General features: G+C 46.6%; 52 protein-coding genes and 1 tRNA gene (2 of these 53 cut by a window edge). 22 read left to right on the top strand and 31 right to left on the bottom strand.

The annotated features are described in order from the left end of the window. From BC792_RS09125 to BC792_RS09110, 4 genes are all read right to left on the bottom strand, one after another. A protein-coding gene (locus tag BC792_RS09125; RefSeq protein ID WP_148908692.1) for an HlyD family secretion protein crosses the window boundary here: on the bottom strand, positions 1–448 show its start. It extends 509 nt beyond the left edge of the window; only the first 448 of its 957 coding nucleotides appear in the window; the start codon lies at positions 446–448; the stop codon falls past the left edge of the window. A 2-nt stretch (positions 449–450) separates the two neighbouring features. Next, complete coding sequence (locus BC792_RS09120) at positions 451–1,839, bottom strand: TolC family protein (RefSeq protein WP_148908691.1); 1,389 nt, start codon at positions 1,837–1,839, stop codon at positions 451–453. An 80-nt stretch (positions 1,840–1,919) separates the two neighbouring features. Next, complete coding sequence (locus BC792_RS09115; RefSeq protein ID WP_148908690.1) at positions 1,920–2,480, bottom strand: Crp/Fnr family transcriptional regulator; 561 nt, start codon at positions 2,478–2,480, stop codon at positions 1,920–1,922. 42 nt (positions 2,481–2,522) lie between these two features. Next, positions 2,523–2,831 (bottom strand): hypothetical protein, encoded by a 309-nt coding sequence (locus BC792_RS09110; protein WP_148908689.1) that lies wholly within the window; start codon positions 2,829–2,831, stop codon positions 2,523–2,525. Between the two features lie 131 nt (positions 2,832–2,962). On the opposite strand from BC792_RS09110, the gene mazG reads away from it, so the two are divergent. Beyond that, on the top strand, positions 2,963–3,766 hold the full coding sequence (gene mazG, locus BC792_RS09105) for a nucleoside triphosphate pyrophosphohydrolase (RefSeq protein WP_148908688.1): 804 nt from the start codon (positions 2,963–2,965) through the stop codon (positions 3,764–3,766). A gap of 107 nt (positions 3,767–3,873) precedes the next feature. Then, complete coding sequence (locus tag BC792_RS09100) at positions 3,874–4,071, top strand: EamA family transporter (protein WP_148908723.1); 198 nt, start codon at positions 3,874–3,876, stop codon at positions 4,069–4,071. 360 nt (positions 4,072–4,431) lie between these two features. Here BC792_RS09100 and bla read toward each other — a convergent pair whose 3' ends face one another. From bla to BC792_RS09060, 8 genes are all read right to left on the bottom strand, one after another. Continuing rightward, entirely contained in the window at positions 4,432–5,337 is a 906-nt protein-coding gene (gene bla, locus BC792_RS09095; RefSeq protein ID WP_148908687.1) for a class A beta-lactamase, subclass A2, read from the bottom strand. A gap of 118 nt (positions 5,338–5,455) precedes the next feature. Continuing rightward, entirely contained in the window at positions 5,456–8,611 is a 3,156-nt protein-coding gene (locus tag BC792_RS09090) for an error-prone DNA polymerase (RefSeq protein WP_317131709.1), read from the bottom strand. Continuing rightward, the gene (locus BC792_RS09085) at positions 8,595–10,097 is read right to left on the bottom strand and encodes a Y-family DNA polymerase (RefSeq protein ID WP_148908686.1); all 1,503 of its coding nucleotides are present in this window, start codon (positions 10,095–10,097) and stop codon (positions 8,595–8,597) included. Before BC792_RS09085 ends, BC792_RS09090 begins: the two co-directional genes overlap by 17 nt. Positions 10,098–10,100: 3 nt before the next feature. Beyond that, positions 10,101–10,847 carry an ImuA family protein gene (locus BC792_RS09080; RefSeq protein WP_211357507.1) on the bottom strand — a complete coding sequence of 249 codons (747 nt, stop codon included), beginning with the start codon at positions 10,845–10,847 and terminating at the stop codon, positions 10,101–10,103. Between the two features lie 124 nt (positions 10,848–10,971). Next, positions 10,972–11,367, bottom strand: coding sequence for an SMU1112c/YaeR family gloxylase I-like metalloprotein (gene gloA2, locus BC792_RS09075; RefSeq protein ID WP_148908685.1), 396 nt, complete (start codon positions 11,365–11,367; stop codon positions 10,972–10,974). Positions 11,368–11,370: 3 nt separating this feature from the next. After that, positions 11,371–12,090 (bottom strand): bacillithiol biosynthesis deacetylase BshB1, encoded by a 720-nt coding sequence (gene bshB1, locus BC792_RS09070; protein ID WP_148908684.1) that lies wholly within the window; start codon positions 12,088–12,090, stop codon positions 11,371–11,373. A 44-nt stretch (positions 12,091–12,134) separates the two neighbouring features. After that, positions 12,135–12,626 (bottom strand): glutathione peroxidase, encoded by a 492-nt coding sequence (locus BC792_RS09065; RefSeq protein ID WP_148908683.1) that lies wholly within the window; start codon positions 12,624–12,626, stop codon positions 12,135–12,137. 27 nt (positions 12,627–12,653) lie between these two features. Further along, on the bottom strand, positions 12,654–13,298 hold the full coding sequence (locus BC792_RS09060) for a DUF4294 domain-containing protein (RefSeq protein WP_148908682.1): 645 nt from the start codon (positions 13,296–13,298) through the stop codon (positions 12,654–12,656). 145 nt (positions 13,299–13,443) lie between these two features. Between BC792_RS09060 and BC792_RS09055 the strand changes: the two genes are divergently transcribed. The 7 genes from BC792_RS09055 to BC792_RS09025 all read left to right on the top strand — a co-directional run bounded on the left by BC792_RS09055 (position 13,444) and on the right by BC792_RS09025 (position 21,985). Beyond that, a complete protein-coding gene (locus tag BC792_RS09055; RefSeq protein WP_148908681.1) occupies positions 13,444–15,651 on the top strand; it encodes a RelA/SpoT family protein in 2,208 nt (735 codons plus the stop codon). Positions 15,652–15,730: 79 nt separating this feature from the next. Further along, entirely contained in the window at positions 15,731–16,234 is a 504-nt protein-coding gene (locus tag BC792_RS09050) for a Fur family transcriptional regulator (RefSeq protein WP_148908680.1), read from the top strand. Between the two features lie 130 nt (positions 16,235–16,364). Continuing rightward, positions 16,365–17,636, top strand: a complete 1,272-nt coding sequence (locus tag BC792_RS09045) for an adenylosuccinate synthase (RefSeq protein WP_148908679.1) — start codon at positions 16,365–16,367, stop codon at positions 17,634–17,636. A 6-nt stretch (positions 17,637–17,642) separates the two neighbouring features. After that, the gene (locus tag BC792_RS09040) at positions 17,643–18,938 is read left to right on the top strand and encodes an anthranilate synthase component I family protein (protein WP_148908678.1); all 1,296 of its coding nucleotides are present in this window, start codon (positions 17,643–17,645) and stop codon (positions 18,936–18,938) included. Positions 18,939–19,097: 159 nt separating this feature from the next. Then, positions 19,098–19,760 (top strand): TatD family hydrolase, encoded by a 663-nt coding sequence (locus tag BC792_RS09035; RefSeq protein WP_148908677.1) that lies wholly within the window; start codon positions 19,098–19,100, stop codon positions 19,758–19,760. Then, on the top strand, positions 19,757–20,491 hold the full coding sequence (locus BC792_RS09030; protein ID WP_148908676.1) for a tRNA threonylcarbamoyladenosine dehydratase: 735 nt from the start codon (positions 19,757–19,759) through the stop codon (positions 20,489–20,491). Before BC792_RS09035 ends, BC792_RS09030 begins: the two co-directional genes overlap by 4 nt. A 105-nt stretch (positions 20,492–20,596) precedes the next feature. Further along, positions 20,597–21,985, top strand: coding sequence for an exonuclease domain-containing protein (locus BC792_RS09025; RefSeq protein ID WP_148908675.1), 1,389 nt, complete (start codon positions 20,597–20,599; stop codon positions 21,983–21,985). Here BC792_RS09025 and fbp read toward each other — a convergent pair. The 7 genes from fbp to BC792_RS08990 all read right to left on the bottom strand — a co-directional run bounded on the left by fbp (position 21,937) and on the right by BC792_RS08990 (position 29,889). Continuing rightward, positions 21,937–22,989: a class 1 fructose-bisphosphatase gene (gene fbp / locus BC792_RS09020; protein ID WP_148908674.1), complete on the bottom strand. Its 1,053-nt coding sequence runs from the start codon at positions 22,987–22,989 to the stop codon at positions 21,937–21,939. The genes BC792_RS09025 and fbp overlap by 49 nt on opposite strands. Positions 22,990–23,268: 279 nt before the next feature. Beyond that, on the bottom strand, positions 23,269–24,045 hold the full coding sequence (locus tag BC792_RS09015; protein WP_148908673.1) for a TIGR03915 family putative DNA repair protein: 777 nt from the start codon (positions 24,043–24,045) through the stop codon (positions 23,269–23,271). Between the two features lies 1 nt (position 24,046). Continuing rightward, entirely contained in the window at positions 24,047–25,300 is a 1,254-nt protein-coding gene (locus BC792_RS09010; RefSeq protein ID WP_148908672.1) for a putative DNA modification/repair radical SAM protein, read from the bottom strand. 126 nt (positions 25,301–25,426) lie between these two features. Continuing rightward, a complete protein-coding gene (locus BC792_RS09005; protein WP_148908671.1) occupies positions 25,427–26,707 on the bottom strand; it encodes a M16 family metallopeptidase in 1,281 nt (426 codons plus the stop codon). Beyond that, the gene (locus BC792_RS09000; RefSeq protein WP_148908670.1) at positions 26,697–27,950 is read right to left on the bottom strand and encodes a M16 family metallopeptidase; all 1,254 of its coding nucleotides are present in this window, start codon (positions 27,948–27,950) and stop codon (positions 26,697–26,699) included. The genes BC792_RS09005 and BC792_RS09000 overlap by 11 nt, the downstream gene beginning before the upstream one ends. Before the next feature lie 25 nt (positions 27,951–27,975). Next, positions 27,976–28,878, bottom strand: a complete 903-nt coding sequence (gene hemF, locus BC792_RS08995; protein WP_148908669.1) for an oxygen-dependent coproporphyrinogen oxidase — start codon at positions 28,876–28,878, stop codon at positions 27,976–27,978. After that, entirely contained in the window at positions 28,879–29,889 is a 1,011-nt protein-coding gene (locus tag BC792_RS08990; protein WP_148908668.1) for an NAD(P)H-dependent glycerol-3-phosphate dehydrogenase, read from the bottom strand. Between the two features lie 256 nt (positions 29,890–30,145). Between BC792_RS08990 and BC792_RS08985 the strand changes: the two genes are divergently transcribed. The 3 genes from BC792_RS08985 (at position 30,146) to BC792_RS08975 (ending at position 34,577) form a co-directional block, all read left to right on the top strand. Beyond that, entirely contained in the window at positions 30,146–31,759 is a 1,614-nt protein-coding gene (locus BC792_RS08985) for an ABC-F family ATP-binding cassette domain-containing protein (protein WP_148908667.1), read from the top strand. A gap of 95 nt (positions 31,760–31,854) precedes the next feature. Further along, a complete protein-coding gene (locus BC792_RS08980) occupies positions 31,855–32,721 on the top strand; it encodes a helix-turn-helix domain-containing protein (protein WP_246154940.1) in 867 nt (288 codons plus the stop codon). Between the two features lie 350 nt (positions 32,722–33,071). Then, complete coding sequence (locus BC792_RS08975; RefSeq protein WP_148908665.1) at positions 33,072–34,577, top strand: acyl-CoA dehydrogenase family protein; 1,506 nt, start codon at positions 33,072–33,074, stop codon at positions 34,575–34,577. A 136-nt stretch (positions 34,578–34,713) separates the two neighbouring features. Here BC792_RS08975 and BC792_RS08970 read toward each other — a convergent pair whose 3' ends face one another. Continuing rightward, positions 34,714–36,054 (bottom strand): GH1 family beta-glucosidase, encoded by a 1,341-nt coding sequence (locus BC792_RS08970; RefSeq protein ID WP_148908664.1) that lies wholly within the window; start codon positions 36,052–36,054, stop codon positions 34,714–34,716. A gap of 534 nt (positions 36,055–36,588) precedes the next feature. Between BC792_RS08970 and BC792_RS08965 the strand changes: the two genes are divergently transcribed. The 4 genes from BC792_RS08965 to BC792_RS08950 all read left to right on the top strand — a co-directional run bounded on the left by BC792_RS08965 (position 36,589) and on the right by BC792_RS08950 (position 43,012). Next, on the top strand, positions 36,589–38,466 hold the full coding sequence (locus tag BC792_RS08965; RefSeq protein ID WP_148908663.1) for a PAS domain-containing sensor histidine kinase: 1,878 nt from the start codon (positions 36,589–36,591) through the stop codon (positions 38,464–38,466). 125 nt (positions 38,467–38,591) lie between these two features. Beyond that, positions 38,592–38,852, top strand: coding sequence for a hypothetical protein (locus BC792_RS08960; RefSeq protein ID WP_148908662.1), 261 nt, complete (start codon positions 38,592–38,594; stop codon positions 38,850–38,852). Positions 38,853–39,011: 159 nt separating this feature from the next. Beyond that, positions 39,012–41,129 carry a sensor histidine kinase gene (locus tag BC792_RS08955; RefSeq protein ID WP_148908661.1) on the top strand — a complete coding sequence of 706 codons (2,118 nt, stop codon included), beginning with the start codon at positions 39,012–39,014 and terminating at the stop codon, positions 41,127–41,129. Positions 41,130–41,287: 158 nt separating this feature from the next. After that, positions 41,288–43,012: an alpha-amylase family glycosyl hydrolase gene (locus tag BC792_RS08950; protein WP_148908660.1), complete on the top strand. Its 1,725-nt coding sequence runs from the start codon at positions 41,288–41,290 to the stop codon at positions 43,010–43,012. A 46-nt stretch (positions 43,013–43,058) separates the two neighbouring features. On the opposite strand, the gene BC792_RS08945 is transcribed toward BC792_RS08950, so the two are convergent. Beyond that, the gene (locus tag BC792_RS08945) at positions 43,059–43,763 is read right to left on the bottom strand and encodes a DUF421 domain-containing protein (protein WP_148908659.1); all 705 of its coding nucleotides are present in this window, start codon (positions 43,761–43,763) and stop codon (positions 43,059–43,061) included. Positions 43,764–43,765: 2 nt separating this feature from the next. Beyond that, positions 43,766–44,449 carry a DUF421 domain-containing protein gene (locus tag BC792_RS08940; protein WP_170249998.1) on the bottom strand — a complete coding sequence of 228 codons (684 nt, stop codon included), beginning with the start codon at positions 44,447–44,449 and terminating at the stop codon, positions 43,766–43,768. A 467-nt stretch (positions 44,450–44,916) separates the two neighbouring features. Here BC792_RS08940 and BC792_RS08935 point away from each other — a divergent pair, with 467 nt between their 5' ends. From BC792_RS08935 to BC792_RS08925, 3 genes are all read left to right on the top strand, one after another. After that, complete coding sequence (locus tag BC792_RS08935; protein WP_148908657.1) at positions 44,917–45,474, top strand: DUF892 family protein; 558 nt, start codon at positions 44,917–44,919, stop codon at positions 45,472–45,474. A gap of 135 nt (positions 45,475–45,609) precedes the next feature. Beyond that, the gene (locus BC792_RS08930) at positions 45,610–47,817 is read left to right on the top strand and encodes a hypothetical protein (protein WP_148908656.1); all 2,208 of its coding nucleotides are present in this window, start codon (positions 45,610–45,612) and stop codon (positions 47,815–47,817) included. Positions 47,818–47,848: 31 nt separating this feature from the next. Then, positions 47,849–48,910 (top strand): zinc-dependent alcohol dehydrogenase, encoded by a 1,062-nt coding sequence (locus BC792_RS08925; RefSeq protein WP_211357506.1) that lies wholly within the window; start codon positions 47,849–47,851, stop codon positions 48,908–48,910. 29 nt (positions 48,911–48,939) lie between these two features. Here the strand turns inward: BC792_RS08925 and BC792_RS08920 are convergent, their stop codons facing one another. Further along, positions 48,940–49,287, bottom strand: coding sequence for a hypothetical protein (locus BC792_RS08920; protein WP_148908655.1), 348 nt, complete (start codon positions 49,285–49,287; stop codon positions 48,940–48,942). A gap of 98 nt (positions 49,288–49,385) precedes the next feature. Further along, the gene (locus tag BC792_RS08915) at positions 49,386–50,390 is read right to left on the bottom strand and encodes an SDR family oxidoreductase (protein WP_148908654.1); all 1,005 of its coding nucleotides are present in this window, start codon (positions 50,388–50,390) and stop codon (positions 49,386–49,388) included. A 496-nt stretch (positions 50,391–50,886) separates the two neighbouring features. Here BC792_RS08915 and BC792_RS08910 point away from each other — a divergent pair, with 496 nt between their 5' ends. Further along, a complete protein-coding gene (locus BC792_RS08910; RefSeq protein WP_148908653.1) occupies positions 50,887–51,786 on the top strand; it encodes an NAD(P)/FAD-dependent oxidoreductase in 900 nt (299 codons plus the stop codon). A 559-nt stretch (positions 51,787–52,345) separates the two neighbouring features. On the opposite strand, the gene BC792_RS08905 is transcribed toward BC792_RS08910, so the two are convergent. Continuing rightward, the gene (locus BC792_RS08905) at positions 52,346–52,876 is read right to left on the bottom strand and encodes an RNA polymerase sigma factor (RefSeq protein WP_148908652.1); all 531 of its coding nucleotides are present in this window, start codon (positions 52,874–52,876) and stop codon (positions 52,346–52,348) included. A 385-nt stretch (positions 52,877–53,261) separates the two neighbouring features. On the opposite strand from BC792_RS08905, the gene BC792_RS08900 reads away from it, so the two are divergent. Beyond that, positions 53,262–53,858: a hypothetical protein gene (locus tag BC792_RS08900; RefSeq protein ID WP_148908651.1), complete on the top strand. Its 597-nt coding sequence runs from the start codon at positions 53,262–53,264 to the stop codon at positions 53,856–53,858. A 73-nt stretch (positions 53,859–53,931) separates the two neighbouring features. Here the strand turns inward: BC792_RS08900 and BC792_RS08895 are convergent, their stop codons facing one another. From BC792_RS08895 to BC792_RS08880, 6 genes are all read right to left on the bottom strand, one after another. After that, positions 53,932–54,495, bottom strand: coding sequence for a hypothetical protein (locus BC792_RS08895; protein WP_148908650.1), 564 nt, complete (start codon positions 54,493–54,495; stop codon positions 53,932–53,934). A 196-nt stretch (positions 54,496–54,691) separates the two neighbouring features. Then, entirely contained in the window at positions 54,692–54,877 is a 186-nt protein-coding gene (locus tag BC792_RS08890; RefSeq protein ID WP_148908649.1) for a hypothetical protein, read from the bottom strand. A 156-nt stretch (positions 54,878–55,033) separates the two neighbouring features. Next, on the bottom strand, positions 55,034–55,315 hold the full coding sequence (locus BC792_RS18790) for a DUF5675 family protein (RefSeq protein ID WP_425262452.1): 282 nt from the start codon (positions 55,313–55,315) through the stop codon (positions 55,034–55,036). Then, positions 55,296–55,451, bottom strand: a complete 156-nt coding sequence (locus BC792_RS18330) for a hypothetical protein (RefSeq protein WP_170249997.1) — start codon at positions 55,449–55,451, stop codon at positions 55,296–55,298. The genes BC792_RS18790 and BC792_RS18330 overlap by 20 nt, the downstream gene beginning before the upstream one ends. Before the next feature lie 58 nt (positions 55,452–55,509). After that, positions 55,510–56,268, bottom strand: a complete 759-nt coding sequence (locus BC792_RS08885) for a hypothetical protein (protein WP_148908648.1) — start codon at positions 56,266–56,268, stop codon at positions 55,510–55,512. An 877-nt stretch (positions 56,269–57,145) separates the two neighbouring features. After that, positions 57,146–57,233 (bottom strand) — tRNA-Ser (locus BC792_RS08880). Positions 57,234–57,394: 161 nt separating this feature from the next. Between BC792_RS08880 and BC792_RS08875 the strand changes: the two genes are divergently transcribed. Further along, positions 57,395–57,671 carry the start of a patatin-like phospholipase family protein gene (locus BC792_RS08875; protein WP_148908647.1) on the top strand. It continues 773 nt past the right edge of the window, so 277 of the gene's 1,050 nt are visible here — the first part of the coding sequence; the start codon lies at positions 57,395–57,397; the stop codon falls past the right edge of the window.

Here is a 57,671-nt window from a genome sequence, read left to right as displayed (position 1 = left end):
GATTTTTCGCGCCTTGATATTTGGCATACGTTTCATCGTATTGTTGCTGCGACACTAAACTGTCACGCAATAGATTTCTCAAACGATTGATGGATTTCTCGGCAAAATCATATTGTTCTTTTAGCCCATCTACTTTAGCCTGCAATTGAACTAATTGTCCACGCGTAGCACCTTTAGTTGCCATGTTATATTGTGCTTCAGCAGATTGTAAAGCACCTTGTGCCTGTTCTGCTTTTGCATCCACTTCGGGAATATCCAATATCATCAACGTATCTCCTGCATGCACAAAATCTCCCTCTTGAACACGTATTTCCGCCACTTTTCCCGGGACTTTTGTTACAACCGTTATTTGTTCACGTTCTACTTTTCCTTCCAAAGGCTTCTCCCGAACTTCATTGTTGCAAGCAAAAAATAAGAGTGTCAAAGGTATAAGGTATAACTGTTTCATTTCTATTCGTATATGGTCTGTAATAGTTTTCCTGATGTATGTAATAATTCCAATGCCACGGCACGCTGCTGCAAGACATGGCTATAAAAATTAAGATTGACTTTATACCATTCATTTTCGGTTGCTAACAGTTCTGTTACGTCAATCAAACCTGCTTCATACTGTTTCGAAGCCATCTGCAGATTATTTTCAGCAACCTTTACCTGTTGGTCGCCTACTTTTAATTTCTGATTTGCGGTGGTATAACTGACTTTGTTTTTATCCAGCAACAGATTTAATTTTTCCGTTACGTCAAGAAGCTTCGTTTCATTGATGGCTTGATCTAATTGTACTTGCTTTACTTTATTTCGGTGTTCCCCACCGTTAAAGATATCCCATCTCACCCCGACGCCAACCATCAAGTTAGGCCTACCTTTTAGATAGTTGGTAGAAAGGTCGATATCACCTACTACGGGTCTGTCTTTAATGGTTAAATTCGTGTTATGAAGATTCAAATAGCTCGCTGAGCCGAAAGCAAAAACCGTCGGCAGTGACGCTCCTTTTTCTTTTTTATACAGATATTCATAAGCTTTAGATGACGCATCCAACGCTTTTAATTCGGAACGATCTTCCACTCCCGTTGGTACATCCGATAGATAGATGGGCGAAAGATTATACAATACCTCTTCTACTGCTGTTGCAGATAAATCTGTGTCCTGTTGTATTTTTTTGACCAGTAACGCACGATTGCCCGCTAACTCGACTTTCTTTTCTTCCAGCTCTAATATGGCGAGCTTTAGTTTATCACGGTCATACGGAATAGCCAGACCATTTTCGATGGCCTTGTTCACTTTCTCCTGCTCTTTTTTCAGTCTCCGCTCGGAATCTACGATCAATTTATCCACCTCGTTCAACAACATCAGCTGATCGAACGTAGCAGCAATCTCCTTCACCATTCCCTCTTTTCCCGCTTCGGCTAAATAGCCCTGTGCTCTTGCCTTCTCCTGAAGTGCCCGTTCGCCGTTGGGAATCTGCAATCCGGAAAAAATAACCTGCCTAACGGACACACCTGCATACGCAGCCTGCAAGCGAAGGTTGAAGTCGGTTGATCCCTCAAATAGTCCCAGATTTAATACCGGCAGATTTAATGTAGGAATGTCCAAGCTTCCATTATTGTACATGAAGCCATACAAACCCGTTGCTGACACATGTGGCAACTTATTAGCTTTCACACCCTCCGCCTCTAGGTTGGCTTTATCTACTTCGTAGTTTTTGAGTCTCAAATCCTTATTGGTCTGAAACGATTGTTGAATAATTTCTTTTACTTTTGGATCTATAATGGATTGTGCCTGCCCCGTTTGTTGAAAAACGATGCCGAACATGACAAAGATCCATCCCCATTTATTTCCCATAACTTATTTTTATTTGTATTGCGAAACAAATATATTGATTTATATGATGAGCTTTTTTTAAGATATCTTAATAAAAGCGGTTAACGTTGCGATCTAATCACACTGAGCGTTTGCTGAGAAATCCCCAAATAAGAAGCTATATCTCCCAACGGTGCCCGCAAAAGTATATCCGGATGCTGCTCCATTAATTTTTGATACCGCTCTTGCGCTGTTTCAAATTGCAGGCTCTGTAATCGTGTAGAAAAACCAATCAATGCTTGTAACAATATGGTTTGTATAAGTCTATTCATGGCTATGGAATGGGATGCAAGTTCCGCTATCGCATCATATGGGATTAGGGTGATGGTCGAAGGTTCCAACGCCTCTATGCCATACATTGATTTTTTGTGATAGAATACGCTTTCTGTACCTGCCGCAAAAGTTTGTTCTGAAAAAAAATAATGAGTAATATCCTTACCCGATTTATAATAAAACATCCGAACAAGCCCATGCTCTATAAAGAACACGTTCCGCGAATAGTGCCCTGCATCTAAAATAGTATCTTTTTTTGCATAGGTCTTCGTTACGGCCACACGTTCAACTTGTTCTAACAGGTCATCTGTCAAACCAAATGTGGTTTTTAAATAGGGAATTAACAGCATTCCCTAAGATAAGATAATTTATGCAAAAACTAATCTGCGAAGTTAATCATGCCCGGTTTTATATTTAATTTCCAATGCCAATATAATATCCCGTTTTTTTCCTTCTATCAAGGACAGATTTCCAGCAACAAATACGCCTTTTTTACCGTTATTGCTATTCGAAATACCATAGACGGTCGATTCATCGTCCGGGTTAGACGCTCCTTCATAACGATAAAGGTGATCAATCTGATAATTGTCTGCATCGGCTAGTATTTCGTCAAATTCCACGTTAAAATCGATGGTATACCCCATTTCTTTTAATTTAGCCAACGCGACATCTGTCGTTTCATAATCGTGTTTCGTTTCCATAATATATCAAGTTTGTCTCTATCTAATAAAACTAATAGTTACATAAGATAACACGACAAAGGGCAGTTCTGTTTTCGCATTTTTTTGGCTAGCTTTGAACATCTTTGTTAAACTAGGTCGCAAAAACAATTATGGCATATCCTATACCCGAAACTCAATACACTCCCGGAAAAGCATTCGAAAGGTTAATCACCATTTTAGACACGCTCCGTATTGCCTGCCCCTGGGATCGGAAACAAACCATGGAATCCTTACGACATCTCACCATGGAAGAACTTTATGAGTTGACCGATGCAATTCTGGAAAAAGACTACAACGAGATAAAAAAAGAGCTTGGTGACGTGATGCTACATCTTCTTTTCTATGCCAAGATTGCCGATGAACAACAGCAGTTCAATATAGTAGAAGTACTGAACGCCATCTGTGACAAGTTAGTTGTCCGGCACCCACACATTTATTCGGATACACAGGTTGATAATGAGCAAGATGTAAAAAACAACTGGGAGGCTATCAAATTAAAAGAGGGAAACAAATCTGTTCTGTCCGGTGTGCCGAAAGGGTTGCCTGCTCTTGTGAAGGCGTACCGTATCCAAGATAAAGTGCGAGGCGTTGGCTTTGATTGGGACGATAAAACGGAAGTTTGGAAAAAAGTGGAGGAAGAATTAGCGGAATTTAAGAACGAGTTTAACCTCACCGATAAGGCATCCGTTGACCAAGAGAAAGCCGAAGCAGAATTTGGTGACCTGCTATTTTCTTTAATCAATTACGCCCGGCATCTGGGCATCAACCCTGAAAACGCGTTAGAACGTACCAATAAAAAGTTTATACAGCGATTCAGCCATCTGGAAAAAAGAGCTTCCGAAAATGGGCAGAACCTCAAAGAAATGACGTTGGAGGAAATGGATGTGTACTGGAATGAAGCGAAAAAATTATAGATTAAAAAAACAACCATCACGGCTCATCGCAATGGTATTATTAGGCAATTTTTTCCTGCTTATAATGGTGGCTTGTGATCCATTGATAGAAAGTTTCTGTTACCGAAATTTTAAAAAAGATACCGGCATTTACTGTTAATCTAAGTTTTAACCTTGAACCTGTTTACGCTATCATTTTAGCTTTTTTATTTTTTGAAGAGGGTGAGGAAGTAAATACCTCCTTTTACGTTGGGTTGTTTTTTGTAATGGCATCTGTAATTTTACAAACGCTTATCTCTGTGAGAAGAAGCAAATATTCCTACTAACAAAATTTTAAAGGGGCTGTCTAAAAGCCTTTTTTTAGACAACCTCTTTCAGGTAAAAGACATCGTGCTTTTCGCCGGTTTGACTATCGTTGGGATAATAAAATGTTAAAAATTGTTAAGACGCCGCCGGTGGGATACTACTCCTATCGGGACGACGTTATTTAGATATAATTTCATAATTTAGGTTAATAATTGGTTTGGTAAAAATCCTGGAGCTCCCCGCTTCAGGATTTTTTGTTGAACGTATTTCGGTTTTTATTTTAAGTTGTCCTTCAGTGGCCTCCGGTGGGGCTCGTTCTTATCCGCGATGGCAGTTCTTAAAGCGGTACTTTTTGTGTCCTATCACAGAGAGCGGAGGACTTATAATTCACGGGTGGCATAATAGTCATACACCAGTTTTGCGATATCTGCAATAATTGCTTCGTTATTTGCAGTATCCTCCTGCGAATGTGATACAAAAACCGTGATAAATATCGGTTGCCCGCTGGGTAAAAATATGATACCGGCATCGTGTACCGCTTCGGTGATGCCATTTCTTGTTCCGGAGAAGCCTGTTTTATGTGCGACTACCGTGCCTGCAGGGAGCCCTCCTTTCAACCGTTTGGCTCCTGTCTCCGTACCTTTCATCACGTCCCACAAAAATTTGTGGCAGGAAGCTGAAAGCTCTTGGTTGCGGTTGTAATAAAATAACTGCAGTGTCTGCGTGCAGGCTTTTGGTGTGGTCCAATTCTGAAATTGAAGGTCCCAGTTATTCTGCATCGTCTCTTCATTGATCCGGATGGCAATGTCCTGAATACCTTTGCTTTTTATATACGTCTCTACCGCGAGGGGGCCGCCCAGTAACTTCAGCAGCACATCACAGGCTACGTTGTCGCTCTGCGACAGCATATAGGTGATTATTTTCGATAAGGGCAAGTTAACCCCATCGGGGTATTGATCCCGTAGCGGGCTCCAGATTTCAGGAGTAAGGTCTTCTTTTTTGATCGGGATTACCTGATGGAGCGAGAAGCGCCCCTCATCGACCTTAGCGAGCATGGCAGTAGCGATGTGAAATTTAAAGACGCTCTGCATAGGGAACTGCTCATCCCCGCGGATATTAAGTGTGTCGCGGTGCTCAGGATGTATAATGGATACACCGACTAGGGCTTTCTTCTTGGATAACAGTTTTTGTATTGTGGGTTGAAGAGGATGTTCTTGTGCGTGTACATAAAATATGGATAGGGAAGCAAAGGCGAGTGTACGGACAGCGGTTGTTAAGATATTCATAGATAAATAGCTAAGTATGCCATAAAGATAGTTATTTGTCGCTGGTGCTGCAATTGTCCTGTTCTGATTCATTTAATTTAGAAGGGCGATGAGACGTTCAGGTGTATGAAATAGTTGCTTATTTAAAATTACGGCCTTTATGAAATGCATTACCCGTGTGTTCTGTATGGTTATCTTCAAGTTCCGAAAGCCAGCTATTTAAATTATGGCAGCGTTTTGCTACCACATGGATAACGTTTTTTTCGACCTGAATCTGGCCTTCTACCAATAACAGTCTGGATTGTAGAATCTCTCTTCGATATCTGGAGAATATTTTGCTCCAGACGACTAAGTTCGTGAAACCTGTTTCGTCTTCAATGGTTACAAAAAGGACGCCTTTTGCTGTTCCTGGCCGCTGACGGACGGTAATGAGTCCGCACACCTTCACGGGCATACCATTTTTAACACGGTTGAGTTTATTTGCTGGTACCACATGTAGGGTGTCCAGTTTAGCACGCAGAAAGCTTACCGGATGAGCTTTCACCGACAAGCCTGTACTGACATAATCGCGTACAACATGTTCGCTCTGCGTCATGAAAGGCAGGCTGATCTGCCCTTCGGAAGCGCTGGCCGGGGTTTGATGCCGAAAAAGAGCGATTGGCCTGTCCTGAACAGCGGCGATCTCCCAAAGAGCCTGACGTCTATCCAGTCCCATCGAACGAAACGCGTCCGCATCCGCCAGACGTTCCAATACCGGAATGGAGACAACGTGAGCCAACTCTTCTATCCGTTGATACCCTGCCCCACGATGCGCAACCAGTTTGTTTATTTCCTCTTCCGGAAGACCTTTCACCTGTCTAAATCCCAGCCGCAACTGATGAAGCTCCTGAAATTTCCCCTCGAGTGTATTATCCCAGAAAGAGTGGTTTACATCAACAGCTAACACGGTCACTCCGTGTTTCTGCGCGTCAATAACAATCTGTGCCGGCTGATAGAATCCCATGGGCTGACTGTTTAGTAAAGCGGCAGCAAACACGTCTGGATAATAACATTTAATATAACTGGATACATAAACCAACAAGGCGAAAGAAGCTGCATGGCTTTCGGGGAAACCGTAACTTCCGAATCCTTCTAATTGCTTAAATATCCGGAGGGCAAATTCTTCCTTATACCCTTTTTTTACCATACCTTCGACCATTTTCTGCCGAAAGGCACTTACCTCTCCTTTCGATTTAAAAGTAGCCATACTACGGCGTAGGGCATCTGCCTCTGCTGGGGTAAAATCTGCTGCCACTATAGCGATCTCCATAGCCTGCTCCTGAAACAGGGGTACCCCTTTTGTCCGTTCAAGTATTGGCCGAATTTCTTTCATCGGATAGTCTTCATCTTCTTCTTTATGGCGCCTCCGCAAATAGGGATGCACCATATCTCCTTGTATAGGCCCAGGACGTACAATAGCCACTTCAATAACAAGATCATAGAAACACTTCGGCCGTAATCGGGGGAGCATAGACATCTGGGCCCTGCTTTCTATCTGAAATACGCCCAATGTATCCGCTTCGCTAATCATTCCATATACCTTGGGATCTGTGGGGGGCATCGCCAGGGTCAGTTCTCTACCGTAGTGTATTTTTACAATATCAAAAGCTTTTCGTATACATGTAAGCATACCCAGCCCGAGAACATCGACTTTTAGGAACCCCAGTGCTTCTAAATCATCTTTGTTCCATTCCAGTGTCGTGCGGCCTTCCATGCGTGCATGGATAACAGGGCATAGTTCGTGAATTTTTCCCTGTGTAATGACGAAGCCTCCCGTATGCTGTCCCAGTTGCCGGGGAAAACCTATGAGCTGTTCACTTAGTTCCAGTATTTTACGAAAGTGGGAGTTCTCGAGGCTGAAGCCATGCTCTACAAATCTCTCCGGTTCAATTTCGCTATCCCAATGAGAGCCAATGGCCTGAGAGAGCCTATCCAGCGCATCCATCGACAGTCCCATTGCTTTTCCTACGTCCCGTAAAGCGCCTTTCGCCCGCTCCTGTGTTACTGTAGCCACGATTGCCGCCCGGTCACGCCCATATTTCTCATATATATATTGAATCACCTCCTCCCGTCGTTCATGCTCAAAATCAACATCAATGTCGGGCGGTTCATCCCTGGCGTCCGACATAAATCGGGCAAAAAGCAACCTGACCTGTCTGGGGTGGACAGAGGTGATGCCTAAACAAAAACATACAATAGAATTGGCTGCCGATCCTCTTCCTTGACACAGGATGTTGCGCGATCGGGCAAAACGGACATAATCGTATACCGTCAAAAAGTAAGAAGCATAGCTTTTTCTTTCTATGAAGTTAAGCTCCATTTCAATGGTGGTGCTATACTTTTCCAGGTCTTCTTTATTGAAGCGCTCTTTCGCCCCCTGCCACACCAATAACGCCAATTCTTCCTGTGGAGTGCGCCCTTCGGTCGTTAATTCTTCCGGATATACATATTGTAGTTGATCTAAGGAAAAACGGCAGACGTCACCAATCTGAAGCGTGTTTGTCAGTGCCTCCGGATAGGCGCGGAAGAGTCGATGCATTTCTTCCATGGGCTTTATGTACCGTTCGGCATTCGCGTGCAATAAGAAGCCAGCCTGCTGTATCGTCCGTTTTTCCCGCACGCAGGTTAACACATCCTGCAGCTCGCGGCGTGCAGGTTCGTGGTAATATACATCCCCCAAGGCCACGAGGGGAATATTTAAATGCTGACTCAACGTATGCAGGCGATGTAAATGCTTTAAGTCGTCGCCCTGATATAATCTGGATATACCCAGATAAAGCTTTCCTTTTAATTGGGTAGCATACTCAGATATATGATGTATAAACGCTGTCGGCAGTTCGAAATCCGGTGTCAGATGATCGGGAGGAACAGCTACATAGGTGATATCCTGCTGATAAGCATAGACATCTGCTTTGTATAAGTGACAATGTCCTTTTGTTGCACGTAAATTACCTGTAGTCAATAAGGTGCATAGCTGAGCGTATCCGTGTCTATTTATTGGATAAGCCAATAGGCTTGGTCCATCCAACAGATCCAGCCGGCATCCCGGTATAAGTCTTATGCCCTGCTTCTGTGCCTCCGTATGGGCACGTACAATTCCGGCAAAACTATTTCTGTCGGTAATGGCTATTGCGCGATAGCCTAAGGTTGCAGCCTGACGGATCAATTCTTCAGGATGCGACGCGCCCCGAAGGAAACTAAAATTGCTTGTTACCTGTAATTCAATATATTCCATTGTCTCAAGCGAAGTATCCATGTAAATACCAGTTCGGAGAACGATCTCCTACATAATGCCCTAAACGGAAAAGCCAATATCTCCTTCCTCTGGTATCTTCAACAACATAATAATCCCGATGTTCTCCCTGCTCCAGCCACCATTCCCGTTCAATCCGCTCAGGACCGTCAGCCCGTTTAATGACATAGACTTCTCCATGAAAACGGAATATCAAAGGAGGATAATCAGGAATGGGAGCGGTTACTTCGATGGGCTGTGGAGGATGAAGCAGACGTATGGGACGGGGCCGATGTTGAGGCCAGGTATCGGTTGCTTTTTCTGTTAACGATTCTGCAGCCCGTATAGCCCGTTCTGGCCAATGGTGTTCCTGTGGGACGTATCGATTGATATGGCAATAGGGATCACGTCCTTTAAAACGGTCCAGCAACTCGACCAATGCCTTATTTTCGAATGAACCATTTGTGCTCCATAGCAGTTCCTGATGAGGGGTGTGATCGTCTACTTTTACAGCTTCTAATAAAAACAACTCAATACCTAAAGCAGGCTCTATGGTGCTGATTTTAAGCTCGAAAAGCTCTAAGAGATGCTTTTTGCTTACAGAAGGTTTGTTGGTACCGATTTCTATACGAAGCACTTTTCCATCAACCCGATAGCATGACAATTGTGCGTGGCGTACCCCCTTTCCTTCTTTAGTCAACCGTGCACACAATCCGTCTAATAGCTTCCCGATAGCAAGTTCTATGCCTTGTGCTGTCCGTATGGGATCCAAACAAGGTAATCTTTCTACGTAGGGCGCGACAGGCTTAATAGGCAAAATATGTTCTTCTTGTCTTCCCAGCAACTGATTTATCCGGTGCACAAGCGTTGGTCCGAAGCGCCTCCGTAATGTAGCGGGGGGCATGCCTATAAAGCGGCCTATTGTTTTAAACCCCAGCTTATATAGACGTTGTACAATCCATTCGTCCAAGCGTAATGCTTCCGGCGGAAGTGTGTGGAGTATATCATATTCATCGTTTGTGGTCAAAATTATTTCCTGCTTTGCATACCGGGACATGGCCCAGGCGGCAGCGATGGTGTCTGCAACAGCTATTTTTGCAGTATACCCTTTTTTTTCAAGCTGTTGCTTTATCTCCGTTACATACTCCATTTCTCCTCCCCAGAGGTGTGCACAACCGGTGATATCGAGTATGATGCCTCCGGGCTCATCCATACCTGCCAGCGGTGTAAATTTAATACACCATAAGCCAATGTGTTTCAATATGGTAGCGGCACGATCAGGTGTGTCGGGGAACATGATCAGCTGAGGTACAGCTGCCTTAGCATCGGCTAGAACCATACCTGCATATACCCCCTCCTGCTGCGCTATTGCATTGGCTGCTGTAATGCACATCCGTCCATTCTTCGGCAAAGCTGAAACCAGCGGGATATCCCGGTCCGCAGGGCGGCGCCGCGTGTACCAATCGGTCAGGAGAAAAGGAAACCAAAGTGCTGCAAACCGTCTTTTCATTGCTTATCCTGCCTCTTGTGTGATCAGTTGGTTTGTTCTACCGGCAGGCCGCTCTGCCTGCTGTAAAGAGAATTGGCCTTTTTTCCATCCCATAACCCATTGGCTCGGGCTCCCATTTTTGACCTTCAACAGGTTAACTTCCCATTGGGGAAAGCCGACCCCCGGCAGATCGTCGGGAATTATACTGGCTATAGGAATAATTTTCCAGCGCGCTGCGCAGGTTGTGGCGCCCAATGTCTTTATGCCTGAACGGATCACAAAGCCCGTTACACCACTTTTTTCAACAGCCAATTGCAGTCTGCGGGACTGTACAAAGTCTAAATGTTCTATTTCAGCTATTACAACACAAAGCCCCGTACATTTCAATCCTTCTTCCAGCGCCCATAGTATATCTTGTTGTTTTCGCATGCTGACAAAAATAATGCGGTCCGGCTCGAGACCGAACATCTTCGCTGCCGGCGGAAATACCCCTTTCGAGCTGTTGATCCACAGGCACATCCCACCTTTTTTCATAATGTAGGAAAGCAGCCCACCTATAAATCCGCAGGAAGCAGCCAGCTCTTCTGGCTGGTCATAAACAAATTCATGCACTGTGTTTAATGGAAAAACACCTCCCGGAAAAACAGTCTCTATCTTTCCAAGTCCCAACCCGGCTGATACGGATGCACCTGCCTGCTTGAACCCCTCCAGTTCCAGCATCTGCCGCCGTAAAGCTGATACAACGGCTTGTTTTTTCGATGTCAATACCATAATCTTTCCCTGTTTATCTTTACAAAGATAATACTAATATTTTTAGTAAAAGAAAGAAAATGAGCGGGAGGTTTGAAATGTGAAGATTCGCTAATGGATAGGAGAAATGGTCTACGCCTGTTAGTTAATAGCCTTCATAAAATTCTATCGGCAGTCCATCAGGATCGGCTATAAAAACAAATTTCTTGCCTGTCATTGCGTCTATGCGCACTGTTTCGCAGGCGATTCCTTTTTGTTGTAAAAAATGAACTGTTTCCTCTATATCTATCACTTCGAAAGCGAGGTGTCTCAGTCCTGCAGCTTCAGGGTAGGAAGGTCTGGGCGGAGGATCAGGGAAAGAAAAAAGCTCGATCACATATTGACCGTGCAGCGCTAAATCTGCTTTGTATGAATCCCTTTCTGCTCTATAGGTTTCCGACAATAGCTTCAGGCCCAATGCTTCTGTATAGAAATGAAGTGAGCGTTGGTAGTCGCTGCAGATAATCGCGATATGGTGGATCTTACGGATGGATAAGGACATACATTATATTAACTGAAACAGATCTTGTACACCCAATAATTTTCTCGCCGTAAATCCTTCTGCATACTTGACCTGGATGTTACGTCCTAATTCAGCAGCCCGTCCGCGCGTCGACTCCATGAAATCCGGATTGGATATATAGGTCTGTGGTTCGGCATCGTCCGCTTTGGCATTAAATTGGGTGGTATATGCTAATATGGAACGTTCTTTTATCTCCCAGAAGTCGGTAATGTCAAGGATGATGTCGGGCTTAATATATTTATCCTGGATTAATTGCAGCTGCAGTCTTGGACGAAAAGCTTCCTGTCCTACGCCTTCTTCCCATGTCTCTATCTTCCGCAGTCCGCTAAGAAAAAGTGCATCATTCACCAGCTTACTTGCTCTACCATGATCGGGGTGACGGTCGTCTAAAGCGTTCGTTATTACGATTTCCGGTTTATATTTCCGTATACACTGAATGATGGCGCGCTGGTTTGCTTCATCGTTGGCAAAGAAGCCATCGCGTAAACCCAGGTTTTCCCGCATAGCAACACCTAATATTTTTGCGGCCTGTGCTGCTTCTGCTTGGCGTGTCTCGGCCGTACCACGGGTTCCGAGTTCCCCGCGTGTTAAGTCAACAATACCGACTTGCTTTCCTTCCGCCACATATTTGGCAATCGTTCCACCTGCTCCTAGTTCCGCATCGTCCGGATGCACAGTCATAACCATTAAGTCTAACTTCATAAGTCCTTCTTGTTTGCTGGCAAAGATAAACACTTACCCTTTCTTTACTCCGCAATCAATTGTTCGATTTTTGTCATAACTCGGCTCGCCTGTGGGCTCGTCGGACTATAGAAGAAATCAACAACCTGGCCTTGTCTGTTAATTAGATATTTATGAAAGTTCCAGAGCGGCTTGACTCCCACCTGTCCATTTTTTGATTTGTCAGATAAAAACTGATACAGCGGGTCGCAATATTCTCCTACCACATGGATTCTTTTAAACACCGGAAAGGTGACCTGCTGGCGGATGCGGCAGAAGGTTTCGAGTTGGAGTCCCGTCATCGGTTCCTGCCCTCTAAAATCGTTTGACGGAAATGCCAGTATTTCAAAGCCTTTATCTTTGTATTTTTGGTAAAGCTTTTCCAACGATTTGAACTGCCTCGTGAAGAAGCATTGGCTCGCTGTATTGACAATCAGCAACACCTTGCCCGAATAGTCCTGCAACGATTTTTTTTCGCCGTTAAATTGTAAGCCGTGAAAATCATAAACCGTTTGCATATCCTGTCCGTCCTTTCGTATAATTAGTTAATAGCTGTTGTATAAATTTTTTATTGGCCGTATCCGTTCATAGCTACGTATGATATTTTCTATTTCATAATCTTCTTCCGGATCATAGACCGATTTTAGATTATGTCCAAAAACTTTAGCGACCGACTGATAGAAAAAGGCAGATAATCCTCCCTTCATTTCTTTTACGAGTTCGTAACTTGTATTTCCTGTTTGCCGTTGCACCAGTTTAATTAAAATCTTGCCCTGAGATACGCTTAAGTTTTTAATTTCAGCGTTGAATTTATTTTTTATCTCTTGCTCACAGGCTTTAATCAGACGCTGTTCTTCCCGTTTGGAGGAAACTAATGCCAACTCTCTGTCAAGTTGTTCATAACGTTTTTGCGCATAAATAGCATAGGGCAGCACACGAAGTACATTTCTCTCTAAACGCAGGTAACGTAAACGGTCTTCTTCGGTTTTAAAAGTCCGCCTTGCTGTTACCACAACATCGTCTATGGGAAACCACGGTACAATTTCACCATCGTCTAAACGGGTCGTCGGGTAATGCTGAATAACTTTCCCCTCCCCTTCACCATAATGTGGGACCTGCAACGCCTGTCCCTGTCCGGCAAACGGAATAAGAAGGCAGCCCAATACACCCAACACAATTAATCGCATCATCACTCTGGAAAAGTATTACGTATTTTTAAGTCTCTAAAATTTTTGCTATATTTATATGTTGTTTACCCGCAAAACAATTACCCCAGGGAAACATGAATAAAAATAAGAACAAAATAATAAAAAAGCAACTTTTTTCAGCGTGTATATGGAAGATTATGTGATTGATATTGAAGCAGAAAATAAGGAAATCAGGAAAAGATACCGTGCGTTACTAAGAGCTTGCAAACCCACTTTACAACGAGGCGATAAACAGGAGATCCGTAAAGCGTTTGACCTTGCCCTGGAAAGCCACAAAGATATGCGCCGGAAGTCCGGCGAACCTTATATATATCATCCTATCGCTGTAGCGCAGATTGCAGCGGAGGAGATTGGTCTGGGAACGACTTCTATCGTATGTGCCCTTCTGCACGATGTTGTGGAGGACACTTCTATTACTTTACAGGATATTGAAGCTCAGTTCGGAAAGAAAGTTGCCCGCATTATAGATGGACTTACCAAAATTTCGGGCATTTTTGATCCGAACAGCTCTATGCAGGCCGAGAATTTCCGGAAGATGCTTCTCACTTTGGCTGACGATGTCCGTGTTATCTTGATAAAGCTCGCGGATAGGCTTCACAATATGCGTACGATGGAATTTATGGCCCGGCATAAACAACTGAAGATAGCCTCTGAAACAAGCTATCTATATGCACCGCTGGCGCACCGGTTGGGATTATATGCCATAAAATCAGAGCTGGAAGATCTGTCAATGAAATATACCGATCCGGACACCTACAAGTTTATTGCACGTAAATTAAACGAAAAGAAGGCTGAGCGGGAAAAATTTGTCGCCGACTTCATCGAGCCGGTTAAGGAGATATTAGTGGAGCAAGGCATCAAAGCAGAGGTTTTCGGCCGTCCAAAATCTATTTATTCCATCTGGAATAAGATGCGCAAAAAGTCGATCCCGTTTGAAGAAGTGTACGATCTATTTGCCATCCGCGTCATTATAGACACGCCGACAGAACGCGAAAAAACTGAATGCTGGAAGGTCTATTCGATCATCACAGACTTGTACCGTCCAAATCCGGATCGCCTCCGGGATTGGGTTTCTTCTCCCAAAGGTAACGGATATGAGTCGTTACATACCACGGTTATGGGCCCGCGGGGACAGTGGGTAGAAGTGCAGATCCGTACAAAACGTATGAATGAGATTGCTGAAAAAGGATTTGCGGCACACTGGAAGTATAAAGAGTCGAACTCGGACAGCGGGTTGGATCAGTGGATCCAGAAGGTTAGAAATATGCTAAGTAACCCCGAACAAAACGCGCTGGATTTTGTGGACGATTTTAAAATGAATCTTTTTTCGGACGAGATTTTCATTTTTACGCCAAAAGGTACGCTTGTGCAACTGCCAAACGGTGCGACTGCACTGGATTTCGCGTTTGAAATTCACTCCGATATCGGCGCCACCTGTATCGGCGCTAAAGTTAACCACAAACTGGTGCCACTAAGCCATCCGCTTCAGAACGGCGATCAGGTGGAGATCATTACCTCCAGTAAACAGACGCCCAAGGAAGATTGGTTGAATTTTGTGGTTACAGCCAAAGCGAAATCCAAGATCCGGTCATCCCTAAAGGAGGAAAAAAGGCGGATCGCGGAGGACGGCAAAGAAATCCTGGAGCGGAAACTAAAGTCGCTCAAGATTACGTATAATACCGACAACATCAATAAGATTGCCAACTTCTTCAAATATCCGAGTTCTCAGGACCTGTTCTATAATGTTGCCAAGGGTATTGTAGACGTGAAAAACCTACGGGAATATGCGGCCCATGAGAAAGCTCCTGAACAGAACCACAACCAGTTCAACTCCCATATCTCCGGACTGGTCGAAAAGATAAATAAGAAAGAAGTTGATACGATCCTCATAGGCGACGACTATCAGCAGATTGATTATACACTGGCGCCTTGTTGCAATCCGATTCCAGGGGACGATATCTTCGGTTTTCTGACCGTCAATGATGGAATCAAGATCCACCGGACAAGCTGTCCTAACGCTTCCAAGCTGATGGCCAACTACGGCTACCGTATTCTGAAGGCCAAATGGGCTTCTTCACAGGCTAACGTTGCCTTTTTGACCGGACTACGTATTGTGGGTATCGACGACGTGGGGCTGGTTAATAAGATCACCAACGTCATCTCACAGGAATTTCATGTCAACATACGTTCGCTGGCCATAACAAGTAATGAGGGGATCTTCGAAGGAAACATTATGGTTTTCGTCAATAATACGGAGCAGCTGGAAAACCTCATGAAAAACTTAAAAGAAATCAGCGGGATTACGGGTGTAACGCGCTATGAAGCAGATAATTGATCTGCGTAATATCATCCTTTGTGGAAAACGTCGTTTTTTACAGGGAAATTGGTAAATTTGTAGGAGATTAAATAATACTATGAATCAAGCTGAAAACTACCAAACGGTAAAAAAGATATTTGAAGCTTACTTAGAAAACAAAAGTCTAAGAAAAACTCCGGAGCGCTATGCTATTTTGGAAGAGATTTATTCGCGCTCTGACCATTTCGACGTGGAATCGTTATACATCCACATGAAAAACAAAAAGTATCGTGTCAGCCGTGCCACGGTTTACAATACGTTAGAGTTGCTGGTATCGTGTGATTTAGTAACCAAACATCAGTTTGGCCGCAATATGGCGCAGTTTGAAAAGTCGTACGGCTTCAAACAGCACGACCATGTGATCTGTATAGAATGTAACAAAGTGGTCGAGTTTTGTGATCCACGCATCAACCAGATACAAAGTCTTATGGGCGACCTGCTGAAGTTCGACATTAAGCACCACTCGCTCAATCTATATGGTGTATGTGAAGACTGCCAGAAAAAAGACGGGGGCACCAAGCAAAAAGAAGTCAGAGGCAAAGCGCCTGTAAATTCAAATTGATGCAGTAATAGACAATTATTGTATTACCTTTGTTCAGAAAAGACCGGACCTCTCCGTTTTTTTCTGAACTTTATATTTTAGAGACGATTGAAAGAATCATTTAATTTTAAATCTCAATATTTCAAATATTATGCAAGTTGATGTGCTTCTGGGCCTGCAATGGGGCGACGAAGGAAAAGGTAAGATCGTTGACGTGTTCTGTCCCAAGTATGACTTAATTGCGCGCTTTCAGGGCGGCCCTAATGCTGGACACACATTAGAATTTGACAACAAGAAATTTGTTCTCAACACCATCCCATCGGGAATCTTCAATGAAGGTACGCTTAATCTAATAGGTAGCGGCGTCGTGATCGATCCAATTATCCTAAAACGCGAATTAGACAACCTACGTACTGCGGGATTTGATCCTGTCGGCAAAGGCACATTGGTTCTTGCCCGCAAAGCGCATCTCATTCTACCCACCCATCAATTGCTAGATGCGGCGTCCGAATCGAAAATGGGCGCGGGAAAAATCGGATCTACGCTAAAAGGCATCGGTCCGACGTATATGGACAAAACGGGCAGAAACGGATTGCGTGTGGGCGATACGACACTGCCGGACTTCAAGGAACGTTACGAAAAGCTGAAGGCTAAACATTTAGAAATCCTTTCGCATTACGGAGAGATCCCCGACTTCACCGAGAAGGAGGAGGCGTTCCTGCAAGCTATCGAATTTATCAAGTCTATCCCTCATGTAGACGCGGAACACCTGGTGAACAACTACCTGAAAGAAGGAAAACGCGTATTGGCAGAAGGGGCTCAAGGAACGTTGTTGGACGTGGATTTTGGTTCTTACCCTTTCGTTACGTCATCGAACACAACAACTGCGGGAGCATGCACAGGACTGGGAATAGCACCTAATAAGATCGGATCCGTATATGGTATTTTCAAGGCATATGCGACGCGCGTCGGCGGCGGTCCTTTTCCTACGGAGTTACATGATGAAACCGGCGAAAAACTTCGTCAGCTCGGACACGAGTTTGGAGCTACGACCGGCCGTGCCCGTCGTACGGGGTGGATCGACATTCCGGCCTTAAAGTATGCTATTATGCTAAATGGCGTCACGGAGCTAATTATGATGAAGGCTGACGTCCTGGACACGTTCGAGAAGATCTATGTGTGTACCCACTATAAGTATAACGGGGAAGTCATCGACTACATGCCGTACGAAATTATTACCAATACAGCCGAGCCTGTCCTGGAAGAAGTGCAGGGCTGGAATCAGGATATTACCGGAATCCGTTCGAAAGATGAAATTCCTGCGGCGTTAGCAAGCTACATTGCCTATTTAGAGAAGGCGTTGGAAGTGCCTATTAAGTATTTGTCTGTCGGTCCGGATCGCGTTCAAACGATTGAGTTGTAAACAAGCATGGCAACAGCCATATTTGAAGTCGATACAAAAGAATTTGAAAGCCGCGCCTTAAATTGGGCGCAGGAGTTTGACGAGGTATGCTTTTTACAGTCTAACGGCTACGCCGACGATTACACCAAGGTTGACCGATTGTTAGCTGTCAAAGCAGTAGAGGTCTTTGCTTCTACGACCGGCAAAAGCGCGTTCGATGGACTCGAGACTTTTAGAGCCAAGCATCCACATCGGTGGATGCCTGGTTTTCTTAGTTATGACTTGAAGGACGAGATTGAAGGTCTTGGAAACGATCTCCCGGAGGGTATCGCTTTTCCTAAAGCATATTTCTTCATCCCCGAGACTGTTATACGGTTCTACCAAAATCACGTAGAAATTGAAGCTGACGACCCTCATGCGATTTTTCGGGCCATAGAGCGACATGACGGACCTGCCACAAATACCGCCAATCAGAATATTCCTATTTCTATTAGCAAGCGTTTTTCCAAGACGGAGTACCTGCAGGCATTTGACCGATTACAATGGCATATCCAGCGGGGCGATGTTTATGAAGTAAACCTATGTCAGGAGTTCTATGCCGAGGGTATATCATTGAACCCTCTAGAGCTCTATAAACGGCTCAATGCACTATCCCCCACCCCTTTTGCATGTTTTTTCAAGCTAGGCCGGCAATATATTCTATGCGCGTCTCCGGAGCGGTTTCTCGCCAAACGTGGAGATACGCTGATCTCGCAGCCGATCAAAGGTACTGCACGACGTGGGCGGGATTCAGCAGAAGATGCGGAAATTATTGCCCGACTGCGGGGGAACCCGAAAGAGATAGCGGAAAACGTTATGATCGTTGATTTAGTTCGGAACGATCTGACCCGAAGTGCCCAGCCGGGAAGCGTAAAGGTATCCAGACACCTGGAGGTACATACTTTCAGGCAGGTACATCAATTGATATCTACCATCACTTGCTTAAAAAGACCCGACATCTCCGATATAGAGGTCATAAGAAACACATTTCCGGCCGGATCGATGACGGGCGCGCCAAAAATCAGCGCCATGTCGCTCTGCGACCGTTACGAGGGTAGTAAACGGGGTATCTACTCGGGAGCTGTGGGCTACTTCGCTCCGGACGGCGATTTCGATCTTAACGTTGTCATCCGCTCCGTACTGTACGATTCGTCGGCATCTTTTCTGTCTTTTCATACCGGAGGCGCGATCACTTTGGAAGCGCGTGGAGAAACGGAGTACGAAGAGTGTTTGTTGAAAGCGTCGGCGATTGTTGCAGCGTTGAATACTTCCATTGCGCACTGATGCAACCTCTGTGAAAAATTCATTTTTCCCAACCCTTAACACCCTCAAATCAAACGTATTTCGTATATTTCCACTATAAAACATATGACCGGTTGAGTGGCGTTTATTTTCTAAGCACACGGATTATTGCTTATAAAACAAAATTATTTAGGTTTGATCATGCATGTTCCTTATATCAATATACACACGCACAATACCTCTAAAAGTACGGAGCATGAATTTTCTCTTCCTAATGTCATCATTTCTAAAAATTACCTTTTCTCCCAGCCCTGTTCGCTCGGTATACACCCTTGGTATATCGACAGCTCTCCTACTGCGCAATTGGATGCCTTAAACGATTACGGCAAGAAAAACCAGGTGTTGGCCATTGGGGAGTGCGGCCTTGATAAGCTTTGCGATACGCTATGGTCGCTGCAGGAGGAGATGTTCCGGCGACAGATCGTTTTTGCAAACAGTATCCAAAAGCCGTTGATCGTACACTGTGTCCGGGCGCATCAAGAATGCCTGCGTATTCTGTGGGAAGAACGCGTTTCAGTACCGGTCATCTTTCACGGATTCGAAAAAAACAGACAGCTGGCGCGGCAGATTTATGATGCCGGTTATTATATCAGTTTGGGGGCGTCACTCCTCTCCGGAAAGAAAGACGAGCTGATTATCGATGCCCCGTTAAATAAAATTTTCCTCGAAACGGATGATAAATCTACCAAGATAGTAGATATTTATACTTATTTTTGCGCCGTTCGAAAAGTGAAGGTTACTTTGCTTAAAGAGCAGCTTTATCAAAATTTCAGAAGTATATTTAATTATCAGCTATTAGAATGAAAGATTTGTCTTGGCTATCTAGAACAGAGGCCTTAACGGGAAGGGAAGCTTTGGAAAAATTGGCTGGATCGCATGTCATGATCCTGGGTCTCGGCGGTGTGGGCTCGTTTGCGGCAGAATTTATTTGCCGTGCAGGGGTTGGTAAGATGACCATTATCGACGGGGATACCGTCGACCCATCCAACAGAAACCGGCAATTGCCGGCCTTGGCAACAAACCATGGCCAGCCTAAAGCAGAGATTATGAAGGAGCGCCTGTTGGCTATCAACCCCGAGCTGGATCTACATGTAGTTCAGGACTTTATTGTGCCTGAGAAGATACCTGCGCTGCTTGAGTTGTCGCCCGACTATTGCGTAGAAGCTATAGATAGCATTACACCGAAACTATTCTTCATCCGTCGGGCGTTGGAGGCCAAAATTCCCTTTGTGAGTTCCATGGGTGCGGGGGGAAAGGTTGATCCGACTAAGATACGTATTGCCGACATCAGCAAATCTTACAACTGCAAGCTTGCGCAGCATATCCGCAAAAAGCTACGGAAGCACGGTATTAAAGAAGGGGTTAAAGTGGCTTTTTCAACCGAATTGCCCGATAAGAATTCGCTTCTTTACACCGATGGAAGCAACTTCAAAAAGTCTGCCTACGGGACGATGTCATATTTACCGGCAGCTTTCGGAGGTGCAATTGCGTCGGTGGCTATACGGGACCTCATGGGGATGCGTGTTTCGAAGTAATCTGTACTTCCAGGCAAGCATTCATTAAAGGATGCCATTTTGCAAACTGCGCTTTAATTTCTCTATGGATTGCAATATTACTAATTAAATTAGTAATATTGCAATGTGAACAAACCGAGGCTATTTGCTATCGTCGACATCGAAACAACCGGAAATTATGCCGGAGGAAACCGTATTACGGAGATCGCTATCTTAATACATAATGGAAAGAAGGTTATTGAGGAATACCACAGTTTGGTTAATCCCCAGTGTCCGATTCCGTTGGCTATTCAGAGCCTAACGGGTATTACGGATGAGATGGTAGCGGACGCGCCGCTGTTTGAAGAAATAGCAGAAGATATTTATCATTTGCTGCAGGGCAAAATTTTCGTAGCCCATAATGTGGGTTTTGATTATACCTTTTTGGTCCGCGAATTAAAACAGTCGGGGTATGAGTGGCAATCTCAAAAGCTATGCACTGTCCGTTTGTCTCGAAAGATTTTTCCCGGCCACAGATCCTATAGCTTGGGAGAGCTCTGCCGGTCGTTGCGTATTATGATTTCAGAAAGGCACCGGGCAATGGGCGATGCAAAAGCTACGGCCGAGCTTTTCGACTTGCTAATACAGCGCGACGATACCAATTGTATAGAAGAGAGCATCCGAAAAAACACCGAACACCGCCTGCCCGTCCACTTGTCATGGGAACAGTTTAACCGGTTACCGGAGACGGCCGGGATCTATATGTTCAGAAATAATAAAGGAAAGATCATATATGTTGGAAAGGCGATCAACATAAAAAAACGGGTTCTGGGCCATTTTAGCGGCACGAATACAGGGCTGAGGCGGCAGCAGTTCATTAATGAGATCTGCAGTGTGGATTTTGAGGAGTCGGGTACGGAGTTGATGGCACTTTTGATGGAATGCCAAATGATAAAGAAACACTGGCCGGAGCACAACCGTGCCTTAAAGCGTTATGAACCAAAATATGCGCTTATTCATTACCAGGATATACGCGGCTACGATCGGCTCGCTGTCAGCCGGGCCAGATCCGGCGACTCCAGTCTGCGGTTCTTTGAGACAGCGCAGGAAGCCAACCTGTTTTTAGGGGACCTTTTGGAGCGTTTTGGCCTGTCTCCGGCGCTGTGTACATTCTATTCTCCCGCCACGGAGAGCCGGGAGGACAGGCGCACGTCTTCTATAACTCTTCCCGACCTCGACGCACACGCAGCAAAAATACAGGAACTTCTTCATCACTTAGACGTGCACAAACAATCCTTTCTTCTGATCGATAAAGGGAGGAACGAAGAGGAAAACAGTTATATCTATTACAAAGAAGACAAGCTTTATGCTTTTGGCTTCGTTGACTTTGTTCAACAGTGGGATAACGTGGAGGACATTGTATCCTATCGGGACAAATGCACCAGTAACTTTTACATGCAACAGATTGTGCTACGTTATGCTGCGCTTCATCCCGAAAAGGTGAACTTGCTGCCGGCCGCGTTGACGTCTTCATAAGGCCGGTTCATAAATTCGCAGACTTTTTTGACCATATTCATGCTTCCGATAACGATTGGTGTCCGTTGATGTAGGTGTACCGGTTTTATATCCAGAACCCTGTCGCGAGCTGATATGGCCATGCCGCCCGCTTGTTCAATGATAAAGGCCATCGGGTTACATTCATACAACAGCCTCAATTTTCCGTCTGGATAACTTGACGTCTCGGGGTATAAGAAGATGCCGCCCGTTATCAGTGTGCGGTGCAGGTCGGCAACCATCGATCCGATATAACGCGACGTATAGGGCCTATTGGTTTCTACGTCTTCCATCTGACAATATTTAATATAATCTTTAATGTATTGCGGAAACTTCAGATAATTGCCTTCATTAATAGAATACGTCCGGCCCTCCGCGGGGATGCGCATATCGGGATGAGAGAGGCAGAACTCACCGATGGAAGGGTCTAGCGTGAATCCATTGACGCCTTTCCCGGTTGTATATACCAACATGGTCGACGAACCATAAATGACATAGCCGGCTGCGACCTGGTCGTGGCCTACCTGGAGGACGTCGGCTTCTGTGAGCGGGCGATTTAAGTCTTTTCGTCTATAGATGGAGAAAATAGACCCCACAGAAACGTTGAGATCGATATTGGATGACCCGTCCAAGGGGTCCATGCACACGATATACTTTCCGGAATGGGAAGTAGCGGTAGTACGGACGGTGAGGTCGATGCCTCCTTCGTGTTCCTCTGATGCAATATAACAGCATTCTCCTCCTCTACTAAGTGCTTCAATAAATTGCTCATCAGCATATACATCGAGTTTCTTCTGCATTTCTCCCTGTACATTTTGGTCGCCGCTTTCGCCCAGAATATCGGCTAATCCGGCTTTGTTTACCTCGCGATTGATTACTTTTGCCGCGATTCCTATGTCGCGCAGCAAGCGTGAGAGCTCGCCTTTCGCGTACGGAAAGTCAGCCTGCTTTTCAATTATGAACTGCCCTAATGTTTTTAAAGCCATGAAACGTTTGTTAAGTGTAATAGTGAAGGATTGTATGTCTTTGGCCATCCTGCGACGGATTCGCAGGATGTGCTAAAATGGAGATAATTTCTGCTTATCGCTATTGGATTCACGTGACAAAGCTACATAAGAAATGCAAATTTAAAAAACTGATTTTCAGCTTATTGTATAATATACACATGTTTACATAGCTGATAAACAACGTGTTAAATGTATAAAAAAAATTTAGCATTTTTATGCTAAAACGATTCGTGCAAACAGTCTAATAAGGGCATATGGCTACGTTCGGGGCGTCTTTTCGTTGAGAAATCGCCAATATCGTCTCGGTACATGGCGGATATGAAGCTTCATATTCTTTCGCTCTTCGATATTAACCGCTGAAAAATACACTTTCCATAAGGAGTCGTACGTCTGTTCCTCTGTTGCATCATGCTGTTCTACCGCGTGTGGCTTAAAAGGCTCGGCTGCGGAGAAATAGACCTCCGAGACGTCCTTCAGATCGTAATAGATGCCGTAATTTCTCTTCTGATCGTATATTAACCACTGTTGGTCTGCGTAACGATCAGCGAAATGTCGGTATATTAAGGGCAGCACATTGAAATCTGGTGCGATCAGTGCAAAGTAAACCCCATCTTCCAGACGGCGGAAGCGGACAAATGCTTTCATGCGATGTTTTTCTCTGGAGACAGATCTTACAATATTGCTGATCTGAAGAATCCGCGGGTCTTGATAGTTTGTGTTAACGGGCTGCACGCTATCGAAATAGTACATGATGGCGCGGAGAATTAGTAGCAATGAACCCGGAAGTTCGGATAGATAGACCCACCAGAGGTCGTTGTATACATTTCTGTCCCGCACCGTTAGCCCTTTCCGCACTCTGTCTGCTTTCTTCGCATCTGAAACAACGTGGTGTGTAGCCGCAAAGAGGTCGGACTGACCGTTGGATAACAGGCGTAAGTCCAGTGGGAAAAATTTATGGGCAAATACGTCAAAAGCTGCAGTTAGGACGCTTTCCCAGGTTCCGTCGACATATAGCACCACCTGGCTCCTGTTCATACTAAAAAAGCGTTGGCTGATAAGTTAAATCTTTCCTAAACTTTGATTGGCTCTTCCCTAAAAGGATATGCTTAAGCCGCTCCGGCTGTTTTTCGCAGAACGAATGTCTGTATCCTCTGCATATTATAAAATACTTTGCCCGGTTTATAGCCACGCCAATCTTTTTCAAAGCGTGTAAATCTAGCGAGCCAAACGTACGGGCCGCCACAATTTTTTTTGCAGACGCTACCCCCACGCCAGGAACGCGCAAAATAAGACTGTAATCGGCGCTGTTGATATCGACCGGAAAGACATGCATATTACGTAATGCCCATCCTAATTTTGGATCGATGTCCAAATCGAGGAACGGATACTGATCGTTTACGATCTCTTCCGCTTGAAACCCGTAAAAACGCATGAGCCAGTCGGTTTGATAAAGACGGTTTTCCCGTACTACCGGCACTGTTGTTTCCATTCCGGGCAGTCTTCGGTCGTTGGAGATCGGCACATAGCCGGAATAGTATACACGTTTCATCTTAAAGCGTGTATAAAAGTGGTCGGCAACCGAAATAATCTGCTTGTCCGACTCACCCGTAGCGCCGATGATCATCTGTGTGCTCTGTCCGGCAGGCGCAAAATGTGGTGCATATTTAAATCGGCGTTTTTCGTCCTCCGTTTTTTCCAGCTGCTCTTTAAGGTAAGCTATCGGCGTAATCATATCCTTCCTATTCTTCTCCGGAGCAAGCAGCTTCAGGCCGCTCTCTGTTGGGATCTCCAAGTTTACACTTAAACGGTCGGCATAGAGGCCTGCGGCGTGAATCAGTTCAGGCGACGCTCCCGGAATGGTCTTCAGATGAATATACCCGTTGAAAGCATGTTGCTGCCTTAGCGTTTTGGCGACTAATATAAGGCGTTCCATCGTATAGTCTGCATCTTTAAAGATTCCAGAACTTAAGAACAGTCCTTCTATATAGTTTCTTCGATAGAAGGCAACCGTAAGGTCTACCACTTCCCGTACCGTAAACGCCGCCCGTTTGATGTCATTGCTCTTCCGGGAAACACAATAGGCGCAGTCGAATATGCAATGGTTTGTCAACAGGATCTTCAGCAGGGACACACAACGTCCGTCCTCCGTATACGTATGGCAGATACCGGCGCCGGTATTTCCCAGTCCTTTTCCTTTGTTGACGCGATTGCTTCCGCTTGAACTGCAACTAACATCGTATTTGGCCGCGTCAGCCAATATCTCGAGCTTCTCCTTTAACCGGTCTTCCATGACGCTAAAATACTAAATTTATTAGCAATCCAAGGATGCATAAATACCTGTTTTACGCATGATGCGGGCAATATTCGGTCCTGTCGGCCCAGACTACCGGACGTTACGCTGACGCTATCCGGCAAGCTATTGGATACTGCCGACAATAACCTTAAGAAGACGTCCGTAATCGAAATATTCGCGGGCTATTTCCTGCGCCTTTTCAGGAGTCATCGTTCGAATGATCTCACTGTACTGTCGATAGTAGTCTAATGACATACCGTAAAAATATACCGCCTTGAATTTATCGGCGTGAGAAAAAATAGATTCCAAACTGCCGAGCGTCGAACCGAGCATATAGTTGGCTACCAGTTTTACCTCTTCTGCTGAAGGTGTGGATGCGCTAAGCTGGGCGAATTCTTTTTCAATTTCCTGCAGTGTAGCCTGCGTTACATCTACGCCAACCTCGGATGCAATAGTGAAGAAGCCTGTATATTTTAAGCTAGCTAACGCCGAACCGATACTATAGGTGAAGCCTTTATCTTCACGGACATTCCGCATTAGACGCGATCCGAAATACCCCCCGAACAACGTGTTCACAAACTGTAATGCCGGGAAGTCGGGGTGGGTGCGGTTAACGGAAGGCATCCCCAAGCGGACAGCAGACTGTAAAGATCCGGGACGCTCTTCGACAATAGTCGAAGGAACAAACGCGGGAAAAGTGGGGGCCGTCGGTGCCACTGTGTCTACAGATTCTTTCCAAGGCGACCCAAAATGTGCCTGCATGGCCCCTAACACGTCGGGGGTGACGTTCCCCGACAATATCAATGTACAGTTGCCAGGATGAATCTGTTTGCCGTACAGCGCGATAAGGTCTGTGCGGTTTATACTCTCGTAGGCTTCTTCTGTCGGCGTCACGCCATAGCGTGTTGCGCCAAATAAGTAATTATAAAAAAGACGGCGCGCTACGTAGTCGTTCTTTTGCAGTGAAATCTGCAGTGTTTGCTTATTATTACGGATATAGGTGGCAAGTTCTGCTTCCGGAAAAGTGGCATTACAAAATATATCCTGAACAATTGGCAGGACGGCATAGACGTGCTTGTTAAGTGTGTATAAGGTAAGAGACGTCTGATCAAAGCTGTACTCGGGCATCAGATAAGCACCATAGAAATCTATTTCGTCGGCAATCTGTGCGCTCGTCCGGTTCGACGTTCCTTCTTTTATCATATGGCTTAAGCAGGTATGTAAAAGCGGATTTTCCGGCTCGGAAAACAGATTTTGAAAGATAAACTCTGCTTTGAGCAGCTCCTGCCCTTCTGCCCTAAAAACAAATACCCGCAGGCCGTTTTCAAAAACGATTTCTTCAGGCTCGACCAGCGATATGTCCTGTATGGGATGTTGTGCCGGCGCTATTTTTCTATTCAACATGTTTGTTTTCTTTAGCGTAGTAGACTAAGGTAGAAGAGTTCCCGGATACGAAGATATCATTTGCAAGCCGCTGAATATCTTCGCCGGTGACAGCTAGATATTTGTTCACTTCGTCGTTATAAAGCCGAGCGTCGCCCAACACCTCGTAGAAAGCAAGGTTCATTGCCTTGTCCAGTATTGATAATTCGGCAAACACCATGGTAGACTCAATTTTGTTTTTTACCTTTTCGAGTTCGAATGATTTCACAGGTTGCTGTTTCAGCAAATTCAGCTGGTTCCATAGCAGTTCTTCTGCCTGTTGCATGGGAACATGCGAAAGCGGCTTCCCTTCTACAACAAAAAGGTTGCTGTCGATCGATCCTGTCACATAGGCATTCACTTCGCTGAAGAGGGGCTGATCCTTCACTAATGCCCGGTATAAGCGGGAGGAGTTTCCACGGGATAGGATGTCCGACATGAGGTCCATAGCCGCGTAATCCGGACTCAGACGGTCCGGCCCGTGGAAGGCGATGTAGATGCTATCCACAGGAACGTCGGCATGGACTTCTTCGCGACGGGCCTCCGTTTGTTTAGGCTCTTGGGGGATATCCCTGACCGTTTTGTTCCGGGCGGGAATGTCGCCAAACCATTTGTTGGCGAGGCGTTTCACCTCCTCGCTTTGTACATCTCCGGCAACAACCAATATGGCGTTGTTCGGAATATAATATTTATCAAAGAATGCCCTGACATCGGTCATGGTTGCCTCTTCGATATGTTTTAGTTCTTTTCCTATTGTCGCCCAGCGGTAAGGGTGCACCTTATAGGCCAACGGGCGGAGCCGCAACCATACATCGCCGTAAGGCTGGTTGAGATAACGCTGTTTGAACTCCTCCGACACGACGCTGCGCTGTACATCCAAGCTTTGCTCGCTAAAAGCCAGCCCTAGCATCCTGTCGCTTTCCAGCCAGAAAGCCGTTTCGAGGTTGGCGGAAGGAAGTGTGATGTAATAGTTGGTGATATCGTTGCTCGTGAAGGCGTTATTCTCGCCTCCCACCTCCTGGAGCGGTGCATCGTAGTTGGGGACATTTACTGATCCACCAAACATCAAATGCTCAAACAGGTGTGCAAATCCCGTCTTGTCGGGAGACTCGTCTCTTGCACCCACATCGTAGAGGATGTTGACACAGGCCATTGCTGTGTTGTGATCTTCGTGAACCAACACACGCAGCCCATTGTCCAGTGTGAAACGCTGAAATTCTATCATGAATTAAAATTGATTAATGAAATACCTACAGTGCCCAGCTTACATCTTTTTTTAGCAGCAGGAGTGTCTTCTCCTCCAGCGATCCGGGCTCGGCCTTGAAGTCGTACGCCCAATTAGCCTGCGCAGGCAAGCTCATTAAAATGGACTCAATCCGTCCATTGGTCTCGAGTCCGAATCTCGTTCCTGAGTCGTAGACCAGATTAAATTCGACGTACCGCCCTCTACGGAGCAACTGCCATTCCTTCTGTTGCTGTGTAAATTTCTTGTGTCGGCTACGGTTGACAAGTTCGGTATACGTCGGAAGGAACGAACGGCCTAAATCGCAGGAAAACGAAAAGAGCTGTTCCTCTGTAAGTCCGGTTTTCTCCGGAGTAAGCTTGTCGTAAAAGACGCCACCGATGCCGCGAGTTTCCTGCCGGTGTTTTATATAGAAATAATTGTCTGCCCACGTCTTAAAATCGTTATAAAAAGATGGATGGTGCTTATCGCATACATTTTTCATCATCTGGTGGAAAAACTTAGCATCTTCTTCCACCACATAATGTGGGGTCAAATCGATACCTCCACCGAACCAGCGGAGCTGTTCGTTCAGCTCGAAATAGCGGATATTCATGTGGATAATGGGCACCCAGGGGTTATTGGGGTGAATGACGATGGACACTCCCGTAGCGAAAAAGTCATCTTCGTCCACAGCGAACGCTTTTTTAATCGCTTCTGGCAATTTGCCGTGGACAGCCGAGAAATTTACGCCGCCCTTCTCTAAAATATCGCCATTTTGTATAATGCGGGTACGCCCTCCACCGCCTCCGTCCCTTTCCCATAGCTCCTCTTGGAAGGTTGCTTTTCCGTCGAGATCTTCCAGGCCTCCTGTGATCTCGTCCTGAATAGACTGGTATGTTTCTGCAATAAATTCCTTTGTTAAACTCATTTACGTCAGTTTTGTAGCTAGTTTTCTTACTTCTGCAGCCGCCGGCTGTCTGTTGTACAAAATTTGGTATACCATGTTGCATATGGGCATTTCCAGTGCATAGCGCTGGATAATATTCTGGATACATGCGGAGGCATAGTATCCTTCTGCGACCATATTCATCTCCAATTGAGCCGACTGTACGGTATACCCTTTGCCTATCATATGGCCGAATGTTCGATTTCTGCTAAACTGGGAATAGGCCGTCACCAGCAGATCTCCGAGATACGCGGAAGCATTAATATCGCGGTCAACACCGGGATCGATGGCGTTTACGCAGGTGTGCATCTCGCGGATGGCATTAGAAACCAATACAGCGAGAAAGTTGTCCCCATAGCCCAACCCATGGCAGATTCCTCCGGCCAACGCATATATGTTCTTCAGCACCGCTCCATATTCAACGCCAAATACGTCTGCAGAAATAATGGTGTTGATGTACCGATTACGGAGGAGGCCCGCTACGAGCTCGGCGTTCGTACTATCTTTTGCTGCAATGGTCAGATAAGATAGCTTTTCAGAAGAAACCTCTTCGGCATGGCACGGCCCGCCGACCACCACAACCTGGCTAAGCGGAATGTGATAATACTTTGATAAATACTCCCCGACGATAAGGTTGTCATCCGGTATAATCCCTTTAATGGCGGAAACCACGACCTTCCCTTCAAAATCTGCTGCAGTCACATCCTTCAATGCATCTTTCAGATAAGCTGAAGGCGTATTCAGCACTACAATATCTGCCCCTTGAATAACCGACCGCGCCGCAGAGAACAAATTTTTGTCTTTTACCTGCAACTGTACCGCACTGAGATAATTGGGATTATGACCATAGGCTCTCACATATTCAAGATCTTCCTCTTTCCTAATCCACCACAATACTTCTTTCTTCGCTTCGTTGTCGCCCAGCATCTTGATCATTGCCGTCGCCCAGCTTCCACTCCCTACAATGCCTATCTTTTGTACGGAATCATCCATAAATATTTTCATTCTTGTCAAGACGGCAAATATACGGATTATATATTGCCCGCCGCGTAAAATGATTGTCTAAAAGTGCCTGTTCCATGATTGCTTTTTTTTCAGTTTGCTTTCTCTATACGAGAGAGCTGCTTTTTTTATATATTTGTCTCCATCTAAAGCATCGTTATATGTAAGATTTGGTTTCTTTTTTTTGAATAATTCATGGGAGGTTGCAGATTGCACGCCTGTAGTATCATCTTTAATAAAGGAAATCATGCTTACTGTAGAAAATCTTACATACATCCATCCGGATAAAACCGATCTATTCGTCGATTTGTCGTTTTCAGCTCAACCGCAACAAAAAATTGCACTTATTGGTCATAACGGCGTGGGCAAATCAACGCTTTTACGTCTGATAGCCGGTGCGCTCAAGCCCCATGCCGGGCAGGTTAACGCTGCGGCTACGCTGTACTACATACCACAGGTCTTCGGGCAGTTCAACGAAATAACGGTTGCAGCAGCACTGCAGATCGAGTCCAAGCTGCGGGCGTACTACGCCATTTTGGACGGCGACGCAAGCAATGAGAACTTGGCATTACTCGATGACGACTGGTCATTGGAAGAACGTTGTATGCAGGCGTTACAGTATTGGGACATCAGCGAAATCGACCTTTTTACGAACATGTCTACCCTGAGCGGCGGGCAAAAAACGAAGGTATTTCTGGCTGGTATACAAATCCATCAGCCGGGACTTGTGCTCCTGGACGAGCCCAGTAATCATCTTGATTCGCAGGCAAGAGAACAACTTTACGATTTTATTAAAACATGTACACAGACGCTACTTGTTGTCAGCCATGATCGTACACTGCTTCGCTTATTAGACCTTGTTTATGAGCTGGCGCAGGACGTTATTACTGCGTACGGTGGGAACTATGATTTTTATATAGAGCAAAAGACCTCGGCCTCGCAAGCGCTCGACACCGCGATCCGTCACCGCGAAAAAGAGCTTCGAAAAGCAAAAGAAAAGGAACGGATGGCCTCGGAACGGCAACAGCGTATGGATGCCAGAGGCAAAAAGAAGCAGGAAAAGGCGGGCGTGGCCAGGATTATGATGAACACCCTGCGTAACAATGCCGAGCAAAGCACATCCAAACTGAAAGATGTGCACGCAGAAAAGATCAGCGGCATCCAGCAAGAGCTGATTACACTTCGTAATAACAGATCGGACTCCGACAAAATGAGGTTCTACTTTCAGCGAGCACCTCTGCACGCAGGAAAAACACTGTATGAATTGGACGGCGTACAATACCGGTATGGCGACCGTGACCTGTGGCCTACGGCTCTCACCTTCGCGGTGAAAAGTGGAGAACGTCTCGCCATTAACGGCGCCAACGGATCGGGAAAAACGACACTCATCCGCCTCCTTCTTGGCGAGATCCAGCCCACTTCAGGAACGCTTTGGAGCGCGGGACATCGTGCCGTCTATATCGATCAGGACTATGCGCTGATCGACAATGGTATGCGTGTGTATGAGCAGGCGCAACATGCCAATGGTGCAGGATTACAAGAGCACGAAATTAAGACGAGGTTAGCCCAGTTCTTATTTAATAACGAGTCATGGAACAAACCTTGTGCTGTACTCAGCGGCGGTGAACGCATGCGTTTAAGCTTATGTTGCCTCACGCTTAGCAATGAGGCACCCGATCTAATCGTACTGGACGAACCTACCAACAACCTGGATATCCAAAACATCGATATATTAACAAAGGCCGTCAGTGGTTACCAAGGTACGTTACTTGTGGTGTCGCACGACTTCCGTTTCCTGGAGGAACTCGGGGTGACGCGGGTTATTGATCTAAAGCCCTACTGCAAGATAGACGGGGCATAATCGAGGAAATAACGGATTGCATTGGTTCGCCGCTGCCATTACTGAATGTCCGCAGAAAGTCCTATCTTAGCATCGACACGCAGATGTATCCGGTTATGGAAAAACAGGTAAACGCAGAAGAATTTGTCGAACGGTTCATGTCGGGAAGCCTTGAGCACCTCGTTCCTACCCGCTCTCCGGTAAAGATCTTCCGTTTGAGTGATATTGCCCCTTATCTCAAAATTCCAATACCTCCGATTTTTCTCGGTTATAATCTTGTTGTACACATCACTGAAGGATATTTTAAGCACCAGATCGGCCCACAGACCTATCTGGTACAGGCACCGGCCATTCTAATCAGCAACTACGGAAACATATCAGCAATCAAGTCGGTAGATAAATCCGCTCAAGGGTACTGTATCCTGATCAAGGACAACGCTATGACATCCCTGTTCCGAGAACAGGAGATTCTGCATATTTTCACCATTTCTCCTTTACTGAACCTATCTTCAGAAGATAGTCAGGACCTGTATCAGCTGTTACGTCTGCTGTACGGCGAACTGCATGCTGTGACACCGTATTGGGAGCTGTCGGAGAGCCTGCTGAAGTCGGCTCTGCTCAAAGTGATTAAGTTGTCTGCTTCGACTAAGATCGTCAACAGGAAGCAAGAGATCGCCATGCTGTTTAAGCAGTTGGTACACAAAAATTTTCTGAAGGAAAAACGGCTCGACTTCTACGCGGACAAACTTGCTGTCTCCGTCAACTACTTAAACAGGTGTGTCTCGGCGGTCTTTAAAAGATCGTCGAAGGAGCTGATTTTGGAAGTACTGATCATGCACAGCCAGCTTCTACTGTCTGAATCGACGAAGAGCGTGGCAGATATCGCTTTTGAACTGGAGTTTGCAGATCCATCCTATTTTTCCCGCATCTTCAAGAAGAACGTCGGCATGTCGCCCTCCGCCTATCGGAACCAATTTAAATAATTGTTGTTTTTTGCGCCCGACGTGCGCGTTCCATTGAATGCCATAGTGCATCACTGTTCTGCATGGAGCCCTGTGATCCTTCGTATGGAAATGCCCATTCCCGTAGTCAGCCGCATCTAATTTAAACATGCACGATTTGTCCTAGCTATTGTACGAATTCAAATACCAGCTTGACCGTTTCGAGCCTATTTTTGTATATAACGATCGCTGAAAGACTTATCCGTTGATAGTAAATTTAAACCTTTGGGGATTACGATGGCACGGTTTAAACAAAATTGCTGTGCACAACGTTCACTGTACACACGATAGGTTTACAGTCGATCTATTTTACAATTTAATGCTGATTTATTATGCTGGACGTTTTAGCACATACGGATTTTGAGAGTTACATCTCCTCATTCAAAAAAAGATTATCGAGTTTGTTTCACTCGGATTACGACTACAATACACTGAGTTTGGAAAGAGGACTTCCTCCTTCATTCTGGAACGAAATTATGGAAATGAAGCCACTGTCGGTGGCTATTCCGACGCTCTACGGTGGACGTGGCGTGTCGGTTAAAGAGTGTTTGGGCGTTCTCTCGGCAGCATCTTATGAATCGCTGTCTCTGTCGCTAATTTTCGGCATCAATATCGCTTTGTTTCTCGAGCCTTTTGCTAAGTATGGCGATGTGGGTATACAGGATCGGATTTTTAAACGTTTTTTGGAAGAAAAAGCTATGGGCGGCCTAATGATCACCGAACCTGCTTATGGCAGCGACGCGTTGAACATGCAGACCTTCTATGAGCCGGTTGGTCAGGAGTATCACCTGAAAGGCCAGAAACATTGGCAAGGATTGACGGGAGCCGCTGATTTTTGGCTTGTTACTGCCCGTAGAAAGAATGAACAGGGCGATCTGACGCGGGACATCGACTTCTTCGTGACTGACAGCGCTAAACCTGAGCAACAGATTAATGTGTCCCGTCGTTATAATAGCTTGGGATTGTATGCTATTCCTTACGGAATAAACGATATAGATATCCGCGTGCCTCAGAATCAAAAACTGGTAGCGGAAAGTACAGGGATAAAGCTGATGCTCGATACACTGCACCGGAGCCGGCTTCAGTTTCCGGGCATGGGCATGGGATTTATCAAACGCATGCTTGATGAGGCGATGACGCATTGTTATAATAGGCGCGTGGCTGGACTACGCCTCAATGAAATGGATGCTATAAAATTCCAGCTTTCGCGTCTCCAGGCGGCCTTTACATTGTGTTCCGGCATGTGTGCCTACAGCACAAAGGTAAGCTCTATAGCGAATGACCTCTCCGGGCACGGTTTAGATGCCAACAGCGTAAAAGCTCTAGTGACCGATCTCATGCATGAAGCTGCACAGACATGTTTGCAGTTGTCGGGAGCAAATGGATACAGGATCGACCACGTTGCCGGCCGCGGCGTAATTGATAGCCGTCCGTTTCAAATATTCGAAGGCTCCAATGAAATGCTGTATACCCAGATCGCCGAATTCGTGACGAAAGGTATGCGCCGCAAGAAAGAAACCAACTTGTTAGTCTATCTACAGTCGGATAATTTAACGCAAGAGGCTGCTCCCTTCTTTGCTTCTCTGTTAAGCAATGTCGTCCTTCACGATGCCATCAAGCAACGCGAGATGGTTACGTTGGGAAGGATTATTGCCCGGATTATATGTTTTCAGTTCGTTGTTTCTCTGGGTAACGCAGGGTTCAATGATAAACTCGTCGACATCACCCGCCAACATATGTTTATGGACATATCCATGCTCGTAGGACAGTTTGGCAACAACGACGCGGATCCGCTGATGGAATACGAAGAGAATGCGGATTGGACGCACGCCGTATAATTCTTCACGGATTTCACTATGATAATAGATTGTACAAAATAGGTCGATCTAGAATAAAGAGAGCACTGGGTACGCTCTCTTTATTTATTAGGACGGTTTTTGTGGACAGATAGATCGCTTTTGCTGCGGCAGCAGGCTATCGCTGTTTTAGGAAGTCGGCATACCAGCGACCCGAAGATTTGACTATGCGCTGCTGCGTGTTAAAATCGACGTACACGAGACCAAACCTTGGGTAATATCCTTCTGCCCATTCGAAGTTATCGAGAAAAGTCCATACGAAATATCCTTTCACGGGAACTCCCTCCTGTTGGGCACGTAGCACCTGCCCAAGTGCCTGCTGTATGAAATGTAGCCGCTGCGGATCATCAACCTCTCCATCTACAACCTGATCGGGAAACGCGGCTCCGTTTTCGGTGACGATTAGCGGAGGCATATTGGGATAGGCTCCGAACTTTTTCAGCATGTGATAAATCGATTCGGGGTACACTTCCCAGTTCATGGCCGTCATCGGTACTTTACGTTCCTTGGCGCTTACGATCTTGGCGCCGAAAAACGGGACGAATGTAGCGTGTCGGATCACTTCACGGGTGTAGTTTTGTATGCCTATGAAATCCATGTCAAAGGCCATCGCATCTTCGTCTCCCGGCTTCATGTATTTCTCTATCCGTCGGAGTATTTTTATGTCCTGCGTAGGATACCCCATGCCGAGCAGCGGCTCTATAAAAAGGCGGTTGAGCAATGCGTCAGCTTTTCTGGTTGCTATTAGATCTTTTGCCAAAGCCCGAAAGGGCTCTACGTGAGAACACGAAAAAGTTGTTCCAACAATGGCGTCGGGGCGCAGGGATTTAACCGCCTTTGCCCCGAGGGCCTGTGCGAGGGTAGCGTGGTGGGCCGCCGCCAGAAAGTTGTCGAGGCCCTTCCTTCCGGGAGCGTGTATACCAAAAAAATAGCCGGCAGCCGTGAATACGGCAGGCTCATTTAAAACCATCCAATGTTTCACCCTGTCACCGAAATGCGAGACGCAGACGGAGACATAATGGCCGAACCACTCCTTGATTTCGCGGTTAGTCCACCCTCCTTTTCGTTCAAGCACTTCCGGTAGGTCCCAATGGTATAACGTGATCCAAGGCGTAATCTTGAGCTCGAGGCAAAGGTCTATCAGCCGGTTGTAAAAGTCGATCCCATCCTGGTTGACCTCACCGGTTCCCTGAGGGAATATACGGCTCCAGGATATAGAGAAACGGTAATTCGGAATATGCAGGCGGTGCATCAGATATAAATCATCTATATAGCGGTTGTAAAAGTCGCACGCGGTATCACCATGGTGATTTTGGAATATCCGGTTTTTCTTTTGAACAAATACATCCCATATGGAAGGCCCCTTCCCGTGTTGGTTGTGGGCTCCTTCTATCTGATAAGCTGCGGTGGATACACCCCAAATGAAATCTTCGCCAAACGACGCTTTATCTAAGATCATTAACAGAAAAGATTATTAAAAGGGCAAGGCAGAAAACAATAATGTTTTATACATTTATAGATCGTTAGGTGTTCTTAGATTTTATGGAATCTAAACGGCGAATAAAATGAAGAGAACTGGTTCAGAAACACACGTAAGATCATCCGTTGAAAGAAATATGCAATTGTTTTCATAGCTTAAATATAGCATATATACTACACCTATAAAGTAACGAAGTATTCATAAACAAATCATGAATAGTTTGTTAATTTTTTATGAATAGTGCCATTTGAAGCGCTAATCACCTATGAAGTAAACCCGGTTAAGCATCGAGCCGGACGCTGGATAACGATGCGGAAACTACCTGATTTTAGAAGACAGGTAAAAAGGACAGCAAATGCACCGTAATATTTATATATTCATAGTTATTCTATGAGAATAGCCCTTGATGACGGAGGAGAGCAATAGAACTATTTTACAGGAGACGTAATTATAGTCTGGATAAAATAAACTTATTTAGGGTCGATTAATACGTGCATAATTTTAATCAGTAACATGGACGCTTTAAAAAATTTGTTGGAAAGAATAGAATTGCTGGAAGCGGAGAAAGATAGGCTCAGCCGCCGCGTCGCCGACCTCGACGACTTTGTTGAGAATGCGCCTCTTCCGCTACGTTGGGTGAGCGCCTCGGGTACAATCATCTGGGCAAACCAGGCAGAACTGGATATGCTCGGATACACAAAAGAAGAATATATTGGGTCTTCGATGAACAACCATCACGCGGATCCCAAGGCCTATGAGAAAATACTTGCGTTATTAAAAAGCGATGGATCCGTTCAAAACTTTGCCGCGAGCTTACGACGTAAAGACGGTTCTGTGAAGCACGTGCTGATCACTTCGAACGTCGTTATCGAAAACGGCGAGTTTGTCCGGACACGCTGCTTCACAAAAGACATATCCGATATTTATGAAAAAGACGAGCGACGGAAGCGTTTATTGCAGCAGCTCGAAGAAAGTGAAGAAAGATTGAGACTCGCCGTAGACTCCACCAAGATGGGTACGTGCGACTGGGATATGCAGACCGGTGCTATTCATATTTCGCAAGAAGGTAGAAAGGTGCTAGGTCTCACTGCGCATGAAAAGATAGAAGTGGACAGTCTGCTAGCGCGGCTGGACGAAGCGGACCGGCGGACGCTCGAACAGAAAATGCAAACGTTTATCAATAATCCGAGTGGGAGACATCTTGATATAAATCTGCGTTTTTATAGGGTAAATGACAACAGCCTACGGTGGATCAGGTTCCGGGGTACACTATACTTCAGCTTTCAGAATAACCCGTCCCGTTTTGTGGCGAGTATCTTAGATATTACGGATGCGAAGCTGGCAAAAGAAAACGATGCGCGATTGGCAGCCATTATTCAATCGTCTAACGATGCGATCGTCGGGAAAACGCTGGAGGGATATGTAACCAGCTGGAACACGGCGGCAGAAAGGATGTTCGGTTACAAGGAGGAAGAAATGGTGGGGCAATCTATACTTACAATCATACCGGAGGACCGGAAGGATGAGGAAGATTTCATTTTGTCGCGCCTGCGGACGGGAGAAAGTGTTGAACATTTCGAAACCAAGCGGGTCACTAAGAGTGGTCAATTAATCGATGTCTCGCTACGGATATCGCCTATCAAAGATTCGGAGGGAAACATCATTGGTATTTCTAAAATAGCACGCGACATAACGGAAAAAAAACAGGAAGAGCAGCGCAAAAATGACTTCGTGACGATGGTCAGTCACGAAATTAAGACGCCAATGACTTCCATTCTGGCTTACGCGCAGCTGTTATCGAAGCATCTGAAAACAAACAATGACGGCAAGGGACTGTTAATGTCGTCAAAGGTTGAAGCGCAGTCGAAGAAAGTCATCAATATGGTGCAAGATTACCTAAGCATCAGCCGCCTTGAGGAAGGTAAGCTCGAACTTCAGAAAGAGGCCTTCGAACTTCATCCGCTGATTGCGGAAGTCATAGAAGATGCGATACTTCTCGGATCCAAACACAGGATCACTTATACCGGATGCGACAACGTCATAGTACAGGCCGATCGTAACAAAATAGGGCAAGTTTTAACGAACCTAATTGGCAACGCTGTGAAGTATTCCCCGCTGGGCGGCGACATAACGGTACAGTGTCAAAAGGTTGGTAGCCGTGCGAAGATTTCCATCCGTGATATGGGAATTGGCATAAGCGAAAGAGATCAGGAAAAGCTGTTCAACCGCTTCTATCGGGTCAACAACGAAAAGGCACGGAATATCTCAGGATTTGGAATCGGACTTTACCTGATAGCGGAGATTTTACGGCACCATAACAGTTCGATTCAGGTTGACAGCAAAGAGGGCGAAGGCTCTGTGTTTTCGTTTGAATTGGATTTGATCGAATAAATCTAAACGGAATGGCGTACGGCCGTCCGTTTACTACGGTAACTACGGGAGTGCTGCACAATCATGCAAATGTTACAAAGGAGCGTGCATGGTTAGCGGTAAAAATTATAGCTTCGTGGAAACTTATGAAAAACAAATCTCTACTTAACCATAACCCTTCCTTGAAGGGACAGAAATTTACTGTGATTTTTAAAAAGCAAGAATATGTCGTTCGCGTGCTCAGCGGAGTTGCGCAGGAAGATTCCCGGAAAATAAAGGTTTTAATAGATGGCGTGCAAAAAGAGCTGTTGCAGACCAACGACGGATGGCGTTTTTCAGAAGAAAACGCGAATCCTGCGTTTGCTGCCGCTCTCAAAGACGCGATTTTATCGAGATCATCTGCCTAGGTTCGTTGGGCGTGTGCCTTACAAGCGAGAGCGAGATTAATCTGTCGGTTTACCTTGACTTTTAGTAAAACTGTTTGCTAACAATATTGTTACAAAAAATGCGTTATATTTGGAGTTACAGGCTTAGATTCGCATTATTATTTTGATCAACCTCTAAACATGTCCCTGGTCTTAAAGCATAGCGAAATATCAACTCAGGTTGTCCAATCGTTTGGGCAGATTATTCTTTCAACACTCGACGGGACAATTGTCGCAGTGAGCGAACGCGTGGCTGCGAACAAGTTATCAGACGTGATCGGCACTTCCCTGCCCGATTTTTTAACGTCGCAGTTTATACACCCCACCGAACTTCTGGAAACTATTGCAGCTCCGGATCTTATCCCGGCATCGGGAAAAACCTTGTTGGTCAGGGATCAATCAGCACCCTATTATGTGCATGTGCATATCTGGGACGATATTTTACATGTAAAATGGGAGAGACAAACGAGCAACATCATCTTCACCACGGAGGTCAGCAAGTTCCATTCTACGCTCAACGGGCGATCTAGGTCGTTGTGGCCTTTGGTTACGGAAGCTCTTGAGCAGATTATCGGCTATGAACAGATCGTTATCCTTCAGATCCTTGACGACAAGAGCAGTAAAATCGTCAGTGGTCCCCCTCCGCTGTTGGGAAAGGTATTTTCCAAAAATTTTATAACCGAGGATACATACGCGTATATGCGGGAGCGGGAACACATATATCTTCCCGACACGGCGCGACCCACACAGGTATTATACAGCGCGGAGGCCGGTATTGTCCCGCACGCAGATGTCATGGCGCCACCGAGGCCGCCCCGCTTTTCAAAATATGTCGGGGCAAAATCTATCATCGCCATTCCGATTATTTTGAACAGTGAGCTGTGGGGACTTGTGGTGGCATGGCATTCCACCATGCGGGAGATAGACTTTCAACGGAGGGTGGTATGTCAGTTACTGGTTCAAAGTGCCGCCCGCAGCCAGGAAAATCTTATTAAAGAAAAGCAGTTAGAGTTTTACGAACTCATCAAGCGGTCTGAACGGCAGCTAAGGGCGAAGTTATCGGACGGCTATTCACTGAATTTCTGTTTACGGCAGCATATGGAACCGATCCGGCAGCTGGCCAAAGCCGACGGCATCGCGATATACTACCGCGGGTTGATAAACGGCGCCGGACTTCATGCCTCGGAGGCCGATACCGAACGCATCGTCCGGTTCCTGCAAAGCCGCGAAAAGCCGCTGCTTAAAGACAACAATTTCCGGCTGCGTCATGGGCATCGGTTTGATACACAGCTAACCTTTGCCGGAATTGCGGCCTTGCAGGTCGCCAAAGAGGAAGACCATTATATTATATGGTTCCGGAAAGAGACCGTTTCCTCCGTCATCGATGTTGAGGAAACGGCGCGCAAAACACAGGACGGCTCTGATGACGACGGTTATAGGTTTATCGAGCGGGAAATAAAGGATACAGCGCTGTTCTGGGACGACGATGACCTTTCTTTTATACATAGCTTGGATAAGATGATTAGGGAGGCTACCATCATTCGTGCGAAGGAACATGAGCACTCGAAGGAAAACCTCATCTCCGCAAACAACGAGCTGGAGATGCTCACGTTTACGCTATCCCACGATCTTAAAAATCCCCTATCAGCTATCAAACTCGGTATACAGGTACTGCAACGGAAGGATAGCATGCCGAAGGAGCAGCAGAAGCAGTGGTTTTCCGCAATTGAAGACGGCGTGCACAGTATGGAGCAGCTTATCAACAGTACAGTTGAGCTCACCCGGACTCACGATTACAAATACGTTAAAGAGCCGGTAGCCACCGACGACCTTATCCAGAAAATATTTGATAAGGCGCGGAGCCAATTCCAGAATCCGCGTTGTACGTTGCGCGTAGGTAAGCTGTACCCGGTTTGTGGCGAGAAAGGAGCTGTCCGCCAGATCTTTTCCAATTTGGTGGAAAATGCCGTTAAATTTAGTCTGCGGGAGGCGGACCCCTGTGTCGAAATTTATAGTGAACGGAAAGAGGGCCGCATAAAGTATGTTATTGCTGATAATGGCATCGGCATTCCAAAGGAAGAAATCATGACAATACAGAATGCCTTTCAAAGAGCATCCAATGCGAAAGGCTTCCCCGGCTCGGGTATAGGTCTCGCCCTGGTAACAAGAATAACGAAAAGGCTTGGTGCCACCATGACCCTTGAGAGCAGCGGTAACGGGACAACGGTGACACTTACGTTTTCGGACGACTGTCTTTAATGAACCAGTAGCGATCCTGGAGCCCATACGGCCCGCGGAGATTCCAACCGCTTCTTCAAAACCTTATTCGCGATTTCAACATCTTGTAGCGAACAAAACGTTCTAAAAATTGTGCAGTGTAAAAAGAAAGTTTTTACACCCTGTTAAAAGAAGATGTCATGAATCATACGGTACTCGCGATCTGCTTACAAATTCTTTATCTGTCAGCGCTCTTTTCCTCCTGCTCGACAGAAACGAAAGAGGAAAAGTTTATTCCTTCTGAACTGTCGGACGAGTGGTATCGAAACAGCGTCGTTTATAACATAGAGGTGGCCACGTTCAAGGATAGCGACGGAGACGGCATTGGCGATTTTCGGGGCCTGACGAGCAAACTCGGATATCTGGACACGCTTGGGATCGACGTCATATGGCTAGCGCCTTTTCAGCCTAGCCCGCGCAGAGATGACGGTTATGACGTGACGGATCACTTTAGCATTGACGAGCGACTCGGTACATTTGGCGACTTCGATCTTTTTATCAAGGAGGCTAAACGTAGAGGGCTTCGCGTGCTTATGGACGCTGTATTAAATCATACGTCCATCGACCACCCCTGGTATCGCCAGGCCCGCGCAGATAGCACCTCCCCGTACCATTCTTGGTATGTCTGGTCGGCTACTAAGCCTAAGGACTGGGACAAGGGCATGGTGTTCCCCGGCGTCCAAAACCAGACGTGGACGTTTGATGAAATTGCATCAAAGTACTATTTCCACCGATTTTACGACTTTCAGCCGGATTTGAATTATGAAAACCCTGAAGTAGAGCGTATGGCAGCAAAGGTCCTGACGTATTGGTTGGAGAAAGGGATAGATGGTTTCCGGCTCGACGCCGTGCCATTCATCATCGATATTCCGAGAACGGGGAGCGAGAATCCGGAACACATGTTTCCGATTCTTACACGTCTACGGAAGGCTGTCGAAAAGGTGAACCCGGAAGCTGTCCTGCTTGGAGAGGCAAATGTTACCGCAGAAGAGAATGTGCACTATTTTGGGGGGGAGGGTGAACGGTTGCATATGATGTTCAACTTCTTCGCGAACCAATATCTTTTTTATGCGCTGGCGACCCATGACGCTTCCTCTTTTGCGAAGGCGCTTAAAGAATTCGAGAAAAAGCCGCTCCCCTCGCAATGGGCTTTCTTCCTCAGAAATCATGATGAAATCGATCTCGCCAGGTTAAGGAAAGCACAACGGCAGACGGTATACGACAAGTTTGGTCCCGAAACGAATATGCAGCTATATGACCGGGGAATCCGCCGGCGCCTTGCGCCTATGCTCCAAGATCCCCGATTAATCCGAATGGCGTACAGCCTGCTTTTTTCTCTTCCGGGCGCCCCTGTCATCCGGTATGGTGAGGAGATCGGGATGGGCGACGACCTCACATTACCTGAACGCGTCGCTGTCCGGACACCTATGCAATGGGACCAAACCAGTAACGGCGGTTTTACGCACTCAGCAGAGCCCTTCCGCAATATGGTGAGCCTAGGCCCCTTCTCCTACCAAAACGTGAATGTAGCCTCTCAATGGAGGGATTCGACGTCTCTCCTCCGTTTCATAAAAGGCCTGATAGAAGTGCGGCGCACGCATCCAGAAGTAGGTAGAGGCCGCTGGGAACTTATACCGATGAATGCTGACGCAATCTTTGCTATCCACTATCAGCTGCAAGGCAGACGATTGTTAGTCGTCCACAACTTTAGCGATAAGCCGCAGAAACTGTCGCTCGGCATGGAAGCCACGGATCAATACAACGTAACGCCCGTCTTTGGGCACGAGATATCTGCCATGCGCGGTGCGGCAGACACATTGCCTGGCTATGGTTTTCAATGGTTGTACCTGACGCCGAAAAAATAGCTAACCGAGGGGCATCTCTTCATGTCGGGAACATCATTGGTTGCGGCTATCGACCCCCGGGCGCCTCTACGGCTTTTTCCCAGGAACGCCCGCCACAGCCCACGCACGCAGCTTCCTTAGAGGTGAGCGTATCTTCTACCTTCCCACAGCCAGAACAGGCCCATTTATCTTGGCATTGTACCATTTCCCGGCGGAAATCGTCATCCCACGAGGGGATAAGGCATAAGCCCGGTTTATTCTCCTTGTTTCTTACCCAGCTAAAGGAGCCATTGGCTTCGAAATAAAGTCTTGCCACGTGTCCGAGGTTCAAAAGGCCGTACGAACGTAGCTGGGCAAAAAGCCTGTCTTTGCTGATGCGGGCAGATTCCATATTTTTAAGGTTTAGTATGCCGTCCTGTACCAGGATACTTAATCTCCCTTGGGTTTTACTTTCAAACGTCTGATTAGTGGCGGCTTTATAAGCAAACCATCGCTGGAAGGAAACGATGATAATGGCGATGACGACGGCTGGTAGAATCCCGCGTTCGGGATCTTGAATCGGTATTCCTATGGCAGCGGCTAAAGAGACCATGGCCGCCAGTTCATTCCTACTCAACTGGGAAGACATCCGCTTTCCCATGGTGCGCATGCTGGCCATCAAAATAATATAAACGACAGCCGTTCTGACAATTACCTCCAGCAAAAAGGTGGGAGGCGTAGCTCCAAATAAGATACGGCCAATGTCGGCCAAGTGTATTTCGTATGCTTTCATGTCTATCTCTCTGCTTTTATCCAATGATTATGCTCACAATTGTTGCATCTCACCTCACGGGTGTCTCCTTCCACAGTGCTTCCGCAGTTTGTACAGGCAAAGACGTTATCTTTCTGTTCAGGTCCGGGTAACGCAAATTCCGCATCCGACGGAGGTACCAGTGGTAGGCCGTAAGCCGGCGGCTCCTGTTTATATATACTCATCAGACCGCATGCCTCCAGATATAGCCGCTTGACGGCACCTAAGTTATATATGCCTTGATTTCGCAGTGCCGCAAACACTTGCTGATGGGACACTCTCGTGTTCTTCAGCTGATCGATCTGCAGCACTCCGTCTTTAACCAATAGACTTTCTTTTCCTTGAAGTACGTGTTCCATGACCTGGCTTTTCACACCGAGGTAATTTACTCCCCGCTGAAAAGCCCATGCGCAGCCCAGTATCACTATTCCGGTAATTATTCCTCTGTCCGGCAACTGAATAGGCGCCGCTATAATGGCTCCCAGCGTGATCATGACAGCCATCTCCGATATCGTCAGCTGCCCTGCCATACGCTTACCCAGTCCACGGACAACGACCTGCAGAATGAGAAAGATGATAATCGTCCTGACAAAAACTTCTATCAGGAAGTCGGCCGGAGCCTCTCCGAACAGTATTCTATGCCAATTCGATAAATGCGTAGTTTCCATGATATACAATTTTAACATTCGATCCCTAACATATATCAAGCCACTGGCACCGGAATTACTACGAAAAAAGCAAATGAAAACACGTTTATTCTAGGCGTTAAATTGCGCGGCGCCGCAGTTTTTTACGTATATCTGGGAGACAGTACCACGGTGCTGGCAAAATATTTTACGGCGGATCTCCTGCCTTGAGCAGTCTTTATGTCTTCGGAAGTGCCATCATCGCATTCTTGTTCGCCTGTATTTTTTATGAGGCCGGTCCATAGCCGCTAGTACCTCTCCCCCCTCGCGTTGCATTCATCGGGGCCGGTAATCCTCAACGCCCCGAAGATGAGGTCGTACAAACGCCTGCCGTAGTCGTATAAAATCGAAAACACGTATGGTATTCTACTTGATGTGTCGTTCGGAAGGTGTTTATAAAAACGATCGTGCGCCTATTTCGTTCTACAGGCAGGACACGACAAGCAGCTATGAACAACACGCATAAGGATAAAAAGACTTCCGTCAAGGATCGATCACAGGAGAACGTTAGCGGATTAAGTGAAATGGATGACTCGGTAGAGGTCTACATGCAGCTATTGCAGGAAACTAGCAGTACCGAGCGCAGCTTGATGTCCGTTTTGCCCGGATTGACCGAGGGATGTACAAGCGTCGATTTTAGGGAGCTCCTTTACCGCTTCAAGGATCAAATAGCGGGACAAGCAGATCGGCTCGAGGAAATGCTGGACGATCTTGGCGATCACGACTCCGGCATAGCGTGCTTGTCTTTTGAGCTCCTCACGGCACAAATCATCGACATCCTGGATGACCACCGCGGGGGGCGTGTAGAAGACGCGCAGCTCCTCACCTGGTTACGACGGGCCATACACTTTCAAATAGCGAGCTACCGCAGCCTTCTGCTGAATGCGGAGAAGCTGACCAGCGAAAAGTATAGACGCTTTTTGCAACTTACGCTTTCCGAGAAGCAGGAATTTGATACGGAACTTGAGCTTATAGAAACGCAGAATGCAGACAGCAAAATAAGCTGATCAATAGCGCCTCTCGCGGTGATGCCAGCCATCCCCTTCTACGCGCTGACGCGAGACGGCTTAAAAACGTGTCCCCAATAGGATCGACGTGCGCATATACGCTAATAAACCAACTATATAAACGATTATATACTTATGAAAAAACAAAGGACACTACAAACAAGAAGCTTATATACCATCCACCGACTAAAAAACGACACATCTGCTCCATTACATGAACAGGCCGTAGGACCGTGCAAGCTACGTTTGAGGCAGATTGATGAGCAGATATATTTTGATATTGCGCTGCCGAACTCGTATATGATCATCAGTTGTGTCCAACATCTATTCATAAACAAGGGCGAACAGATAACTTTGCAGAAGGAGGATGATGGTATACGATTCGGGGTGTCGACGGTCATCGGCCGCTTCGATATACAGTTGGGCGGTGTTTTCGAAGATTCGGCGTTCTTTCACTACCGCGTCAGCTTTGAGCCAACAAGGACCCTTTCGCTTTCGGAAGAGATCTTCGATCTTCTTCTCCTGAAAACAGATTACAGTATCCCTGAGGCCGGCAATGTCTATCTGGAGCAGGTTCAGGCCCGTTCGGGGGCGTGCTTTTTGGATTTCGGAAAAGCCGTGAACGGAAGCGTGTACTACTTTCAAAACCTGAGCGAGCTGCATGGTTACGCTGAAGACAGTCAAGTCCCGTTGACTGACAGCGTGAAGGTTGTATGGCCGGAGATGGGATTCAAGTGTCCGATCTCACCAACGTCGCCATTAACCAAAGGAAAACGATATATACTTCGGGACACGTTTATTGTGTACCATCCAACTAAGCCTAAAACGGCATATGAGAGGGCGGTGTTCATGCTTAAAATGCAACACGAAATTTATCGGCGCATCGAAAAACCGAAAGTTGCGCTGTACGATCTGAGCAGCATCGTGGAAAAAGGCCTGAAAGATCTATGCAACCATAAAGGGTGTTGGCAGCAGGTCAAGTCGGACGCCTTCTTAAACGCTTATTTAAACGATTACAAGAATCCTGCCGAGAGCATGGTTCAACTGTCCGTACTATGGCCATTGCTCGACTACCACGGCCGATATCCATCTTCAGAAGCCGCTGACATTATACACGCGCTGACCCGCGGCATTCCGCGTTTTTATGACGAAAAGCTACGCTCCCTTGTTCGGTGGATCCCGGAGAAGTCGCATCACCTCGATAATAGCGAAGAGCAGAAGAAGCCACGCCTTATGGACTCATGGTACCTTCACCATCCCTTGCTCAACATGGCATTTCTTTTGCGCACGGGACAAGGTAACGACGAACTCCGGGATATCTTTTTTGATTCTGTGCGCTTCTGTATGAAGGTCGCTAAGCATTTCGATTATAAGTGGCCAATCTTCTATGACGTGGATACGCTGGATGTCGTAAAGGCAGAAGCGGCACCGGGGGAAGGGGGCGAACGCGATGTAGCTGGTTTATATGCTTATCTCCTGCTGCGGGCGTACGAACTTTCGGGACAAAAGAGTTACCTTGAAGAAGCGAAGCGGGCAGCGCGCACCCTAGCGCAGTACGGTGAGAACGTTCTCTACCAAGCGAATAATACGGCCTATGCTGCGGAAGCATTACTAGAACTCTGGTCAACGACAAAGAATGATGTATTTCTCCGCCAGGCGGAGATATGCGTTGCTCACTTACTTCGTAACACGTCGATCTGGGACATGCAATATGGGCACGCAAAGGAGTATCCAACGTTCTTCATGTTGTTTCCACTAAAAGATGCACCTTACGCGGCCATCTATGAGGAACACGAGTGTATAGGTTCCTTCAGCCGCTTTCTAACGATGGCCTACAAAGAGAAAGCTCCGTTGGCTCCGGAGATTTTCGCATTAATCCCGGAATATATAAAATATGCGTTGGCCCGATTGCCGTTCTACTACCCCCCTATGCTGCCTGACGACATTCTGGCACAGGAAGTTAAAACAGGATTTCTCAATAAAGATCTTTGGATTCCGGTCGAGGACCTTGGCGATGGGTGGGACGAGGTAGGGACCGTCGGCCAGGAGGTATACGGCGCCGGAGCCATTTTTCAAGCCTTCACGAATCATATGCTTCCTTTAGATGAGGACGATAGTTTCTGTTTTGTGGGATGTCCAATTCTCGATATCAAGCGTGTTAAAGGGGGTGTCCGGTTCCGTATACCGGGCTCATCTGAATTCGCTTATCCAATAAGACTCCTGTCCCGCAGTAAACAAAAATACGTATTGTCAGCAGACGGCGAGGACAACCGCATGCTGGATCAGGACTCCACAGAGATAGAGGTTGCCGGGGGCAAAACGGTAACGATAAAATGGAAATAAGCAGGATCGCAAACTTAAGTCGAGAAAAGTTATGAACAGAATGAAAGCAGCCTTAAAAACGGAAGAAGGTACATTCGAAATTAAAGAGGTGGACAGGGTGAAAATTCCATCAGATGATTGGGTGCTGGCCCGGGTGTGGGTGTCGGGTATATGTGGGACAGATCTACGTCACTGGAAAAAGCACGAGCCACACCTGACCTGTAAGATTATGGGACACGAGCTCGGGGGAGAAGTTGTCGAGGTGGGCGCTGCCGTCTCCTCGGTAAAGCCCGGCGACCGCGTCGTTATAGAGACGCTATTGGGGGAAGGGACATGCGACTGGTGCCGTGTGCAGCAGTATAACTTGTGTCCCGATCTCTATAAGGTCCGGATGGAAACAGTGTCGCGGGCTTTCGCCGAATACATTACCGGGCCGGCGACGAAGTTTCATCTGTTGCCTGAAAATGTCTCCTATGAAGAGGCTACTTTGTTGGATACGTTTGCTGTTTGCCTACATGCCCAACATCGAAGCGGTCTTCAAATCAACGATACGGTGGTTGTAATTGGTGCGGGCCCGATAGGCATAGGACAGTTACAGCTTGCAAAGTGCTCCGGAGCCAACGTCATCGTGGTGGATGTCGTGGATTCGTCTCTCCAGATTGCTAACGAACTTGGAGCCGATGCTGTCATCAACAGCGAGAAAGAGGATAGTCTCGCGCGGATCATGGAGCTGACACAACACAAAGGCGCAGATATCACTTTTGAGTGTGTGGGTGGCGAACATATGCAGCAGACATTGGATCTGGCGACAAAGACCACGCGAATCGGAGGCAAAGTGGTAATCGTGGGGGGATTCGAGAACGGTAATGTCGCACTACAACTGGATTGGCAACGGCTGCAAATGGGAGAAATCCAACTGGTATTTAGTGCCAGCTATGCTTTTCACGGCATTTATCCGGAGATGAAAACATGTCTTGACCTGTTATCCAAAGGCAAAATCAACGCACGAAAAATGATCACACATCGCTTTCCGTTAGCGAAAATCAACGAAGCTTTTGAGACGGCCCAAGCCAAGGCAGAAACCGGGGCCCTCTTTGTCGCTTTAGAACATTAGCCGGACGCTGGGGAAAAAGCTTCCGCGCATCACCGGTTTTGCTTTGATGCCAGCGCGAATAAGGTGATCGCGGCACCGGCAATAACATGGAAGACAAATGGCCTGGACGCAAAAAACAGATATATGGAGAGCAGGATGAGCGCAAGACCAAAAACGATGTCCGCCTGTCTGTGAACAGTGAAAGGAATAACGCGGATAACGCCTCCCTCATACCGTGTCAGGATCGAGAGGGCCGCGACGAGGCCGCCGCTGGCAACACTACTTATGGCGGGCAGCGAATACGCGTCGAGTTTAAGTATAGACGGGCCCCAAAATAGGGCAAAAACAAGAAAGTAGTCGAGAACAGCGTGGATATAGGTTGGGATTTTTCTTTTCATATGTCAGTATTCTTGGTAAATATCGGTTAAGCAACAGAGCTAAGATCCGACGACAACCATCTTGGACGTTAGCTCTAGCCAGACTGGCTAAGATAAGACTATGGATGTCCGCCGCCGCCTGCTGCACCGTATATCTGACCTGTAGAAAAGCTCGCTTGGCTGTCTGCGAGCTGCACGTAGATCGATGCGAGTTCGACCGGCTGTCCAGCACGGGCCATGGGCGTATCTCCACCAAAATTAACTAGCTTGTCGGGCTCCTGACCGCCACAGACCTGCAATGGTGTCCAAACCGGTCCTGGCGATACGCCATTGACACGTATTCCCTTAGGGCCGAGCTGTTTGGCAAGTGACTTTACGTATGCTACGTTTGCGGCCTTTGTCTGCGCATAATCAAACAGATTTTCCGACGGATCGTACGCCTGCACGGACGAGGTGGCGATAATCACCGACCCCGGCGGCAGATGTGGCAACGCCGCCTTCGTGATCCAAAACGGAGCATACACATTTGTTTTCATAGTGGCGTCAAAGCTTTCGTCGCTTATATCTAAAATTGAAAGGTTGCTTTTCTGATACCCGGCATTGTTTACCAGGATATCCAAACCGCCCAACTGCGAGACTGTATCCTTCACGAGCTGGTTACAGAAATTGCTGTCGGTAATATCACCAGGTATCGCTACAATTTTTCGTCCCTCACCTCTCAGCAATTCAACGACCTGTCTCGCATCTTCTTCCTCAGCCGGAAGATAGTTTATGGCAACGTCTGCTCCTTCCCTTGCGAAGGCTATGGCAGCAGCCCGTCCAATGCCGGAATCTCCTCCGGTAACCAGTGCCTTTCTGCCCGTCAACCTACCACTTCCCTTATAACTCTGCTCTCCATGATCGGGTACTGGATCCATTTTTGAAGCGAGCCCCGGGTGGGGTTGTGTCTGCTTTGGATAAGGAGGTTTCGGGTACTTGTCTAACGGGTTTTCCAACGGTGCCGCGAAGTTGGCCTGCTTCCCTTCCTTCCATCCCGCAAACGATGGGCTGACCACCAAGGTAGCCACGCTGGCTCCGAGCCCTTTCAGGGCGCTACGGCGCGATATGTTGTTTTCTTTCTTCATGGTTCTTCAATTTTATTTCGCAGTATTTTCTATCTTCTATCTTTTTCTGAACCTCATAATCGCCATATCGTTTTCGGGATTTTCGTAATATGCTCGTTGACCCGTACAAAAGAAATGGGTGTTCCGCCGGCACCCGACAATCCAACAGGAAAAGACAAAAAGGAAAAACTATTTAGACAGACGGCAGTTCTTAGTTAACATATATCCCGCCTTTTTATCAGATACGGTTTAGGTAAAATCCCTTGGCTCTCCGCCCGGGGATTTTTAATGCAACCGTGTCAGCTGCCGAAGAATAACTGCACTTAAATATCCTGTTAATAGAATCAGTCTGTTGTTCATTTGAACCTTTCCCGTGTTCGAAGGTTATTACCATGGTCAGCCGCCGCTGTAGCAGTCCGTGCCGGAACGTAAAGCACATAGGTCAGGCTGACACAACCGGCGTTAATCCGCCGGTTGCGGCCTTATACAGCAAACGTGTTATCAAGTCTTCGTTGATATGGAAAAATATGATGTTATTATTGCCGGCGGCAGCTATGCTGGTCTATCCGCCGCTATGGCTCTAGGGCGTCTCTCGCAGAAAACGCTGATTATCGATGGCGGTGATCCATGTAATGTTCAAGCACCTGAGGCCCACAACTTTCTTGCACATGATGGTGATTCGCCGAGGGCAATTGCCGAATCGGCCCGACACCAGCTAAGACGGTACGAAAGTGTCGACTGGTTGGACGATCACGCCATAGAGATACGTAAGACAGACGGGGGCTTTATTACGGGAACAAAAAATGGGCTGTCGGCCTACGCAAAGAAAATACTGCTCGCGACCGGCATTGAAGATATCCTGCCGGACATACCGGGATTTTCTGCGTGTTGGGGCAGGTCGATCATAGATTGTCCTTATTGCCATGGATTCGAGTATCGTAACCGCACAACGGCGATCCTCGCCAGCGGAAAGGAAGCGTTCAGGTTGTTTTCCCTCGTTAAGAATCTAACGTCGGATATCATCATTATATCAACCGGAGAAGATCACCTTTCCAATGCACAGCTGAAGAAGATCAACAAAGCCGGCGGGCGGATCATGAACAACGAGATCGATAATATCCAACATGAACATGGACAGATACAGGCTATTAACTTTAGAGATGGCAGCCGTTGCTCTGTTGACGCGCTTTACGCCATGCTTCCCTTCCGACAGAAGTCTGATTTGTATCAGCAATTGGGTTGTTCCTTAACCGAACATGGATACATCAAGGTAAATAAGCTGCAGAAAACAAGTGTGCGGAATGTCTTTGCCTGCGGCGACAACTCCAACTACTTACGATCGATCTCCAGTGCAGTTTACGCGGGTACCAAAGCCGGGATGACGATCAACAAGGAACTGTGCCTGCAGAACTTTTAAAACCGGCTGAGCGTAAAGGCTTCTCCCCTGTTCGTCCCGAACGGGTGTCGGAAATATTGTGTTTAATACATTTGTTATGGTAGTGAAACGAGGAGCGTCATAGAGCGCCTTAGACTGGTGTTGTTGCTGGTTTGAGAAAAGACCTTCTTGTTTTACTGTGATATGATCCCTAACAATATCACGCTCAGCCTGGCCAACCTGGAACAAACAGCGCTTCGGCAATAACTTTGTATTTATTCAATTGTGTTTACCCATTGCGTATGATTAACCAATCTGACACTGCGCACGTCGGGGACAGTACGGATTCTGTGGAAGTGCAGTGTGTCTATCCGTACAATGGCAGGCTCAGCCTGTCAAAACACATATCAGGCTGAGCCTGTCGAAGCACATGTCAGGCTGAGCCTGTCGAAGCCTCGGATTTCGGGCGATAAATCGTGGAATGGGTCTATGTTCATATTTCAAAGGCATACGCGAGACTGTTCGACTTCGTTCAGTAGGCTCCCTATGACCATTATTGCCGCGGAACATCCAAGAAATTTATCAGATGAATCGATCTCCTTCACGCCGCCCACCGCTTTTTATCTTTACCGTAGGCGGAAAGCTGTTTCTGAAGAAATTTCCTGGTATAATGGATACGCGTTTTGATGGTGCCCTCGGGCATATTGAATTCCTCTGATAGCTCCCGGTATTTATAGCCGTCCATGAACTTAATAAACAGGTCGTAATAGTCCTTCGGCAATTTTTTCAATGCACATTGTATATCGTTCATAACAAACTTCCCTTCGGCGTGATTATCTACAGAGGGTTCGGTACATCCCTCGATTCTGTAGCTCGCCTTCTGATGGTCTTCAAACTGATAGTGTTTTTGGTTTCTGCGATAATTGTTGATGTACACATTTTTCATGATCACATACAACCACGCGACCAGTTTAGGATTGTTAAAAAACTTGTCTACATATTTTACGGATCGCACCAACGCTTCCTGTACAAGTTCTTCGATTTCTTCCGGATCCTTTGTGAATTTATAGGCGATGTTCTTTAAAATTTTTTGGTTTTTAAGTAGTTCGAAATTAAGTTCTCTGCTTTCCATAGTTTTACTGTTTTAGTTGTCGATGTACAAGCGTAACATCAAAAACAATGCTGCTATTCGCCAATTTTTGTCTGGAAAATGGCGTTAGAAATCGTGTGCGATAAGTACCATGCCGAGGAGGTATTTTTTTCTTCTATGAAATATAGCGGAACGCATGGGTTTTCTGGAAAAAGATATGGTTCCTCAGGGACTGAAGGAAGATTTATTTTTTCATTTCAGGTACTTTCCGAAGTGTCGCAGGAAATATCCGGTGTCAATAAAACTAGGCACTGCCGACAAGGATCGTGGACCGGCTATTAAGGGATGTGTGCCGATAGGTACTGGGAAAAACAAATTTATGGAAACTGCAAGGCGTTTTGGGTGTTCATAGGATAAAACGAAAAATATGAAAGTAAACATACTACTAACAGCCTCATGTGTAGCAGTCTTGACTTCCTGTAGTCCGAAACAGACAAGGATCAACCAACTAAATCTTACAAACGAGTCGTCGGTCGATCAAGACGGATATAATTTTTTTCAGATAGTTGGAGGCAAGGCTTTTTACGAACGGGACTACGCGGCGTATGCAGAATCGCGGGCGTACTCACCGCAGGTTAAGAAAGTAGCCGCACAGGTTAAAGAGCTTTACAGCGATATGATTCCGGCGTTAGACACCCTGTCGTCGAAATATTATGTCGTGTTTCCTGTATTGCGTGCTGAACGTTTCCATTCTCCGGAAAACCAGACAGCGTTGCGGGATACGAGCGAAACCGATATGGATCGGACAGTGGAGGAATCGACACAAGACCAAGCGACGGCGTACACAGACGATAGCTACCTTCAACATGTGCAACATGAATCGGCCATTGTGAAAGACCAGCTGTATAGGTTGAGTAGGAATACAGAGCCGGGGTTACGCAACTTCGCCGCTGCGTATTTGCCAAAAGTGAACGAACTATTTAAGTTGGCCGGAGGTAAGGAAGATGAGACATCACATCATTGACGGCTCTGAAGAGCAAATCCCCACTGAAACGGCGCGTACGCATCTGTCAAGCCGAAAACGGCCGCATCATTCCTCAGGATGCGGCTAATCTATTGGAAATTTGTTGTGAAAGCCGCTTTTCCAGTCCTATTTTGGCCATTTCTACCAAATGCGAAAGCTCTTCTTTGACTGCGGCTATATTACGTAAAAATGTTTCTCGTGTTGAAGAAAGATGAGCGATATCCTGGGGCGTCAGCCTACTGGTCCCAACAGGGATGACGACGGAGAAGTGATCCCGCTGCAAGTGTATCCCCTCGCCAAGCACGGTTTGTAAAACTTCAAAAACTCTAGGAGATTTACATTTCAGCGATATCGGATAGGATACGCGGAGGAAGTCGCCACTGGGAACTGCGGAGCGTTGCCCTGACGCTATATCGGTGGTCTTTTCGAGGTCGGCCGCTCTCACCATACCATGCGTTTGATACTCACCAAGCTGTTCCAGATCTAAATGATAGAAGTCCTCAAAGAACGCGATAATCCGGCTCTTGTATGATTCATATCCCTCTTTGTTTATACTGTCGAGACCGGATCCAAGATTTTCGATCTCTTGGGCGACCCATTGGTTTATCTCTTCGCTTAGTTTATCCCTAATCTCCATAATACATTGAAGTTGGTGAGCACTATATGTTAGAACAGGTTTTTCCGCTATGGTTTAACCAGATGACGCCAGAACGGCTCGATTAGGTGAAAATACGTCGAGCGGCCTACTTCGGGTTGGGCAAATGAATGTATTGACGGAACGTAGGCCGCCCGCCGTTGATCGAATCGTATCTAGTTATGTCCGCATTTCCTGCCTATGCCGCGTCTTTCGTGTTTTTGACCAGACCGATACCTGAGAAAAAGAAGATTAAAGAGATAACACCAATGACTATAAGCGGTGTGTAGGCGGTACTGTTGTTAATCAGTTCATATCCGGTGTAAATCAAGCCGATAATACCCAGGATGGTGAGAATAGTTCCAAAAGTACGTTTTACATTCATGACCTTAATTTTTATAATGTTGATAAACCTTATTTTATGCCTTCTCGCGGCACTCATACTAGAGGACAAAGATGCGGGCAATAGGTTCACGGGATATTTACGATGTGGGCGTTTAATCGCTCCAACCAAAGACAGCATGCAGCCGTCAACCATTTTTCAATAAACGAATGAGACTGTAAATACGAACTGCCTAGGCCTAGTCGTATAATGTGTATAAAAAAAGGATTGAGCCGAAAGCGTTAGGGCCGCCCTGCTGCCGGTTCCTTGCCCTTCGCCCGTCAGCGCCGTTACGGGAGCGATGCACCCGAGCAGCTCCTTCAGGGCATTGTTTGCGGGGTGTATCAGGATGGCCTCGCGGTTCAGCACATTCGGAAGGCCGATCTGTTCGCCATGCCGCGGGTATTGCCGCCTCTGCGGCTTATAGCGCCCCTCGGGTATGCAGCTGATGCGGGGATATTGTTGCGGTCGGGCAGCTCGATCGTATGGCAGATGTGCGTTCCTGATAGGTGACGGTTCCGTTTGTTCCCTGTTCTCCGTACTTCCGGCGGAGCACCAGGGTATGTGTATTCTTCATTTACGTATAAATAGTAAGCAATAAGGCGGGGACGGAGTGTCCCGCCAAGGATCATGGATTATGGCAGATCCACGTCAACGATGGTCAATGTATTGTACGGATTGTTTTTCAGCGGATAGAATGCACCATTCGCCTCCTGGTAGGTAGATATCCCGACCAGGATATAAACCACCTTGTCGCTGGCAGCCGGAAGCACCAACTGAATCGCTTCCGGCGGACGCACGCCGATGAGCGGAATAAACGCCGAGTGCTGCACCTCGGGCCGCGGAAGCTCCTCCATGTCTAACGCCTGCTCTACCGCCGCCAGCGTAAACTGTACGTGTGTCGCTCCTTCCAGAAGGGTAACTTTATCCCGAGGGCTGAACTCCGGGATGTTCAATGTCACCTCGCCCGACGCCCGGTCGTACGCTGTGGGCAGATCGCCGCCGAACATGATCCGGAGGCTACTCGCGCTGTTGATCTCCAGCCCCCTGAGCAGTCCGGAGTTTTCCGGCCGGAAGGTCCGCTGCCCGCGGGGGCTCTCTGTATCGGCCTTCTGGATGCGATATACCGTAGACACAAGCCGGTTGCGGAAGGATTTGTCTGCCACGCTCCTGCTCAGGTTATTCAGCTGCATGCGGATCACTTTAGCCATCTGTGCGGCGGAGGCAAACTCGCTCATGTTTTCGCGCGTACGCTCAAAATTGGGATCGCTCATGATACGGGCCTTGTCGACCCCGCCCTTCGCGCGTACCTCGTACCCTCTTTCGCGGTGTTTGCTAAAGGAAAGATCCCCGATCGTTCCTCTAATCTTTACTAAACTCTCTTGTTTTGCCATGATATTGTTTGTTATGACAATCCAAAGGTGCGACAGCAAAAAATAACTCCTGTCCAAAATGTCCGGATATGGCGAAATTGGCATGAATTGTCGTGATATGTCCGAAAATGACCAAAATGTCTGAAAACGACCAAAATGTCCAAAAAAGGTATTTTACTTCAGGACAAAAAGGTACGCAGAGTGTACGGGGAGTGTACTGGGAGTGTACTGGGAGTGTACTGAAAAGGTACTAAAAAGGTACTGGAAAGGTACTAGAGAGGTACTAAGAAGGTACCGGAGATATACCGGTCGCCGTACCTCCGCGGTACGCTGAATGCCAAAGCAACGTACAGCGTGAACTCAAAGAGCATCGGGTAACAGTGTTACCGTTTGTAGATACTAAAAAGCCCGACCTTCACCCAGTCGGGCTTCCTATAGTTTCGCGCTAGATTTTTCTAAAATAACTCAACACACCCTTGAACCTCCTTCGGATCGAACCCCCTGGGTTCTCATCCCTCCGTCAGCAAATTACAGACGGGTGCGAAAATAAAAAAAGCTCCAATCTTTTGATTGAAGCTCCGCGGAGAGAGAGGGATTATTGCATGATCCCCGATGGGGGAGGCTTCACAAAAAATAGAGCCATTCACTCCGTTCATTCTTTTTGTCGTTTAACCCTTTTGTTCAAACGTTGCTTGCAAAAGTCTATAAACGACAAAACCCGACAATAGTCGGGCTTTATTTTTTAGTGGCGGAGAGAGAGGGATTGGTTCAGCCCCGCAAGCCCCCAACACAACCCTGAACCTCCTTCGGATCGAACCCTCTGGGTTCTCATCCCTCCGTCAGCAAATTACAGACGGTGCGAAAATAAAAAAGCTCCAATCTTTTGATTGAAGCTCCGCGGAGAGAGAGGGATTCGAACCCTCGATACGGTTATCCCGTATACAGACTTTCCAGGTCTGCTCATTCGACCACTCTGACACCTCTCCTTTCGGAGTGCAAATATAAAACAATTATCCTAACGAGGGCATTTTTTTTATTTTTTCCCCTACGTCGCTCTGATAGAGCTATACCCGCCACAAGAATTCCTGAAAACGGATGGGGAATTCAGACATTTTCATTACATTAGTTCTCCGACAACCGATGAACGATGAAAAGAATACTTTCAATTGATGGCGGCGGTATACGGGGGATTGTTCCGGGGATGATATTGGTTGCGCTGGAAGAAAAGATTCAACGTGCCACAAATAACCCCGATGCCCGTCTGACCGACTACTTCGATTTCTTTGCAGGTACAAGTACGGGCGGGATTCTGCTTTCAATCCTACTCTGTCCGCTCGGAGAGGAACACACGCAGCAGAAATACACGGCTAAGCAGGCTCTAGACATTTATCTTAAACATGGAAGCGAAATATTTGCGGCGAAAC

The organism is Sphingobacterium allocomposti, assembly GCF_008124885.1.
Lineage (GTDB): Bacteria > Bacteroidota > Bacteroidia > Sphingobacteriales > Sphingobacteriaceae > Sphingobacterium > Sphingobacterium allocomposti.
Note: the sequence above shows the minus strand (reverse complement) of the source record. Positions and strands in the feature narration are given on the sequence as shown.

Bases quoted from the DNA above. Each gene is read 5' to 3' on its own strand.
- BC792_RS09120 (WP_148908691.1), bottom strand. From the start codon at position 1,839: ATGGGAAATAAATGGGGATGGATCTTTGTCATGTTCGGCATCGTTTTT.
- BC792_RS09115 (WP_148908690.1), bottom strand. From the start codon at position 2,480: ATGCTGTTAATTCCCTATTTAAAAACCACATTTGGTTTGACAGATGAC.
- BC792_RS09110 (WP_148908689.1), bottom strand. From the start codon at position 2,831: ATGGAAACGAAACACGATTATGAAACGACAGATGTCGCGTTGGCTAAA.
- mazG (WP_148908688.1), top strand. From the start codon at position 2,963: ATGGCATATCCTATACCCGAAACTCAATACACTCCCGGAAAAGCATTC.
- bla (WP_148908687.1), bottom strand. From the start codon at position 5,337: ATGAATATCTTAACAACCGCTGTCCGTACACTCGCCTTTGCTTCCCTA.
- BC792_RS09090 (WP_317131709.1), bottom strand. From the start codon at position 8,611: ATGGATACTTCGCTTGAGACAATGGAATATATTGAATTACAGGTAACA.
- BC792_RS09085 (WP_148908686.1), bottom strand. From the start codon at position 10,097: ATGAAAAGACGGTTTGCAGCACTTTGGTTTCCTTTTCTCCTGACCGAT.
- BC792_RS09080 (WP_211357507.1), bottom strand. From the start codon at position 10,847: ATGGTATTGACATCGAAAAAACAAGCCGTTGTATCAGCTTTACGGCGG.
- gloA2 (WP_148908685.1), bottom strand. From the start codon at position 11,367: ATGTCCTTATCCATCCGTAAGATCCACCATATCGCGATTATCTGCAGC.
- bshB1 (WP_148908684.1), bottom strand. From the start codon at position 12,090: ATGAAGTTAGACTTAATGGTTATGACTGTGCATCCGGACGATGCGGAA.
- BC792_RS09065 (WP_148908683.1), bottom strand. From the start codon at position 12,626: ATGCAAACGGTTTATGATTTTCACGGCTTACAATTTAACGGCGAAAAA.
- BC792_RS09060 (WP_148908682.1), bottom strand. From the start codon at position 13,298: ATGATGCGATTAATTGTGTTGGGTGTATTGGGCTGCCTTCTTATTCCG.
- BC792_RS09055 (WP_148908681.1), top strand. From the start codon at position 13,444: ATGGAAGATTATGTGATTGATATTGAAGCAGAAAATAAGGAAATCAGG.
- BC792_RS09050 (WP_148908680.1), top strand. From the start codon at position 15,731: ATGAATCAAGCTGAAAACTACCAAACGGTAAAAAAGATATTTGAAGCT.
- BC792_RS09045 (WP_148908679.1), top strand. From the start codon at position 16,365: ATGCAAGTTGATGTGCTTCTGGGCCTGCAATGGGGCGACGAAGGAAAA.
- BC792_RS09040 (WP_148908678.1), top strand. From the start codon at position 17,643: ATGGCAACAGCCATATTTGAAGTCGATACAAAAGAATTTGAAAGCCGC.
- BC792_RS09035 (WP_148908677.1), top strand. From the start codon at position 19,098: ATGCATGTTCCTTATATCAATATACACACGCACAATACCTCTAAAAGT.
- BC792_RS09030 (WP_148908676.1), top strand. From the start codon at position 19,757: ATGAAAGATTTGTCTTGGCTATCTAGAACAGAGGCCTTAACGGGAAGG.
- fbp (WP_148908674.1), bottom strand. From the start codon at position 22,989: ATGGCTTTAAAAACATTAGGGCAGTTCATAATTGAAAAGCAGGCTGAC.
- BC792_RS09015 (WP_148908673.1), bottom strand. From the start codon at position 24,045: ATGAACAGGAGCCAGGTGGTGCTATATGTCGACGGAACCTGGGAAAGC.
- BC792_RS09010 (WP_148908672.1), bottom strand. From the start codon at position 25,300: ATGGAAGACCGGTTAAAGGAGAAGCTCGAGATATTGGCTGACGCGGCC.
- BC792_RS09005 (WP_148908671.1), bottom strand. From the start codon at position 26,707: ATGTTGAATAGAAAAATAGCGCCGGCACAACATCCCATACAGGACATA.
- BC792_RS09000 (WP_148908670.1), bottom strand. From the start codon at position 27,950: ATGATAGAATTTCAGCGTTTCACACTGGACAATGGGCTGCGTGTGTTG.
- hemF (WP_148908669.1), bottom strand. From the start codon at position 28,878: ATGAGTTTAACAAAGGAATTTATTGCAGAAACATACCAGTCTATTCAG.
- BC792_RS08990 (WP_148908668.1), bottom strand. From the start codon at position 29,889: ATGGATGATTCCGTACAAAAGATAGGCATTGTAGGGAGTGGAAGCTGG.
- BC792_RS08985 (WP_148908667.1), top strand. From the start codon at position 30,146: ATGCTTACTGTAGAAAATCTTACATACATCCATCCGGATAAAACCGAT.
- BC792_RS08980 (WP_246154940.1), top strand. From the start codon at position 31,855: ATGGAAAAACAGGTAAACGCAGAAGAATTTGTCGAACGGTTCATGTCG.
- BC792_RS08975 (WP_148908665.1), top strand. From the start codon at position 33,072: ATGCTGGACGTTTTAGCACATACGGATTTTGAGAGTTACATCTCCTCA.
- BC792_RS08970 (WP_148908664.1), bottom strand. From the start codon at position 36,054: ATGATCTTAGATAAAGCGTCGTTTGGCGAAGATTTCATTTGGGGTGTA.
- BC792_RS08965 (WP_148908663.1), top strand. From the start codon at position 36,589: ATGGACGCTTTAAAAAATTTGTTGGAAAGAATAGAATTGCTGGAAGCG.
- BC792_RS08960 (WP_148908662.1), top strand. From the start codon at position 38,592: ATGAAAAACAAATCTCTACTTAACCATAACCCTTCCTTGAAGGGACAG.
- BC792_RS08955 (WP_148908661.1), top strand. From the start codon at position 39,012: ATGTCCCTGGTCTTAAAGCATAGCGAAATATCAACTCAGGTTGTCCAA.
- BC792_RS08950 (WP_148908660.1), top strand. From the start codon at position 41,288: ATGAATCATACGGTACTCGCGATCTGCTTACAAATTCTTTATCTGTCA.
- BC792_RS08945 (WP_148908659.1), bottom strand. From the start codon at position 43,763: ATGAAAGCATACGAAATACACTTGGCCGACATTGGCCGTATCTTATTT.
- BC792_RS08940 (WP_170249998.1), bottom strand. From the start codon at position 44,449: ATGGAAACTACGCATTTATCGAATTGGCATAGAATACTGTTCGGAGAG.
- BC792_RS08935 (WP_148908657.1), top strand. From the start codon at position 44,917: ATGAACAACACGCATAAGGATAAAAAGACTTCCGTCAAGGATCGATCA.
- BC792_RS08930 (WP_148908656.1), top strand. From the start codon at position 45,610: ATGAAAAAACAAAGGACACTACAAACAAGAAGCTTATATACCATCCAC.
- BC792_RS08925 (WP_211357506.1), top strand. From the start codon at position 47,849: ATGAACAGAATGAAAGCAGCCTTAAAAACGGAAGAAGGTACATTCGAA.
- BC792_RS08920 (WP_148908655.1), bottom strand. From the start codon at position 49,287: ATGAAAAGAAAAATCCCAACCTATATCCACGCTGTTCTCGACTACTTT.
- BC792_RS08915 (WP_148908654.1), bottom strand. From the start codon at position 50,390: ATGAAGAAAGAAAACAACATATCGCGCCGTAGCGCCCTGAAAGGGCTC.
- BC792_RS08910 (WP_148908653.1), top strand. From the start codon at position 50,887: ATGGAAAAATATGATGTTATTATTGCCGGCGGCAGCTATGCTGGTCTA.
- BC792_RS08905 (WP_148908652.1), bottom strand. From the start codon at position 52,876: ATGGAAAGCAGAGAACTTAATTTCGAACTACTTAAAAACCAAAAAATT.
- BC792_RS08900 (WP_148908651.1), top strand. From the start codon at position 53,262: ATGAAAGTAAACATACTACTAACAGCCTCATGTGTAGCAGTCTTGACT.
- BC792_RS08895 (WP_148908650.1), bottom strand. From the start codon at position 54,495: ATGGAGATTAGGGATAAACTAAGCGAAGAGATAAACCAATGGGTCGCC.
- BC792_RS08890 (WP_148908649.1), bottom strand. From the start codon at position 54,877: ATGAATGTAAAACGTACTTTTGGAACTATTCTCACCATCCTGGGTATT.
- BC792_RS18330 (WP_170249997.1), bottom strand. From the start codon at position 55,451: ATGAAGAATACACATACCCTGGTGCTCCGCCGGAAGTACGGAGAACAG.
- BC792_RS08885 (WP_148908648.1), bottom strand. From the start codon at position 56,268: ATGGCAAAACAAGAGAGTTTAGTAAAGATTAGAGGAACGATCGGGGAT.